Origin of the sequence: Streptomyces sp. NPDC096048 (assembly GCF_044763415.1) — a bacterium.
Lineage (GTDB): Bacteria > Actinomycetota > Actinomycetes > Streptomycetales > Streptomycetaceae > Streptomyces.
Genome location: NZ_JBIWGG010000005.1, coordinates 394,932 through 444,234 on the forward strand (window position 1 = coordinate 394,932; position 49,303 = coordinate 444,234).

Consider the following 49,303-nt stretch of genomic DNA (forward strand, 5'->3'; position numbering starts at 1 on the left):
GTCCTCGCGGGTGGCGTACCAGACGCCGGCCGGGCTGGTGTTCGTCGCCTCCGCCGAGGCGGGTGCGATGACGGTGACGGTCTCCGTGGCCGTGACCGCGGTCCCGTCGCCGAGGCCAGACCAGGTGGCGAGGTAGGCGCCGGCCGCGAGTGCTGCGGTGGGGGTCCAGGTGTAGCCGTAGGAACCGGCGGCGGGGTGCGTGACGCCCGTCGTGGTCGCTGCGAGTGCGGTGGTGCCGGTGCCGATGTTGACGATGCTGATCGTGGGGGTGGTGTCGAGGTCGGTGAGGGTGCCGCCCTCGAAGTCGTACCACTGCGACAGGAGCGCGACGGACTGTCCTGCGGTGACGTCGGTCATGCGGTGCTCCCGTCCACGATCAGCCCGAGCGTGTCGAGGGCGGTGAGCAGGTTGGCGAGGGCGGTGCCGTCCGTGCGGGAGCCGGTCACCGTCTGCTGCGCCACCGGCGTTGCGCCGTGGAAACCGACCGTGTTCGCCGCGCCGTCCAGGACGTGCCGCGTGGCCCCGTACAGGGCTTGCACGAACTCGACCTTCCCGGCGACCTGCACGTTCTGTGCGTCGGCGGACAGCCGGAAGTAGGAGCGCTGCGTGCCCTCACCGACCGCCGCGCCGGACCAGTTGGAGATGAGGAAGTCGGCGCCCGCGGCTTCGAGGTCGAGGGCGCTGCCGGTGGGCCGGAAGCGGAAGCCCTTGCCTGTGCCGAGGATGACGAAGTCGGTGTCGTCGATCGTGACGACACCGGTGAACGTGGCCCCGGTGAGAGCGGCGAGCAGCGCGACGAGCGCGTCAACGTAGCCCTTCGACGCCGCCGACTCGTCCGTGTCCGGGGAGGAGTCGGACAGGACGAGGTCACCGGTCATCGTGTCCCCGGCAACGTCGACCTTGCGGCTGTCGCCGGTGGTGCTGGTGTAGCCAGTCGCCGTCATGCTCTCCTCCTCCCTCAGACTTCGGTGTACGGGTGTTACTCAGCGGAGCCGTCGGTCTCCGACCCGGCGTCCGCCTGGCCGCCAGCCGTCGAACCGGCAGAAGAGGTCTCCGTCCGGTCCTGTCGTGAGCGGCTCCCCGTCTTCCGGGCACGCGACCGGGGGCCGGTCTCGCTCTTCACGGGCGAGGTCGACGGCTTCACGGACGATGTCTCGCCACTGCTCCCAGCTGATGACTCCTCACCGCCCTCCGTCTGGCCGGCCGCCGTGGCGTTCCGGTCGCTGGTCCCGCCGTGGCGGGTGATCTTCGGCATGTGCTCCTCCTCCACCGGGACCGCCGACTGAATGCCCAGCGCCAGCGCTGTGCCCTGCTCCGCGTGACGCTCCGACCCGCAGTGAGGGCACCGGGGCGCCCCCACTGCGAAGGCCGTCGTGCAGTCCAGGCAGACCCGCAAAGTCACTGCCGCGCCGCCAGCAGTTCCGGCGCACGCTGCACGACCAGGTCGTGAGGCAGGTACTCCGCAGACGCGAGGCGCGCCACGGTGCCCGGGTCCGCGGCGTCCAGCGAGATGTGCGTGAAGCCGTCCGACAGGGAGGCCGCGTTGACCGGGATCACGACCAGGACTTCCTGTGCCGCGTAGGTCGCGCCGGCCAGGGTTACCGTGGCCGCTGCGGTCTGGGTGACCTTCGTCCACGTCTCGTCGTTGTCGAGGGTGGCCTCGGCCTTGATCCAGTAGTGGTCGATCACCGCCAGGTTCTGGCTGGTGCCCGCCGACGCCGCTGTGTGCTCCTTGAGGGTGAGCGTCACGGCCTCGGTGCCGGAGCCGGCAGCCGCCAGGGAGACCTTGATGGCGGTGGCGCTGGCCCCCTTGAGAGCCAGCCGCTTGCCCGTGGCGCCCGCCGTGGCGAGATCCACGGGGGCGAAGCAGGTGTTGACGTCGAAGAGCCTTGCGAGCCCGTCCATGATGTTCTCCTCTGGAGGCGCCGGTCAGGCGGCGAGCTTGACGATCGGGGACACGGAGGCGCCGCCGTTGGCGGGGGTGATCGCGGACTGCAGCCACGGCCGGCCGTCGACGCGCGAGATGATCCGGAAGGCGACCTCGTCGGTGTCGAACTTGAAGTCGTCGGACTGCTTGGCCTGCATGGCCTGCCGGTCACCGACCAGGTAGAACCCGAAGTCGACGAGCGAGAGGTCACCAGCCTGTCCGAGAGAGGGAACCTTTTCGGACCGGATGACCGGCAGGCCCATGAGGGTGAGGGGCGGGGCGTCGATGGCCTGGCCGCCGGTCATCCACATGGCCGGGGAGGCGATGCCGTCGGTGCCGCGGGTCATCGCGAGCTGCGCCAGTTGCCCCCAGGCGTCCTGACCCACCAGCCAGACCGCCCGAGAGATGGACTGCGGCAGCATCCGCGAGTACATGTTGATCACGTCTTCGAACTTGATCTGCGACGACGTGGTCCGCGTGACCGAGATGGCGGCGGCACCGTTGAGGACACCGAGGGGCTTGCCGACACCGTCGCCGGTGAGAAACGCCTGGTCCTCGGCGAACGCCATCGCCTCGGGGAACGCCTCGTCCACGAAGCTGGTGAGACTGATCAGGGAGTCCGTGAGCAGCTCGCTCGGGATCTCCGTGTACGCGGTCAGCTTCTTCGCGTCGAGGACGATCCGCCCGAACTTGGGCTTGCTGCCCTGGAGCCTGCCGCCCTCCTCGGTCCAGTACGTGGTGATGCCGCCGTACACGGAGCCCACGTTGCTGGTGGAGTCGATCGCCGGGAACGGAACCCGCAGCGTCTCCATCGGGATGACCCGCGCCTTCGGACGCACCACGGACTGCTCCAGTGCGACCTTCAGCATCTCGGAGCGCAGGGTCTCGGGGATGAGGAACCCGCCGTCGGCCGGCACGTCGCTGCTGAAGTTCTTCAGCTGCGCGAGTTTGGCCTGGGCCTCGGCGGTATCGCGGTTGCCGTTGCCGCGCCAGATGGTGTGGAAGTACTCGCCCGAGCTGGCGAACAGGCCGTCGACCTTGGCGCCGAGCGCGGCCTTGTTGTACAGGCCCTTGGACCGCTCGGCCTTCGTCGCGTGCGCGTAGGGGTCCGGGGCCGCGTTCCGCAGGTCGGGGCGCTTGATGTCCTCGACGCCGTTCTCCCGCAGGAGGTTCGCGAAGCCCGCCTGCACGGCCTCGTCGACCTGCCGCTTGAGGTCGGTTCCCTCGCCCTGCTGCTTCTCGGCGTAGGCGGTGATGAAGTTCTTCAGGTCGTCGGGTGAGCCGACGACGTCCTTGGCCTTGGCCGGGTCCGCGAGCATCTCCGCCAGTTCGTCGGCGTTGCGCGGGATGGTGGGTGTTGCCACTGGTGCCTCCTTCAGGCTTCCGTCGCCGCGCTGGACGACGCCGTGGTGGTGAGGGTGGAGACCAGCACCGACCACGCGTCGGGCTCGTCCTGGGTGAGGTGAGCGGTCATCGCCGCCCACTCGTCTACGGCGGCGGGCTCCTCCGCCTCCGGCTCGGTGGCCGGGGGCTCGGGTTCGGGCTCGACGGGCGTGGTCTCGACGACCGGCTCGGCGGGCGGGGCCACCGCGGCGGCGAGCTGCGTCGCGACCTCTTCGCCGATCAGGGTCCGGATGTCCCCGTGCAGCGTGTGCGACTCCCGCTCCAGAGCCACCGGCTCCGGTGCGGGGGCCTGCTCGCGACCGGCGTACCGGAACACGGAGAGGTCCCAGGAGGCCGCCACGGCCAGCTCTCCGGGGGCGCGCTCGCTCTCGCGGGTCGGTTGGTCGACCTCGTCCGCGAGGCCCGCGTCGACGGCTTCCTGCGCACTGAACCACGTCTCGCGCTTCATCGCCGCGCGCCAGTCCTCGACGCTGCCGCCTGCGCGGGCCGCATAGATTCCGGCGATCTTGTCGGACTGGCGATCGAGGAGTTCGGCCATCTCGCGCATCTCGTCGGCATTACCGACGGAGAGCCCGGCCGCCTCGTGGATCATGAACTCGGCGCCCTGCCGGGCCACGATTCGATCGCCCGCCATGGCGATCACCGAGGCGATCGACGCGGCAAGGGAGTCGACGTAGACGGTGACGGGCGCGGGGTGGGCGCGCAGCGCATTCATGATCGCAATTCCGTCGAACACCGAACCGCCAGGGCTCGACAGGTGGAGGTTGATCTGCGACGCGCTCAACGCCTTGATGTCCGCGACGAACTCGTCGGCGGTGGTGCCGAGCCAGCCGATCTCGCCGTAGAGCATGACGTCGGCCTCGCCGCCTGCGAGGTTACGGATGCTGTACGGCTTCTTCTCGGACGCGAGTCTCGCCCGGATCTTGGACGGGTCAAACGGCATCAGCCTGTGCCCCCTTCCGGGCCTGCTTCCGCTGGTGGGTTCGTTCGGCGTGGCAGTTCGCGCAGACCACTTCACACTTGGCGATCTCGACCATGAGGCGCTCGTAGCTCGCCCGCGTGATCCCCGCGCTGACGTTGAACTCTTTGGCCTCGGAGTCGAGGTGATCGAACTCCATGACGTAGTACGGGTAGCGGACATCGCAGTCTGTGCACGGCTGGTTCTTCGCAGCCCGCACAGCAGCACGGTTCCGGCCGATGATGCGGTGAGCTGCCTCGCGGGCCTCGCCTGGGTTCCGCTCCCGCCACTTCTTGGTCGCGACCCTGTTCCCTACCCGGACGACTTGCCGCTCGTCCTCCGACAGGCTGCGGTGACGCTCTTGGCACTTCTCGGCGTGCGCAGCCGCGCACGGTGCGCAGGCTTCTTCACCGTGCACGTAGTGCGCCTGGTAGCCAGCGGCCGTGCCGGTTCGTCCGCCAGGGAAGTCGAGGGTGGGGAGTGCGCATGCCAGGCCGGGCTCGGGGGCGAGGGCGCGACGGCAGTCCGAGCACGGGCGCTGCCCAGCGCCGAGGTGCGCCTTGTAGCCGTCGAGGGTTCCCTGGATGCCGCCGGGGAAGCAGGCGAGGGAGCGCGCCCTCTCCTCAGCGCGGATCCGGCGCCGCGTCGTGGCACAGGACTCGCATACGGGTTCACCTGCGTGGCGGTGCGCTCCGTACCCGGCGATCGTCCCGGTGCGCCCCTGGGGGTAACCAGGAGTGGGTTTCGCGCAGGCAGGGGTAACGTAGGTCATGTCGATCTGCTCTCTCAGGTCGGCCATGCCCCGGGAGCGTTGGCGCGCTCGCCGGGGTCCATTGTTGTCACGGCTGATTCTACCGTTTACGCAGGTCAAGCCCCTTGTAGAATCGGCGAGTTGAAGCGTGAGGAGCGTCATGATTCGTCGCCCCCCTTGCGTCCCCGCTTGACGACCTTGCAGCGGCAGTCGTTGCCGTATGCGACGCCCTCGCAGCGGACGTAGCCCTCGCCGCCGGGGTAGTCCTTGTACGCCTGCTCGCGGTTCTTGTACGTGCGGCCGTCCTGCTCGCGGCAGTTGTGGCAGGTGTCGCCGTCGTCGGTGATCTGCACGACCCAGCGCTGCGCGTTCTCGAAGTCGTCCGTGAGCGCGGCCGTGGCCTCAGCCCACCCAGTCGGCGCAGGAGCGGGCGCACCGGAGTACGGGATGTCCGGCAGGCCGACTGCGGACAGGACCCCTGCCGGCTCCCAGCCCGCCGTGCGCAGCGCCGCCGCAGCTTCCGCCCGGGCGGTGAGCGTCGCGGCCTCGGTCTCGGGATCGGGGGGTACGGGGTCGCAGTAGTCGAATTCGAGGCCGTCGGCGGTCGGGCCGAAGAGCGGCAGCAACTCGTGGTTGAGCGCGGCCTTGATGCGTTCCAGGCGGGGCACGGTCTGCTGCTCCGCGAACCACGCCTTGGCCGCAAGGGCGGACGCGCGGTTGATGTCCTCGAAGTCACCGATGGCCGTCTTGCTGATGCCGTAGGCCTCACGGACGCGGTCGGCGGTCGCGCCGCGGAGCTCGACGAACTGCATGTCCCGCTGGCTGATGGTGCGGTCGACCCACTTGCCGTGCTCCAGGATCGCCACCCGGTGGGCGTTGCCGACGCCGCGGTGCTGCTCGTTCCAGCGTTCCCGCAGCTCGTCGAACTGGTCGTCCGACAGTGGGTCGGCAACCTCAATGATCCCGCCGGGCTGTGCGCTGTTGATGAAGAACGCGCGTGACCACTCGGCGGCGTACCGGCTGGTGTCCAGGTCCGGCAGGATCGACAGCACCGGCGACAGGCCCCGGTACGGGTCCCATGGGCACGGCCTGCGGAGCTGGATAACCTCGTCCAGGCCGAGGGGGATCTGCTCCCCGTCGGGGCTCGTGTACGTGTAGCCGGCGAGGAAGTTCGTGGTGGACGGCACCGGAGTCATGCGGTCGGGGCGGACGGGCCACATCTCCAGCGGCAGGTTCACGCCGGGCCGTCGGGCGATAACCCACCAGGCTTCGCCGGTGAGGTCGTAGTGCTGCTGCTGCGCCTCGACGAACTCCTGCCTGGGCATGAAGCCGTTGGGCTTGTTCCACAGGGTGAGAGCAGCGTGGTTGGTGACCTCGACGCGGTCCTCGTCCCGGCCGGACTTGGCCTTGCGCCAGAGTTTCCAGTCGACGAGGGCGGTGGCGTTGCTGGTGCGGTCGACGATGGCGAAGAGGGTGCCGACGGCGGACATGGCGCGCATCTGGGCTTCGGCGTCGCGGCGCTGCCCGAAGCGGGAGTACGCGGCGGCGCGGGAGGTGAACGGTACGGGGGTGTTGGCGGTGGCCGTGCGCGCCGCGTTGGAGAGCGCGCCGAGGAGGGTTCTGGCCAACGCCCCTCCTTACGTCACCCGCGTTCGTAGATCCGCCAGTTCAGGACGAAGCAGCCGAGACCGGCAGCGACGAGACCAGCGATCAGATGCCACACCATGGCGGCACCCGACAACAGAATGATCCCAGTCATGTCAAGCAGGATCGGCATACTTCTATTCACAGCCTGCGCCCATCTGCGGACACGTGCCCTGAACTGGGTCTTCTGCTTCATCGTCACGATCTCGTCCCCTCGGTGGCGGCCTGTAGGTTCACGACAATCTCACAACCAACGCACCCGAGGACGCCCACCCAGATCACGGGCCGCCACCATGTACCGCAGCGCGTCCATCGCATGGTCGTCCTTCTTCACCGGCTCCTCTTTCAGCCCGCCGGCGTTGCCCGGCTTCACAGCCCAGACGTAGCCGCCGACCTCATCCGTGGTGCACGTCGGCAGGGACGCTTCCACCAGCAGCGGGTCCCGCTCGGCCAGCGCATCCCGCACCACGAACAGGCGCGGCTTGCCGTCCCCCGCTGCCTTGAGCCGCGACTGCACAGCCTGGATGCCGTCGGAGACGCTCTTGTGCGCGGCCTGCGTACCCATGCCGAGGTGCTTCTCCAGCGTGGCCCTGTCCTCCGCGTCGTGGTCACAGATCACAGCGCGCGGCCGGGGCTCGGTCCACTCCATCGCGCAGCGGTCACAGGTGTGACAGTCGTGGTCGCTGCCCTTCGAGTCGCAGCACTCGGCACACTGGCGCACGAGACGCAGGATGTGCCGGGCGTGATCCTCGACGAGGCGCTTCGTCCGGTAGATCTCCCTGTACAGGAACAGCCGGCCGTCGCCGTCCTCTGCCCAGCATTGGAGGACGAAGGGGTTCGTGAAGCCGAAGTCGACGGTCCACCAGCGGGTCCACGAGTCGGGGATGGTGAACGGGTCGACGAGGTGGACGGCGTCGTCCCACGTCTCGTAGATCTGCCCTTCGGCGGCGGCCCACTGGCCGTTGAGCAGGCGGAGTTTCCTGACGCCGGTGAGCTTGTCGAGCTTCGCGAAGTAGTCGGCGCCCTTGGCGGTGGGCGTGCCGTCGGCGTTGACGTAGGCGGGGTTGTCCTTGTGGCGGGAGGTGAGCATCGTGGCTTCGCCGGAGTCGCAGCGCTGCTTCAGCCAGTGCGCGGGGTGGGCGGGGTTGCAGGCGGCGATCTGCTGCTGCCAGGACAGGACTCCGTTGCGGAGGCGGGTGGCGATCGCTTCCCAGTCGGCGATGGTCAGCTCGGTCGCTTCGTCTGCGAACACGAGGTCGTACTCCGCTGACATGATCTTCTCTGGCTTGTCCATGCCGCCGACGACGATGACGCTGCCGTTGCTGTACCGGTACCCGGCGGCCTCGCGGGCGCTGCCACCGAACCAGGTGACGATGCCCCGGGCGAGGGCGTCGGCTGCGACCTTCTTGTCGAACGTGACCAGCGTGGTCGAGGTCAGCGACACGGCGGTCTTGCGGACGATCAGGCAGCGGATGTTCGGGTTGTGGAGCGCGGCCAGGTGCACGCGGAACAGGGAGGCCAGGCTCTTCCCTGTCCCCGCCGGGCCGGCCATCACCACCTCGGAGTCCCGGTTCTTGAACAGCTGCCGGGCTGCGCCGCGGGGCTCGTAGCGGACGATGACGTCCTGGTCGAGCGCGGTTGTCACGTGAGGTCTTCGGGGTCGACGCCGACGACCTCGTAGCGGACGCCGCCGGAGTGCTCGACCTTCGCCGGCTGCTGCAGGCCGTGCAGCTTCTGGTACTGGTCGCGGATGCGGAGCGCGGTCTGGATGGCCTGCAACCGGGGGCCGTCGTCTTGGAGGGGTTTGCCGTCGTCGCCGCAGACGACGCGGCCGTGGGAGACGACGACGTGGTTGCGTTCGATGATCTCCATGGCGAGGACGTACAGGGTGTCGAGCTGTTCGGCTTCCGTCTGCCGGAGCTTGGTCACGGCGGGCAGGGCGACGTCGCGTTTGGCGGCTTGGATGCCGCGCCAGGCTTGGGAGCGGTCGTAGTAGCCGAAGCGGTCGGCGATTTCTTGGTAGGAGCAGCGGTGTTCGGCCCAGTATTCGGCGGCGGCGGCGTCGCGGCGGACGTTGTCGAGGCTGCGGACGTATTTGCCGTTTCCGTTGCGGGGGCGGTCGAGGTACTCGTGTTCGTTGGGCTCGGGTTGCTCGTCGTTGGCCACCGTTGCCCCCTCTCGTTGGTGGTGGTGTTACTGGTTGGCGTGCTTTGATGGTAACGATGCGTGCAACCGGGGTGGCGGCCCTTGCGGGTGGCGCGCAGGACGAAGGCCCGTCCCAGGGCGTGGGACGGGCCTTCAGTTACGTCGGCGGTCAGGCGGTTCGGGCCTGCCCCTTGATCGCCTCGATGAACTTGGAAGCAGTGGGTGCCGTCTGCGCGAGGAGAGCCGGGGCGCTCGCAGCCATCTGCATCATCGCCTCGTGCAGCGGGCTCATGGTGCGGCCCGCCGCCTCCAGAGCAACACGGGCATCCTCGGCCATCTTCACCTGCCGCTCGGACGGCTTCGGGGTGGTGCGGTGGCGGTCGAGCTGGCTCAGGGCCCGCTCGCGGTCGGGAAAGCACTGGTAGGTCATGGTTCATTCTCCCGCAGGTTGGGTGCCCACGTCAGCAGGCCTGGCATTCTCGGACAGTTCCAACGCCACGGCGGGTTCCTTTCGGTGGCGGTGGGTTGAGCGTATGGCGGAGGTCAAGCAGCCAGCGCGTCGGCCAGCAGGTCGATGCGGGCGGTGATGGGGAGGTCGACCGGGTAGAGGACGGTGACGGTGGCGAGGCCGCGCGCGGGGCGGGCCTTGGGCTCCGCGCCTCTCATCGGTCCGCCTTCCGTGCGGCAACCCGAGCGCGGTAGCGCGCCTTCTCCGCGTTCTTGCAGGTGCGGCAGAGCCGCGCGCCGTTCGGGCGCCGATAGGTGTTCTCTGGGGTGTACTCGTGCCCTTCCTGACAGTGGGTCGGAAGGCCGGCGGGGTGCCTGCGCTGAAGGTTTTCACTGTGAGTTACCGCTTCGAGGTGCTCAGGGTTGATGCAGCTCCTCTCGCGGCAGAGGTGGTCGATCTCAAGCCCATCGCCGATAGGACCGACGAGCACCACGTAGGCGAAGCGGTGGGCGTGTCCGACGTTGCTCGCGAAGCGGAACCGCCCGTAGCCCTTGTGGCTGATGAAGCCGGTCCAACGCCAGCATCCGCTCTCGTCGATCTCCACCTTCTCCAGCAGCCGGCGAAGGTCGGTGACCTGCGCGGTGCGGCTGGTTCCATCCGGGAGGGCCACCGCAACCGGGGCCCAGTCCCGCAGGACCGCTTCGAGTTCGAGGTGCATGGGCGGCTCCTGGTGGGTCTGGCTGGCGGTCTTGGTCGTCTGATGCGCCGTGAAGTTGGTTCAGGCGGCCTCCGTGTAGGTGCCGCGCAGGAGGTGCTGGGTGCCCTTGTAGGAGCGGAGGCCGGCGTACAGGGCGGGGTCGATGGGCCCGTAGACGTGCACGTGGATCCACTTGCCGGTGGTGCGGTGCTGCACCCATACCTTGAGGGCGTCGCGACCGGTGGCGGCGCGGTATGCCTTGGCGACGTGGCGGCCGAACCAGCTCTTCTTACCGTCGGGGAGGTCGCTGCCGCCGATGCGGTCGAGGAAGTCGCCGGTGCGGATGAGCCGGCCGGTCTCGATGAGGGCGCCGATGGTGCCGGAGAGGGTGCGGTAGCCGAGGGCCTTGGCGGTGGCGACTGCGGCGTAAAGGCCGTTGCGGCGGGTGCGGGTCACGGCGTTCATCTCAGGGTCCCCCTCGGTCGGTGTGCTGTGACTCCAGCATGAGGCCTACGCGTAGCCCTGTCAATAGGGCTACGCATAGCTCTTACCGTAGGGCTACCCGTTGTGGGAGGATGGCGGTATGCCTACCGACTACGAGCCACCCCGAGACGCCGCCGACACCTTCGCCCGCTACAAGGCCCACTACGAAGGCGAGCGCGCACTGAAGCCCGAGATGCTGGAGTACGCCGACCGCGAGCTGAAGGCCGGCGCCACCGTCGGCCAGCTCGCCGCATGGACCGGGCTCACGCCCGAGGTGTTCCGCCGTCGCGCCCGCGCGCTCGGCGTCGAGCGGAAGAGGCCGCCGACCGTGGGCAAGCTCGCCCGCCCGGCGAGCAGCGAGGAGACGACCGCATGAGCGCCCGAGACGCGTTGATCGCCTACCTGCGCCAGGCCGGGCTGAGCACAGCACGCGCTGAGGCCAACCTCGACGCCTTTGCTCACGAGCTGGCGGAGGAGCAGCGGACCTACGCGCGCGAGCGCGGCGTGATGCTGGAGGACGAGCGGTACGTCACGGCGGGCGACGTCATCGACCTGATCGACCCGCACGTGGGCCCGGCGCGCCCGGACGAGGAGCCCACGCCGTGACCGACGACGGCCGGCACCGCGATGAACTGTGCCCGGCCTGCCTGGCGTTCCCCGGCGAACACGACCGGCGGATCATCATCGGGCGTCCGGACGGGACGACGCTGCAGACGTGGCACAAGGACGACTGCCCGCTCGCCGACCAGCCACCCCAAACCGACGAGGAGCCCACGACATGAGCAGCGAGTGGCTGACGCCAGAGCAGATCCGCCAGCAGCGGGCGGCCGAGGTGATGGAGGGTCCGCTCGGGCGGGCCATCTACGACGTGATCATGTGGACGCGCAAGCAGTGGCCGCCGCAGCGCGCTGACGATGAACTGTGGCTCAACCCCACCGACGATGGCGCCGCCGTGCTGATCGGCGGCAAGGTGCTCGGCTACCAGGTGTGCGCCTCCGAGAAGGTACCGGCAGGAAAGGCGCTGATCTACTGCCAGTCGTTCGGCGTGTACGTGGCAGACGGCCAGATGCCGGACGCTCGGTTCGCCCTCTACCAACTGCCCGAAGTCACTGCATGACGGAGGCCCCGCCCGGAATCCGGTGCGGGGCCGACGTGCGCCTACTTCACGTTGCCCGCGAAGATCGCCACCTCGGAGTCCAGCGTCGGCGCCATCTCCACCTGCAGGTACTCCTCGTCCTTCGGCATCGCGCACGCCATCTTCCCCGTCGCCGTCCGGCCCGGCCGGAGCTTCATCGGCGGCACGCCCTCCAGTCCCCGCTCCGAGTCGAAGACCTGCTCGGCCTGCTGAGACTCGGCGCCGTAGTAGCACATGACGTACCCGGTAGCGATGTCCGCGACCGCATCCGACTGGTTGTCGATCTTCACGGTGAAGGACACGAACGGCTCCCCGCCCGGCGCCGCCCACTCCGACGACACGCCCCGCTTGTAGCCGGACAGCTTCACCTCGATGCCGTCCTCGTAGGACACCCCGTCCGTCAGCCCCATGATCTCCGGCTCCGAGTCGTCCGGTGTCGGCTCCGGTTCCTCCTCGGCGAAGACGGTCTCGTCGGCGGGCGCGCTGCTCTCGGCGGCCGGCTTGGCGTCCGTGTCGTCGTCGCGGTCCTGCACGACGACGATGCCGGTTCCGATGATCGCGGCGATGACGGCGACTGCTGCTCCGATGATGATCGCGTTGGTGCGGTTCTTCTTCGGCGCCGGTGAGGGCGGGAAGTCGGGCATCGGCGGCGGAGTGTGGCTCATGGGTCCCCCAGGTGGCGGCGTTGTCTGGGGTGCATGATGCGCCGTTGCGGAGGCGGCGTGAAGGTGATGTTCCTGATCTGTGACCCGAAACTGGGCGAACCGGTAGCAGCGCCCTGCCGGTAACAGCCACACTGCGGGCATGGACGACGTGGTGTACATGGTGCGCGGCACGACCCGCGAGGTCTGCCAGCGCGAGCTGGACCGGGTCTGCCGACTCCTTGGCGCTGTCCCGACGAACCCGCCGTCCGACAGTGTCGGCCGCGGCTGGGTCGCCCGCGCCGTCCCCTCCCCCACCACCCCGCTACGGGAGCCGGTCGAGGGATAGGCGAAACCCCCGCCGGGGGGGTGGCGGGGGCTTCTCGGGGGTGCAACTCGGCGCTCGAAACCCAGGTGCACGACCAGTGTCGCAGCGCTGTCAACTAGGGTCAGGCGGGCACTTCCTGGCTGATCTGCCGGTGGATGATCCGGCCGATGTCCTCCCACTCCCCATCCGTGATCAGCCGCCCGGGCTCGCCGGTGGGCACGCCGGTCGCCTGGTTCGTGGGGAGCAGCAGCGGCACCTCTGCAGTCGGGTCCGCGCAGGCCCACACGGTGGACCGCGGGTCGTAGGTGGACCCGGCCGGGAGGAACCGGTCGCGGAGGTCGAACTCCTCGCCGGACTCGGGGTGGACCCAGCGGTTCGCCTCGTCGGCCTTGGCCGCGCACGACTCGCACTGGTTGTCGCCGTACAGGTGGTTTTCGCAGAGGTAGGCGCCGCAGCCGTGGTCATCGCCGCGCGGGTCCTTCCCGCAGAGATGGGCGAGGCCGCGATCGATCTGCGCCTCGCAGCCGTCCCCCTCGCACTGAGCTTGGACGGCGTATCCGGCTTCGATACGGTCCCCGTTCGGGCGGGTGATCTCGTAGCGGGCGTATCCCATTGCGTGCTCCTCGGGTGTTGGAGGGGTCGGATTCAGGGTCGGATGGGCGTCAAGCGGGGCCGGTCCGGTCGACCGTTCGTGCCGCTGTTTCCGACCCCTTCCCCGACCCCGTGAACTAGCGGCTGACCTGCGGTGTTACTGATGGGCGACGGCCTGCGCCTCCCACGCTTCGGCGGGCACGATCCGCCACGTTCCCGTGTCTTCGCAGCGCTCAACCTCGGGGCGCAGCGCGCGGGCCGCGTCGAGCACCTGCTTCTCCTCCAGCCCGGTCGCCTGCTCCAGCTCCCGCCGGGTGGCGTTCCCGTACTTGGTGAGCGCGGCCTTCACCCGCTCCTGGTTGGAGGCGCCGCCGACCGGCAGGATCAGCCGCTTCCCCACCGGCGGCCGTACTGTCGTCGCCCCGATCCTCGCGACCTCGGCACGGAACTCGTCGCCGGTCAGCCACATCCCCTTGTACGGGGTGGCGACCTGGTGGACCGGGGACTGCAGCAGGAACTTCCCGGGCTGGTCCAGCTTGCCAGGCTCCCAGCCTGGGGTGTTGCCGAAGATGAACCGGCGGTGGTCCGCGTCGTTCATGCGGGTGGACAGGCGGTTCGCGTAGTTCCCGCGGGCGTCCGTTGTCCCCCCGAACACCTTCCGCGACGGCTGCTGGGTGGCGGACAGGAAGTGCATGCCGGCGAACCGCATCAGGGCGAGGAGGGACTCCTGCTTTTTGGAGGCGGGGGTCTTCTTCCAGGGGCCGTCGTCGCCCTGGCGGACCAGTTCGGCGAGCTCGTCTTCGAGGATCCACATGGCGGGCCGGCCGTGTTTCTGCGGGTCCCATTCCTGGTCGCCCGCGACGGCGAGGATTTCGCCGCGTTCTTCCATCTCCTGCTTCAGCCAGTCGAGGAGGGCGTGGGCCTGCTCGGGGGTGGCGGCGAGGTCTTGGAGGATCGGCAGCATCGGGGTGAGTTCAGGCGCGCCGGGCTTGAGGTCCATGCCGTAGAGGACGGTGTCGGGCCGGTCCGCGAGCTGGACCGCGATGGACCGGGTGAGGGTGGATTTCCCGAACTTGGATGATCCGGCGACGAGGGTGTGGCTGTAGGCCATGTCGAGCCAGACCGGGTTCAGGAACCGGTCCACGCCGAGGAGGACCGGGTCGGTGAACCGGGCGCCCTGGGTTCGCGTGTAGGGGACCACCGCGGTGAGGGGGTCGCCGTCGACGAACCGGGCGATGAGCTGGTTCGTGAGGGCGCCGTCTTCCAGCATGAACTCCCCGGCCACGCCCATCCCGGAGGCGACCTTGTCCCAGGCGGACCGCAGCTTGGTCCTGTCCAGGTTCACGGGCAGGTCCAACACGGCGGTCCATCCGGTCCTGGTCCGTTCCACGGTGCAGCCCGGCAGTTCAGCGGCGAACAGCTCGTGGACCACGGTCCTGATCCGGGTCTCTTCCACGGTCCGCCCAGTGAGGTCTGGCCCGGACTGGACCGGGTCCGGGGTGGTCTTCTGGACGAGGGCGTGGTGGGCCATTTGCTGCCGGATCATGGCGGTCTGGAGTTTCACGGACTCCTGGTCCAGTTTGATCTCGTCGTGCCGGGTGTGGTGCTTATACACCAGCCGCGCGGCCATGGCTGCGGCGGAGGCGACGAGCCACGCGTAGGCGGTGGCGCCTATCCCGCCGACGGTGGTGACGCCGGCCTGGGTGAAGAGGCCAGCGACGGTGAGGCTGGACCAGGAGAGCGTGGGGCTCCACTTCTTCGCGAAGGACACGAAGGCCAGCTTGCCCGCGGCCAGAGCGGAGACGAACTCGGTGACGGCTGCGGTGGTGCCGTACTGCCATTCGGCGATGAGGGCGGCGCCGGTGACGATGCTGGGCACGGTGAGGCTGGTGGCAAGGTCCACGGGGGTGATCTTCACTGGCGGGCTCCGGCGGGGTGACGAGCGGCCCCCGCGAGTGCGGGGGCCGGACGGCGGACGGTCAGCGGTACTGGTGGAGCTTCGACTCGGCGTCCTTCAGCCGGCGGTACGCGGTCGACTCGGAGACGCCGAGGATTGTGGCGGCGCCCTTCTTGGTGATGTGGTCGCCGTTGCGGAGGCGGCGGAACAGTTCGTCGACCTGGTCCTCGGGGCGGACCGGGCGGTCCACGGCGCGGCCCACGGCTTGGACCAGGACGGGTTCGGGCGTGGTCTCAATCTGCTCCGTGGACTGGTCAGCGGACTGAACCGGCGTGGACTCGGTGCGGTCCGCCGGCTGGTCCGTGGGCCGGTCCACCGGCTCGACGACCGGGGGCGGCGTCGGGCGACGGGCTTCGAGAGCGAGGCGCAGCCCGACGGTACGGTCCGCGGTGACCAGCCGGTCCCGCTCCCCCAGCGCGAGCGCGAGCTCGGTGCCGGTCTGCTGCTGCAGCGTCCGGAGGTACGCCTCGTACCGCGGCTCCAGCTTGATGCGGATGGTGTGCATGCCGATCGCCCACACGCCCTTCGCGGCGGCGGAGACGAGCGCGCCGACGATCCCGACGATCCACCCCCACGATCCGGAGAGTGCACCGTGGGTGACGATCGCGGCCATGGAGACGACGAGGAGCGCTACGCCCACGTTGCGGGGGGTGGCGGCGCGCTTGCTGTCGTAGCGCAGCAGCCATTCGGCGATGAGGCAGGCGGCCCAGCCTGCGTCGAACACTCCGGCGACGAGGTAGGCGGCCCAGGCGGGGGCGAGGAGGGAGAGCATGCTGCCGATGGCGACGGTGCCCCAGACGATCGCGCCGATGGTCATGAGGATCGCGGCGGCGAACAGCGTGCGGCGGAGGGTGGCGTCGAGGTTGAACGGCAGCCGCCGGACGGGGGTGGTGTCGGGGACGTCGTACTGGACGGGGACGCCGTTCACCTGTTCGGTGATGGTGCGCGTGCGCTGGCGGAACTTGCCGTTCATGGCGGTGGTCTCCGGGTTCAGGCGTGGGCTCGGGCGCGCGCCGGGCGGGGCCGGTGGTTGCGGGTCTGCACGGCGAGGTAGACGGCGCCGGCGAGGAGGAGGGCGGCTTCGGGCTGCTGGCTGGCGGCGTCGGCGATGCCGGTCACGACGCCGAGGAGCATGGCGGTGGCGATCTCGGCGAGGTGCGCGGTCGCCGCGGGGTGCATGAGGGCGAGGATGATCAGGGTGGCGAGCAGGAGTTGGCGGAGGATGCGGTCGGGGCGGCGGCGCATGGCGGGCCTCCTGGGCTGCGGGTCGGATGGGGCGGGTGTGGTGCTGGCCGGATCTCCAGGGCCCGCGTGCGAGACGCGGACCGAGGGCTACCGGTCAGCTGTCGTCGCCGTCGTCGGCGGGCTGCGGAAGCGCCATGGAGAAGGTGACGGTGTAGTCGCCGTCGTCCTCGATCTCGATGTTGCTGCCGGTCTCCGGGTTGGTCTGGCCCATGTCGGGCTCCTCTCGGTTGGGGTGACGGTTCGGGCTACTGGTCAGTGCGGGATGCGGTTCTCGTGGAGCTCGACGTGCGCCTCGTGGGCGAGGCCGGTGAGGTGGTCGATCTGGTTGTCGGTGAGCTCGGCCGGGCGGGTCAGGACTTCGGCGTCGGCGAGGGCGTCGCGGAGTTGCTCGATGGCGGTGGTGTCGGGCACGGGCGTGACCCCTTTCGGGGTGGTGCTGCCGCGCGGGACGGGGGGATGGTCGTACCGCGCGGCAGCGGTCTGCGGGGGGTCAGGCGGGGGTGGTCCAGCCGAGGCGGGCGCGGACGTCGGCGGCTTGCGCGTAGTCGGCTTGGCAGGTGGCGGGGGTGGCTGGCTCGGCGAGGATCGGGTTCGGTTGCGGCGCGAGCGTGGGGGTGGGCTGCTGTGGTTGTTGCCCGTTACGATCGGTCACGGTCTCTCCTGGTGATGTCAGGTGGGCCGGCCCCGACGGGAGGTGCAACTCCCGCCGGGGCGTTTCTTTGTTGCGCGACAGCTTGGGCTGCCTGATGCGACTGTACGGGATACCCCGTACACTGGCAACAGCGGCCCGCCCGACGGAAAGGGACGGGGCATGGACGAGGAGGTGCAGCGCGTGTTCGACGCTCTCTCAGGTCTCTCGGAGATCGAGGACCCGAAGGCGCGCGCGCTCGCTGTGGCACGGGTGCTCAAGGAGTGGCCGGATCACAGCAAGGCGCTGCGGGAGGTCCGGCGACGGGCCGTGCTCGAACTGCTGGCGCCGGAGGACGCCTCCGTCCGGAAGATCGCCAAGGAGCTGGGCGTGTCGCCCACGACCATCCAAGACATCACGGCGGGCTACTCGAAGTCCGGCAAGGCCCGGCCGAAGAAGACCACCTCGGAGGAGTAGCGATGGATGATCTCGTGCAGTTCCTGCGCGCCCGGCTCGACGATGAGATCGAGCACGCTCGGTGGAGTGGCAACGCGCTGATCACGCATGGCGCGCCCACCATGAACATCCCCGTCGAGATGGCGGAGCGCCGCGCGCGACTCCAGCTCAATGCGGCCGAGGCGCAGCGGACCCTGTTCGAGGAGACAGTGTTCCCCTATCTGGGTACGGCGGGGCCGACGGGTCGCATCGCTGAGCAGCAAGCGCGCATCATGGCGTCGATGCACGAGGGCCACGAGGACTACCGCGAGGAGTGGCGGCCGTAACCCCCGGACATAGCTGCGCCCCCGGCCGTCGTGACACGGTCCGGGGGCGCCTTGCTGTAGCAGGCCGGATCGTCGGCAGCAGCGGTGCGGCGGCCCGGCACTCCCATCATGCCGACGACGTCAAGCGGGGGCCGGCCACTCCGTCAGCAGGGCGCCGGTCTCCTCGTCCGTGAGGGTGAGGCGCGCCCGGTCCCGACCGTAGGCGCCGACCCAGGAGGCGAACTTGCGGCGGGCCACGCTCTCGTCCGCCCACCAGCCGTGCATGGTCGGCTGGCCGTCGAGATGGAGGGTGAGGTGGTAGCGGGCGGGGCGCACGTCACCAGCATGGCCCGCCCACCGCGCCCCCGCTGCCGGGCGCGCGCAGGCTGGGGGTATGAGTCCGCCGCCTGTGATCGTGTATCCGCCGGATGAGGATGGTGGCCGACGTGTCCGGATCGACGGAACGCTGTCGGGGCGGGCGTTCTCGGTGCGGGATGTGGCGGCGTTCTTGCAGGAGGCGGGGTTGCAGTCGTTCGATGAGATGGACGTGGTGCGCGCGGAGTGGATCACGTGGCGTGGTGGCGGGCCGGACGTGTGGACGCATTGAGGGCGGTCCGGGCGGGCTCCCGTATCCCACCGGCGCCGGTCGCTACCCGGCCTTCCGGACCGCCATCGTCAGGGTGGCACAGCGGTCAAGCCGGGCCGGGCTGCATGTACACGGGCCAGTCGTTCGGGGGCTCGACGACCAGGGGCGTGGTGTGCTCCTCCATCAGCGGCTGGCCGGACCGGTTGGGGTCGACGAGCTTCGTGCCTCCCTCCTCGGTGACGTAGGCCCGGTACCGGATGACGGGCCCGTCGGGGGTGTCCGCGATGGTGAGGTCGTGCTCGATAGGGACGAGGTCGGGGTCAATGCCGTTGGCGCGCACCCAGGCGCAGAGGTCTTCGCTGCGACCTTGGGTGACGTGGAGGTGCCAGAGGGTGGCGCTGGAGATGAGGCGCGCGGTCATCGTTGCTCCTTGGGCTGGTGCTGGCTGGCATGGAGGTGCTGGAGGGGGAATCGGCCGCCGCAGGTGCACGGAGCACTGCTGTCGCCGGTGGGGTCGTACCACCAGCGGCACCCGACGTCGTCGGCGTGGCTGCCTTGGTGGCCGGGGCGGAGGACGCATTCGGTGCGCACCGTGGTGAGGCCGGTGTCTGGGGAGAGGTGGCCGCAGTGCTCGCGGGGCTGGGCCGGAATGGTGAGCCCGGCGTTTCGGCCGGTGCGCTCGCGGTCTTCGGAGCAGGTGACGGCGTGCTTGAAGGCGCCGGTAGTCGGGTCACATTGGCCGGTGCACGGCTCGGTCGCTTGGGTCGCTGCCGGGGTGGCCGTGTCGGTGTGACAGGAGCAGGTGCAGGGCGCAGCACAGAACTTGCACGTGGCGGGTCTCTTGGCTCCGGCTTGCCCGGTGCGCCCCTGGCAGTAGGCGTGCTCGCCGTGGAGGCAGCCGGTGGACAGGTAGGTGTGGCCGGTCGCTGCCGGGACGGGCTCGGGCTGCTCCCCGTCGAGCGCGGCATGGATGCGGCGAGCGATCTCCTCCTCGTTACCGGTCCACGTCGCCGTGCAAGAGCCGATCACGTCAGCGACGGCGCGCACTCGGGCGATGGCGGCCTCGGCGCGTTGGGCATCGTTGCGGTAGCGGTGGCTGAGCTGCGCCGCCTCCGCCCGTTCCCGCTCCGCCCGGTTGGACGTCTCATGCGCCACGCGGTTGGACGTCTCATGCGCCACGCGCAGGAGGTCTTCGAGCTGCTGGACGCGCGTGTCGTAGTCGGCGAGGCGCGCCTCGTGGTTCATCTCAAAGCAGGTCGCGGCGCGGGCGGAGGCGTCGAGCATGCGCGCGATGACGTCGAGGCGTTCCTCCGTGGGGGCTTGGTTGAACCGTCGGAGCCACTGACCGGGTGTGGGCACGGCGTGCGGGTCGTAGCCGTCTTCCTCGCCAGCGCCGTGCATGAGGTCGTCGGCGGCGGTGGGGTTGGGGCAGTCGAGGCGGGAGCAGGTGACGTGCCCGCCGGAGCCGAGGAAGAGGCTGGCGCCTCGGCAGGCGGGGCAGCGGCCTTGGACGTCGGTCATCGGTTCCTCCGGGTGGCGCGCTTGAGGGCGCGTCGTGTGGCTCGGTTCGGTCGGGGGTCGGGCGCGGTGTCGTCGATGACGGTCTCAACGTGCACCAGTTCGGTCTGCCAGGTGACGCCCGGGGCGGGCGTGTGCTCGCCCCGGGGTGTGGTCGGGCGGGTCATGTGGTGCTGCTCCTGGGGTCGTCGGGGTGGTCGAGGTTGAGGCCGTCGACGACCTGCCAGAACCGGTCAACTTCTGCGGTGGCGATCGCGGCCTGGTCCTGCTGCGGGGTGGCGCCGATGACGATCACGCGGACGCGGGCGGTGCGGTGGCCCCAGCACCAGCCGGCGGAGAGGGTGAGGACGGCGATGAGGACGTGGGTCACGGTTTCCTCCGGTTGCGGATGGTGTGGGCGGCGGCCCAGACGGCGCCGGCGGTGAGGGCGAGGAGGGCGAGGGTGGGGAGGATGAGGCCGGGCAGGCGGGCGATCACGGGGCGGTGCCCCCGATCAGGTCGCGGATGGCTTCGAAGGCGACCTGTCCGGCCTCCTGCGCCGTGACCGCGCGCGTCCGCTCCTCTCCGTCGGCGAGGTGGTAGACGGCGTACATGTCGGCCTCGGTCGCGCCGTCGGCGAACTTGGCGGCCAGGGCTTCGGTGATCCGGTCCTGGGCTTCGGCCAGGACGGTGCGTCGACAGCAGCTTCGGTCTTGGGTGTGGACGTTGCGGTCGTGGAAGGCGGCGACGATGGCGGGGTCGTCGAGGAAGTCCTCCAGGGACTCGTCTCCGGTGTCCCAGTCGCCTTCCTGGAGTTCACCGATGAGGTCGCCGAGGACTTTCCGTTTGGTGTTGTCGTCGGCGCCGGTGTTGATGAGGGCGCGGGCGACGGGGTCGAAGATGCGGTTGGCACTGTTCCAGCCCATGTCAGTTCTCCTCGTAGGTGTGTGGTTGGCTGCGCGCCCACAGGGGCGTGCGTGAAGCCCGTTGGCGGGTGCGGTGGATGCGAGGGGCGGACGCAGTCTGTGAGGGGCGCACGCGGGCGTACAGCCACCCGCACGCCCGTCCGAGAGGGAGCCGCTGGGCCTGGTGGCCGCACATCCACGCGGACAGCGCGGCCACCAGAACCACGAACGCGGCGAGGTCGGTCACTGCGCCCCGTCCTGCCGCTTGGCGGTGCAGCTCGGGCACACGTCCTCGGTCCGGCCGGGCGCGCGTCGGGTGGTCCAGCCGTCGCTTCGGCCGTCGGCGCGGACCTGTCGGGCGGTGACCGAGTCGAAGCTGGCGCGGATCGCGGCGGACTCTGGGCAGTCGGTGCGCTCGTCGGGGCCGTCGCACGAGACTTCGACACCGATCGGACGGGCGGTCATCGATGGGCCTCGTCCTGCCGCGCCCCGGCGGCGGGCTCGGTGCTGTAGCCGGGGCACCAGATCTGCGGCTGGTCGGCCCACTCGTGCGGGTCGTGGTAGTCGTCGTGGCCGCACTGGCGAGTCCCGCTGGTCAGGTCGGCGACCGGCTCGGTCTCGGTGGTTGCCGTCTCGTCGGCCATACGGCGCAGTCGCCGGGCGAGTCCCGCAGCGATGTCGAGAGACCGGGCGCGGGCGTTCGGGTGGAAGTCGATCCCGGCGATCTCGTCGGCGGCTTCGCGGAGGATGGCGGCCTGGTCGGCGGGCGCGGGCAGCACGGCCAGCACCGCCTCGGCGCGTGCCAGGTACGTGTCCCGCTGCTCCTGGTCGAGGTCCGGGAAGCTGATCGCCCAGCCGGGGTGGCTGTGGGCGTACAGGGTGGCGGCGATGCGGTCGCGGAGCGGGGTGGTCTGGTCGGTCATCGGATCCTCCAGCGGGTCAGGGGTGGGATGATCAGGGCCAGGCCCGGGGCGATAGCAGCGCCCCGGGCCGACGTGCGAGTCACGGGGCGGAGGCCGGGACGAGCACGTCCTGCACGGCCACCGCGGCCGGCTCCGTCTCGGGCTCCTCAGCTAGGGGTTCGGGGTTGAACTCGATGCGGGCTCCGTCCCAGTTCCGTTCGCGCATCTCGTCGAAGCTCAGAGCGTTCCGGCGCACGTCGCCCCCGAGCACTGCCGTGAGCGTGCCGTCGGGGTGCAGGGTGCAGTCGAACGGCGGCCGGTCTTCGGTGTGCACGCGGATCGGGGTGGGCTCGGTCGGCAGGGCGATAGGCTCGGGTTCACGGAGCACGTCGGCCGTCGCGACCGGGCTGGTGCAATGCCGGCAGGTGCAACGAGCGCTCATGCCGTCTTCTCCTTCCGGGGCTTGGTCAGCCCGTTCCGCTCGCAGATCCACCAGGCGTGACGGAGGCTGCACCCGGTGCGGGCAGAGATCAGCTCGTAGGTCAGCCCGTACAGGCGCAGCTGGATGACAGCGGCCTCGAGCTCAGCGGCACTGACCCGGGCGGGTCGGTCGCCAGAGGCGGTGCGCTCTACGGCCATCTCGTCGATGTCGTGGTCGCCGCGGTTACAGGTGCGGCAGTAGCGGCGCCCGTCAACGGTGGAGATGACGTCGTGCCCGTCGTGGCGGTACGTGAACTGCTTCTCGTTGTACGTCTTCTCGGTGACGTACCGGCAGGCGCGGCAGTAGCGGACGCCGCCCTTGGTGAAACGCAGGTTCTCAGCGTTGAGCCGATGCCCGTGGCTACAGAAGGCCGGTATGACTCGGGCGGCTTTGGCGCGGGACTTGGGCTCGATCTCCCCGGGCTTGGGCGGTCCGCTGGCCGGCCGCCCGTGGTAGACCCAGCGGGTGTAGCAGGCGACGCAGTAGCCGCGCCCTCGGTGGGCGGCGCTCTTCCCGCAGCAGGCACACACGATGGTGCGGCGGCGGGCACGGTCAACGCTCATCGTTTCTCCTGGGTTCGGGCCGCTGCGGGTTCAGGCGGCGGGTTGGTCGGGTACGGCGGTGAGGTGCCGGCGGGCGTCGTCCGCCGCGGCGGCGATCGCTTTCTGCTGGCGGGTGCGGGACCGCTCGTCGAGGGCGTGGCCGTTGAGGGCGGCTTCCAACTCGGCGCGGTGCTGTGCCTGCTCCTCCTCCGTCCAGGGCCGTCGGGTGCGGGGCTGCGCGCTGGTGGGTTGGGCGTGGCCGAAGGTGCCGGTGGGCAGGGCCTCGGCCATGAGCCGCTCGTAGGGCGTCACCGCGGGGCCTCCTCGTGGGCGTACATGGGCGGCTCGCCGTCGCGGATGCGTTGCCGATCGACGCGGGCGCGGACCTGGCTGACCCAGGCGGTGAGGTCGACGGGGGGCATGTTGGCGAGGCGGAGCAGGTAGTCGGCGTGGCAGGCCCGGTCGAGGGGGCAGGTGCAGGCGAGGTCTTTGCCGCGGAGGTCGTGGAGGCCGGCGAGGATGCGCTCGCGCTGCTGGTCGGCCTTGTCGGTGGGGGCGTCGGACCGGGACCCGGCGAGCCAGGTGCGGTAGTTGGCGGCGGCTGCGGCGTGGGGGTCGTCGTAGCCCATCTCCTGCATGAGGGTGACCTTGCAGGGGTTGCCGTAGCGGCTGCTGCGGTCGACGATCATGCCGCCGCGGTAGAGGTCGGCGGCGCCGGCGAGGGTCCAGCCCTTGGTGCGGCGGCGCTGGATGCGGACGGGCGTGCTCATCGGGTGTCCTCCTGGGCTTTGAGCCGGGCCGCGTCCTCGGCTTCTTGGTAGCGGCGGGCGTGGACGGTGGGGCGGGCCCGGCCGTGGTCATGGCAGGGCGTGCCGGGTTCGACTTGGCAAGCGGGGCAGCAGGCCGTGGCTTGCGCGTGGGCGGAGAGTCGGGCGGGGTGGACGGCGGGCAGCCGGCGGCCGGTGCGGGTGGTGCAGGGCTGGCCGGGGTGTGCGTGGCAGTGAGGGCAGCGGATGCTGCGGGCGGGGTGGGCTGCCACGGTGCGGAGGCTGGCGGGGCGCGGGGCACCCAGCGGGCGGGCGGTCACGAGTCCTCCAGCGGGAGTTCGGTCTGCTGGCCGGTGCGGGCGCCTTTGATGGCGGCGCAGCGGCGGCAGGGCTCGTCGAAGTGGATGGGGCCGGATCCCATGGCCCACGCCTTTTGGGCTTTGACGTGGTCGGCGAGGGTTCCATGGGCGGCCATGTCGTCGATGGCTTCGTCGGTGAGGAGCGGTTCGTCGAGGGGGACGTGGCAGCCGCAGGGGCAGCCAGGCTCTCCGCCGATTCCGAGGGCGGCGGTGTGTGCCCAGCAGGCGTGGTGCTTGTGCTGGCGGCAGGCCGGGCAGATCGTGGTCTTCTCGCCGAACGGGACGACGACCTTGCCGGGCCGCAGCTCGGACTCCTGCGCGCGGTAGCCGCGACTGCGGCCGGCTCCCTTGGTCATGCGGCCCTTCCTCGTCGTGCGGCGCGGGTGCCGCGCCAGGTTCGGACTCCGCTGCCGTCGCGGGTGGTGGTCCAGGAGGCGGGCTCTATGAGCCCGTCGTCGTGGAGGCGGTGGAGGAGTTGGCCCCACATCGCCTTGGGGTTCGGGGGCTCGGGGAGGTGTTCGGCGACCTTGATGTGCCAGGAGGCGAACTCGCGGCCGGATTGGGCGGCGGCTTCGAAGGCGGGGCGGACGCGGTCGACCCACGTCTCGAAGTCCTCCGCGGGCGTCGGGTTGGGGATGGTGCCGTCGAGGGCGGGCTGCACGGTCATTGGCCGGCCTCCTTGGTGGCGCCGCTGTTGAGGAACTCGGCGAGTGCCTGGTCGCCGCGGCCGGTGTCGGCGTCCCGCTTGGCGAGCTGGGTGATCAGGTACTTCCGCTGGCCCTTGAGCCGCTGGATCTCGGCAACCAGCGCGGGCACGTCCTCGCGGGCGGCTGCGACGAACGTGGCGTCGGCGCGGTCCTGTTCGGGGGAGGTGGTGCCGCGGCAGGTCTCGCCGATCCACTGGGAGATGCCGGGCACGTACTCGGCGCCCTGGTAGATCTCCCAGTCGTCGGTGCACCAGGGGCCAGGGGTGGCGGCTTCGGCTCGGGCCTGGATGTCGGCGAGCTGCTGCTCGGTGAGGGGCTGGCTGGTCATGCGGTGGTCTCCTCGGTGGTGTGCTTCTGCCAGCTCGGGCAGTTGGCGTTGGGCAGGTCGGCGAGGAGTTCTCCGGCTCCGCAGTCCTCGGACCAGCCGGGGTGCTGTGGGTAGGGCCCCTCGGACGGCGGCTCGTAGTGCACGCAGGTCTTGCAGGCGCGGACGTTGGGGTTCTGCCAGCAGCGGGCGATGTGGGCGGCAGCTGCGGCCTTCTTGGCCCAGGTACGGCGGCAGAAGGGGCACTGGTGACGGGTGACGACGATGGGCATCGGGAGGCTGACGGCGGTCACAGTGCACCCCGCAGTCCGGCTTCGAGCTGCTCGTCGGTGCCGCGGTCGAAGAGGTCGTTGAAGTCGATGAAGCCGGTGGTCTCTTCGCGTTCGCGGGCGTAGCTCCAGTCGCGGACACACAGCCAGATGACGGGCGGCTCGGTCTCGTCCCAGGGCTGCTGTTCGCGCTGGTAGCGGAAGACCATGCGGGTGAGGTGGCAGCCGGCGCAGGTGCCGCGGTGGGCGGTGCCGAGGCGGAGGGCGTTCTGCTGTCGGTCGAGTTCGGCCTGGACGTCGGCCCACGTGGCGCCGCAGCGGGAGCAGTCGCCAGGGCGGAGGATCGAGCCGTGCGGGGGCTGGACGGGGAAGCGGTGCTTGCAGAGCGAGACCTTCATGCGGTGGCTCCGTTCTGTGCGGTGCGGGCGTCGTCGAGGCGGGAGGGGTGCGGGGTCTTCCGGTCGCGGCGGCCGACAGCCCCGTCGCCGTCTATGCGGTTGATCCGGCACGCCTTGCCCGCGGGGGCCTTGCAGTAGGAGCAGGGCACGGCGAGGGCGTCGGGCTGGCCGGCCTGGATCGCGGCGCGTCTCGCGGCCTTGATCGGCCGGTACTTGTCGAGGACGTCGTCGACGTGCTGGGGGACGTAGCTGCCGAGTTCGGCGAGGCGGCGGGCAGCCTCCTCGGCGGCGGGCCCGGCGGTGATCTCCTTGACCTCGGAGGGCGCGGTCTGCCCGACAGCGACGGCCTGGCGGTCGTCGCGGAGAGCGCCGAGGTATCCGGCTACGTCGTCGGGGTCCAGCTCGGGGTGGACGGTGGGTTCGAAGGTGCCGTTGTGGCGGGACATGCGGTCGCGGACGGCGGCGTCCCAGCGGCTGGCGATTTCGGCGGGGAGGATCGGCCAGGTCGACTGCCGGTAGTGCTCCTGCGCGTACTGGAGGGCGGTGTCGTAGGGGACGTCGGCGAGGATGCCGGCCCACATGAGGATCTGTGCGCGGCGTTCGGTGGGGTCTTCGCGGCGGACGCGGGGGTCGGCGAGGGCGATCTGCGCGATGAGCTGGGGGATCTGCTCGGGTTCCATCAGGCGCTTCCCTTCTTCTGCCGCAGTTCCTCGGCGATCGCGGCCATGTCTTCGAGGTATTCGGTGGTCTTGCTGGGGGCGCCGACGGGGCGGGGGCCGGTGTAGGTGGGCTGGTCCTGGAGGCCGGTCCAGCCGCGAAGGAAGTACTTCGCGGAGTAGGGCTCGGTCTTGGCGGCTTGCCAGGCGCGGGTGGCGTGGTCGACGAGGGCGGGGATGCCGACGCGGCGGATGGCGTCGCGGAGTTCGAGCCATTCGCTGGCGGCGAAGGTCCAGGAGACGTTCATGCCGCGGGCGTGCATGGCTTCGATGAGGGGTTGGACTTCCCCTCGTCCGGAGAGCGGGACCACGTCGGCGCCGGGCTTGTCCGTGGAGGGGGAAGGGGGAGGAGGAGTCTCCGAAGGAGACTCCGGGGACGGGACGGGACGGGGCGGGACGGGGGCAGCGTCACCGTGACGGCGGGTAGACGCGTCTACATCACCGTCTACATTCCCAACGTCACCCCTGTTGACCTGCTGCGATACGTCGCCGCGGGCCCCCGTTTGTTTCGAGTCGACACCCCAACTCGATGCGAACTCACCCTCAACTCGTTGCGAGTTGCGCTTCGTATTCGGGCCAACTCCATTCGAGTTGCCTTCCGAATTCGCGCCGTGTCCGTTTCGTCCGCCCCCCTGGGCATCGCCTGTAGACGCGTCTACATCGGCTGCTCGCTTACCCTCACGCCATCGCTGCTGCCGCTCGGACTTCGCCTTGCGAGCGACGTCGGTCTCAGCGCGGCTCGGGTTCTTCTCCAGGTACTGGTGGATCGCATACGAGTTGGCGTCCAGCTCCGGGCACGACTCGCAGCCATGGTCCTTCTGGTGCCAGAGGCCGGCGTCCACGAGGGCCTTGATCATGCGGGTTGTGCCGTACATCTTGGCGACGTGCTTGGGGACGATGCCGTCGGTCACCTGCTGGGCGGCCCAGGATCCGCAGCGGACGTACAGGCCGACGGCGGGTGTGCCTGCTGCGAACACCTTGGGGTGGCAGTGGAACCCGTCATCGATCTTGAACCAGGCCATGAAGCACTTCTCTCGTGCGGGTGATCAGGGGTTTCGGGCGCGTGGAACCAGGGCCTCTCAGGGCGGTATCCGCCGGGGCTCCCCTACGCTTGAATTGTACAACGCGACGCACTTACATGTTCGTCTGCTGTGTATCCTGGTCGCATGAGCCAGTCCGCCGAGAAGCGCATGGGCGTGTCCGACGCCCGCGCGAACATGACCGACGTCATCGCCGAGGTACGCCTCCTCGGCACGCCCGTCGTGCTCACCCGGCGGGACAAGCCCCAAGCCGTCCTGACCTCCGTCGAGGACTACGACGAGCTCAAGGCGCTGCGCCGGCTGGTCGACCTCCTGAAGAAGGAGGACCCCGACATGTACGAGGAACTGCTGACCAAGGCCGAGATGAAGAAGCGGCGCATCGTGAAGCGGCCTCGCCGGTCGGAAGATGACGTGCTCTGACATCGGTTCCCTCCTCTCTTCTCCGGGCCCCGCACCGTGTGGTGCGGGGCTTCGTCGTGCGGGCGGGTCAGAGCGGCTTCGGCAACACGGCGATGACGGTGTTCACGCCAGTGCCGGACTCCTTGAAGGAGCCGTCGGGCAGCGGGTGCAGCGCGCCGCCCAGGGCGTCCAGTCGGGAGCGGAAGGCGACGGCGCGGTTGGTCTGCCGGAAGGTGACCCCGGCGGACATGACGGCGACGAGCTGGCCGCCGGGCTTCAGGGCCTCCCACGCGTGCTTGACGTGGATCAGGTCGGCTTCCTTCGCGAACGGCGGGTTCATCACCACGCGGTCATAGACCGGCTGCGGGTCGGTGGTGAGGAAGTCGCCGGTGATGACGGTGATATTGCGCTCGCGGTGGGCGATGAGGGCGTTGGCGTGGTCGGGCTGGATCTCCACGCAGTCCACGACTGCTCCGGCGCGGACTGCGGCGAGGGCGATGGCGCCGCGGCCGGCGGACGGCTCCAGGACTCGCATGCCGGGCTGGATGTCGGCGAGGTCGATGAGTTGCTGGACGATCGGGGCGGGGGTGGGGAAGTAGCCGAACTGCTGCCGGGTGCTGGTGACCTCGCCGGTGAGGATGACGGTCTCGATGACGTCGGCGGCGTCGCCGTCGAACAGGTGGGCCTTGGCCTTGCGGTTCCACTTGCCGCCGGCGGCCTCCAGGACCTTGGCGGTGTCGAGGTACAGCTTCCGGTCGAGCGTGCCGGTGAGGACGAGGCGGGACCCGTCGGTCTCGGCACGGTCGAGGACTGCGAGGACTTCGGTGGGGACCTTCATGGTCGTGTTCTCCAGGGTGGGTGTGAGTCCGGGTGGTGGTTCGGGGAGGTCGCGCGCCCGCCACGGGGAGTGCCGTGAGCAGCGAGGGCCGCACGGGTAGGGGCGGACGGGCCCGTCATGCGGTGCGGGGATGTCGCACACGGGCCCGTCGCCGGTCATGCCGCGGACTGCTTCGGCTGCTTCGCCTGCCGGATCAGGGCCTTCGCCTCCCGCGCGGCGACCACCCGGCGCTCGCGCTCGGCGCCGTCCTCCAGGTGCATGGGGTGCACGCACTCGATCAGCGGGCAGGACGGGGTCCGGCGGACGTTCCCGTTCGCCTCGCGGCCGCGGTGGAGGAAGAAGCTGGTGCGCTTGGGGGCGTAGACCTTGCCCTTCCAGCTGAACGTGGAGTGCCCGGTCCACTTCAGGTGGCCGTCGGGGGTCTCCTCGGTGTGTCCGAAGAACACCTCGCGGAGGGGCCGGGCGTCGCCCGGGTGCAGGACTTGCTGTACGGCGGCGGCCACCTGGTCCGGGTTGTCGTATCGGCCGTCGAGGAGTTCGGCGACCTTGCGCCGCTCGGACGGCCGGAGGGCACCGCGGATTCCCCAGTCGTTGTCGTCGGTGCGGAGGGCGTCTTGGAGGCAGGCCATGCGGACAGGGCAGCCGTGGCACACCTGCTTGGCGTCGCGGATGCGGGGTTCGTGGTTGTCGGGGAACATCCGCTCCGGGTCGCCTGCGCAGGCGGCGTGCTTGGACCACTGCTTGGGGGCCGGCAGGTACGCGCTGAGGTCGATCATGCTGCTGCTCCGGTTCCGAAGATCGAGGCGAGTTGAGTGGAGAGGGCTTGCCGGATGGTTCGGTCTTCGAGGTGGTCGGGGCGGACGCACGGCTCCCAGCCGCAGCCGGGGAGGACGTTGCCGACCGGCTCGCGCCCGTAGTGCTCCTCGAACGCGGCGCGGCGGGCGGAGTACTCGCGGCCCCGGTACACCAGAGACGGCGTGTTCTCGCGGCGCCGGCCGGTCCACGCCACGTGCCCGCCGTCGGCCGGGACGGTGTGGGCCGCCCACTTCTCCGCGAACGTGACGACCGGTCGCGGCGCCCGGGCGATGTCCTCCTCGCGGCGGATGACGGCGATCCGCTTCGCGTCGACCCGCAGCTCGCGCCGGATGGCGTCGTCGGTGTGCCCGTCGAGGAGCAGCGCCACGATCTGGCCGCGGTCAGCGTTCGCCTTCCGCCCGGCGCCCGGCCGTCCCTTGCGGGTGACGACCTTGGAGTCCTCGACGTGGGCGGGGGCGACGCAGCCGTCGTAGCCGCACGGGGCGTGGGTGTGACCGACAGGGTCTTCGCCGTAGCGGATGCGGTAGGCGATCCGGCCCGCGGTGTACGCGGTGCCCTGCCACTTGATGGCGGCGACGCCCTTGTTCGTGCGGTGCCCGGTCCATTCGAGGTGGCCGCCGTCGACGGGCTTCGTGCGGCGCCAGAACAGATCCTCCGGGGAGCCGGCCGGCTTGTGCCCGGCGCGCCCCGGCGGCAGGCCGAGGGTGGCCCGCGCCGCGGTGACGGAGGCGGCGGTGACGCCGAGCCTGCGGGCGATGGTGCGGTCCCCGTACCCGGCGTGCAGGAGCTCGGCGACGTCAGCACGGACGGTCATCGAGCCACCGCCTTAGTGGTGCCGGTGCGGCGCAGCCGGTTGTCGGCGTCCGTGTTGGCCCGACGGCACGGGGCACAGATCTCCGTCTTGTCGCGGAGGTGCTTCTGGTATCCGCTGCGGGTACCGCACGCGGCGATCCGCCGCTGCGTCGGCGCCGGCCTGTACCTGCGCCTGTACTCAGCCTTTGCGCGGAGGCACGCCTCGCACGGCTCGGTCTCCTCCCGCCGGTGCTTGTTGTAGCCGGAGACCGTTCCGCACTCGGCAACCGAACGCTCGACCGACTCGCCCCGCGCCCGCCGTGTACGCCGACGGGACTGCATCACGCGTTCGTACAGCGTTCGCCGCTCCTCAGCGGTGAGGCCGCCACGGATACCGTGCCGGTACTCGGCGCGGGAGCCCCCCTCCTGACGCAGCGCGTCGCGCAGGCAGGCCATGCGCACGGGGCAGCCTTCGCACACGGTCCTGGCTTCAGCAGCGCCTTGCTGGTCGCCGGGCTGGGGGAAGAAGTCGACGCCGCAGTAGGCCGGGGTGGCGCACAGGGCTTGGTCGCGCCAGTCGGAGGCGCGCTCGATGCGGGTCATCGGGCCACCGCCTCTCGAGCAGTCGCCACACGCGGATCACGGCGCCCGGGGTCTCGAGCGAGGTCGGGCCGGGGCCCGGCCGCCGTGGTGGCGGCCGGGGCGGGCAGGGTGGTCACTGGTTCCCCCCGAGGATGATGTGGCCTTCGGCGCAAAGCAGCGCCTGGCCGTGGATGGTGGTGGCGGTTTCGACGCCGCAGGCGGGGCAGTGCGCGAACCGCTGCGCCGCGAGCTGACCCGGGATACGCGGGGCGCGGTGGCGGCCGAGGCCGCGGACGAGGTGCCGGACGGTGAGCTTCACGCCGCCCTCCCAGGGACCTGGTCGGCGGCCTCGCGGAGGAGGATGTCCTGCGCCTCGTTGACCTTCTGGAGTTCCAGGCAGCGGTTCTCGAACGCGGCGGCGACCTCCCGAGTCCGCCGCAGATCGGCGATGAGCGCAGCCTCCGCCGGCGTGTACTGGCGCTTGGCGAGGCGCGCACTCGGGGCCCGGGTGCCGATCTCCTCGCTCAGGTCCAGGCCCGCCCCGAGGATCTGGCGGCGGAGGGCGGTCGCGTCCTCGTACCGGCCCGACCCCTCCATCTGGAGGACCAGGGCGGCGGCGATGCCCCGCAGCGCCTTGTTCTCGTCGGAGAGGCGGGTGATGGTCGCCGCGGTGAGCCGGTCGACGCGGTTGTGGTTCTGCTGCTCGCGCGTCGCCTCCCGGTACTTCTGCTTCAGGGCGGCGTGCGCGTTCTTCAGGGCCTCGTAGCGGGCGCGGGTCACGGGCATCAGCGGGACTCCGTTCGGGGGTGCGGGATGAGCGGCCAGTCGCCACGGACGCCGTCCGCGTGCTGCTCCTTGCCGGGGGTACGGCGGAAGTAGTCCGCGAGGGACTCCGCCTGCTCGCGCGCCCAACCAACCTGGAGGGCGTGCAGGTCATCGATCGACGCGTTGCCGATCTCGCCGTGGGTGGAAGCGATCCGCCACGCCACCCGGCACGCGGCGACCGCGTCTGCGGCGGCGTCGTGCGCGCCGTCGAGAGGGACCTGGTAGTGACGGCACAGGTCCGTCAGCGTCCGCTTCCCCCGCCGGTACGGGTCCACGTGCTTGTCGAGGACGAACGGGTCGACGACCCGCAAGTCCTGACCGACGTAGTCCGTGAGGGCATGCAGGCCGTAGCGGCGGGCCTCCCGGTCCAACATCGTCAGGTCGAAGGCAGCGTTCATCGCGACGACCGGGATGCCGGACTGGACGACCGCAGTGAGGGCGACGATGACCTCCTCGACGACCTCACCGGCCGGGCGCCCTTCGGCGCGGGCCTTCTCGGTGGTGATGCCGTGGACCGCGGCGGCGCCCTCCGGGATCTCCACGCCCGGGTAGGCCATCCACGTGGCGGAGGCGACGGGCTTCCTGTCGCCGCACTGGACGACGCACGCGGTGACGATCCGGTCCCGTTCGGGGCTGACGCCCGTGGTCTCCAGGTCGAAGCCGGCGAGGCGGCCCAGGTACCAGGGCGGGGCCTGCTGGCTGGTCTGCTGGTTCATGTGGTGTCCTTCTGTGGGCGGCCGGCCCGCATAGCCCGCGGGCCGGCCGTTCGTGTGCGGGCTACGCGGGAGGCTGAGCGACGGCGGGCCAGGCGGGCGGCTCGGAGTCGTCGACGATCTCGGCGTCCACAGCGCCGTCCTCGTCCGGCACCGGCTCCTTCCGGGCCTGCTCCGTCTCGGCGTCCTTCTCGGCGGCGAGCTTCATGAGCTGCTTCGACAGCTCGTCCTCGCCCTTCGGGTGGACGTGGCCCGCCTGCCGGGCCTGCATCCACACGTCGCGGACGTCGTCCGAGGTGAGGGCCGCCGCGGCGTCCGCGAGGTAGTCCGGGCGGGGCGCCTCGATCGCCGCGCGGGCCTGGCTGGTGGCGCCCGGGTCGAGGGCGGTGGCTGCGTTCATCGGCCCGGCGAGGGCCTGCCGCGGCGTCACCCCGCGCAGCTCGACCACGACCACGGGGAACTTCTTCGTCTGCCCGTCCGCGACCCGCTGCCTGGGCTCGATCCGCAGGTTCACCGGCACGAACCCACGGCTGTCGGTCCCGGCGAGGACCATGTCGACCATGCCGCCCCACTCCTGCGCGGCGTAGAAGGAGTGGGTCTCGGCCCGCCACATGCCCATCCCGGACAGGTCCGGCAGCATCACGTTCAGCCGGGAAGTGGTGGAGCAGACGCGGCCCTTCGGCTGGAGGTGCCAGTCGTCACCGAACTGGCGGGCGCACAGGCAGGCTTGGCGGGAGAGGAGTTCGGTCTCGCCGTCGCAGCGGCGCTGGCAGCCGCCCTTGGACCACATCTCGTTGTACTGGTTCAGCGGGTCGCCGGGGGTGATCAGCGCCTCGATCGACGACGCCTTCGTGATGACCCGCCACTGCGAGATCGTGCTGTTGAGCGGCGACCACTGCTCGGGCTCACCACCCCACAGCTTCGCCGCGGTGGCGACGTGCTCCTCCGAGTGGGAGGTGATCACCCACGTCGACGAGCGCATCGGGCGGTTGCCCTGCGTGTAGCCCGTGCGCAGCCGGCCGTGCTCGGCGGCGCGGGCTTGGATGTTCCGGAGTCGGGACCCCATGTCAGGCGGCCTTTCGTGCGGCGCGGCGTCGCGGCGCGGGCTCGTGGCCCGGGGCGAACAGCGCGGGGTAGGTGGACGGGGCGGCGTGCAGCCAGTGGGTGGTCTCCAGGGCGCCGCGGAACGCGCGGTGCGCGGTCCGGTCGGCGGGCATCGGGACCAGGGCGTGGCTGGCGGCGCGGAGGTTGAGGACGCCGGTGCGTTCGATGCGGGGCATCGGCTGCTCGGTGTCGTCGGGGAGGAGGACCGACTCGCAGTAGCGGAGCGCGGCCAGTTGCAGCGTGTTCTCCGGGTACACCGACTTGGCGGAGCGGGTGGCGGAGGACTTGTAGTCGATCAGCCATAGCTCCAGCCGGTGGCCGGGCCCGGTCGGCAGCCACACCATGAGGTCGGCGGTGCCGGCGTAGCCGAGGCGGCGGTGCAGGCAGGTGATCTCGGTGGCCTCGATGTGCTCGTTGAGGTCGACGCCCCACGAGGCGAGCCAGGTGTCGAGTTGCGCGACGTAGGGGTTGACGATCGGGTCGTCGGCGACGGGGGCGCCGAGGACGCGGGCTTCGGCGGCGGTATGGACGCGGTCGCCGAGGTCGGCGGCTTGCTCGCGGACGTCGCGGTGGACGGCCTTGAGTTCCTTGGTCAGCGCGGTCCGGTCGTCGGCGACGCGGTCGGTGATGACGTTCCACCGGTCGAGGGCGTATTCCAGGGTGACCTTGACGCCCCAGGGGACGAGGGCCATGGACTTGTTGACGGCGGTGTCGATGACGTTGGTGACGGAGACGAGGTCGGGGCCCCCGGCGGGGTCGCTGTAGTAGCGACCCCGCGCGGTGTCCCGGGCGTGCTTGGGGTTGGTCACTGCTCGTATCCGTCCTCGTCGTCGGTGAGGCGGTCCTGGCAGTCGGGGCAGAGGCCGGTGATCTGCCACTCCTGCTGGTAGCGGGCGGCCTCGGTCTCGTTCCAGAACACGCGGGTGGTGCCGTTGGCCGTGATGAGGGGCTGGCCGCAGCCGATGGGTTGGCGGATGCAGCGTTCTTCGCGGACGGCGTCGGTGGGGAGGTCTCCGCCGGAGAGGTGGGCGAGGAAGCCGGGGATGCCGGCGGGCTCGCAGGCGCACTTCTCGGGGTGGTCGCAGGCCATCTGTTCGAAGGCCTTCTCGAAGGGGCCCTCGTTGGGGTCCATTTGGTGGCGGGCCTCAGCAGCGATGCCTTCGGCGAGGCGCTGCTCGCGCTGCCGGGTGACGAGCGCGGCGACCTCGGGCTGCATGGCGGTCACGACTCCTCACCGCTCTCGGTGACGGTCCAGCCGCCGTGGGTCCAGTCGTCCGGGTCCAGCGCGGTGGGGTGCCAGTGCCGGACGTCGTAGACGGGGGTGTCCGTCCAACCGAGGGCGCGGCGTTCACCGGTGGTGGGACTGGGGCTGATCGCCTCGCAGCGGAAGGTCCACGTACCGCTGGTGTAGGTCTGTCCGGGCTGGAAGAAGTCGGTGCGGAGGTTGTTCGGGCGGACCGCGCCCCGCGCCACCTTCGACGCGAGCCGGGCGATCACGTCCGCCGCCTTCTCCTGGCGGGCCGGGTCGGTCGGGTACTCGCGGGACTTCTTCAACAGCCACGCCACGAACTGCGTGTCCCGCTCGGCCATCACCTCGGCGGCCAGTTCGTCGAGGAGCTGGTTCGTCCTGGCCTTGGCCTCCTCGTCGGTCCCCGAGGGGACGGACCACCACAGGAGACCGGCGACCTTCTTGCGGGCGCTCATGCGGTCCACCGCCCCTCGCGCGGCGCCGGGACGATGCCCTGCGGGTTGAACCGGCAGACCTTCTCCTGCACCCCGGACAGCTCCCCCGCCAGACGGCGCACGGTGAAGGCGTCCAGTTCCAGGCGGGCCGTGTCCATCGACGCGACGCCCTCCACCTCCTCGACGGCGGCGTCCAGCTCGCCCTCGCGGACCGTGCCCTGCACGATCGCGGCCAGGGCGTCGAGCGCGTCGAGCACCTCGTCACGGGTGTCCGGGTCGCCCCAGCCGGCGACGAGCTGGACGAGGGTGTCGGTACGGATCTGGTCCGCGCGCAGGTAGCCGGCGAGCCAGTCGGAGCGGGGTTCGAAGGAGAGTTGCGGGTTGGTGCTCACGAGGTGCCTCCTCGGCGGTGGCGGCCACGGGCCGCAGAAGAAGAAGGAGAGGTGGGGAGGTGGCCGGTCCGCGCCCAGTGCGGCAGGCGCGGCGCGGGCTGCCGTCGAGCGCGGCGGGCAAGGGCCCGGTAGGCGCGGCGTGGGGACAGCGGCACGTCGATCAGCAGGAACCAGACGACCAGCACGGCGGCGTACAGGCTGACGGCGAGGAGCACGGCGGCCAGCACGTCATCACCGGTGGTCGGTTGGCCACTCATCGCGGGGTGCTCGCGTACATGCAGCCTTTGTCGTGCTTCGGCTCGCAGGAGCACTTCGCGCAGCCGACGCACCACTTACTCGGGCCGTCCCCGCACTCCGTACACGCACCCTGCTCCGGCCCGGCCTGCGGGGCGAGCTGGACCACGGCGCCGTCGAACTCCGACCCGTCGAGGCGGTTCCCCTCCCCCGGCGTCCGCCACAGGGCGCACACCTTCTCGATCTCCGCGAGCGTCACCCGGTCCGGAACCTCCGGCGAGTGCTGCCAGCGGCCCAAAGCAGCCGACAAGAGCTGGTCGAGGAAGCCGTGCAGGTCGTGGTCCGACATGCCGTGCGCCCACGGGAGAGCGGGGCCCTGCTCCGGCTCGCGGAGGGCCTGCGTCGGCGCCAGTAGCCGCGTCAGCTTGTCCACCGAGGCGTCGACGTCCGGGCCCTGCCCGGTGTTCGCAGCGTGCTCCCGCTTCAGCTCAGCTACCGATTGCTCGGTGACACGCACCGCGTTCCGCGTGACCTCCCGCGCCTCGCGGCGGCCACGCTGCGCCGACTTCAGTGCCAGCCGCAGACGAGCGGTGTCCTGCTCCTCTTCCCAGCGGGCGAGGTTCGCGCCGATCGTCTCCTCGTGCGCGGCGTCGATCTCGCACCACGGGCAACCCCGGGTGTCGTCCACCGCGCGGAGCCACGTCGGGTGGTGCGGCTTCCCGCACGTCGCCGACACGCGGCCGTCTACGTCACCCAGTTCCAGCGCCCGGAACGCGGCCAGTTCCTTCGCGGTCTCCGGGTCCTGCAGCATGCACGCCGACTCCAGGTCGGCCGCCAGCCCGGTCGCCGTCTGCTTCCCGTTCACCTGCGCGGCGTGGATCACCCCGGCCGCGCTGTTCACCCGCTTCGTGTTCATGCCGCCACCCCCTGCGGGGCGAACTCGGCGTGGACCTTCTCGATCGCCGCGACGTACTGCTCCACCTGCCACGGCTTCCACCGCCGCCAGTTCGGACCGAAGTACTCCGTGAACTCCCGGTCCACCTCCGCGAGGCGGGCCTCCTCCACGTCCTCCGCGCGCACCATCACCGGCACGCTGATCGCCACCGCGTTCACGACGCCACCTCCGTAGCGTCCGCAGCCGCCTCCAGAACCGCCACCGCCGACTCCGTGGTCCGCAACTCCAAGTCGCCCCACGCGTCGACGTGCACTTCCAGCGAGTCGATGTCGCCGTACTCCGGCCCGTCGTTCAGGCGCAGCGCCAGCGTGCCGATCGCCCGATCCGACAGCAGCGAGGTGCGGTGCGGGTCACCGGTCGTCGCGCACTTCAGCGCCGCCACGATCGACATCGGCCGCAGGAAATGCGGGACGCACATCTCCCGGTCGAAGGCGTCGGGCACGTAGTCGCCCTTGTACAAGCCGTTCGAGGCGAGCAACCGAGCCGCCGCCCGGAACACTCCGGGCACCGTCGTCGGCGCCGCCAGCGGCGACGCATGCAGCGGAAGAACCCTGCTGCTGGTCTGCAATGATGTGGCCACGGTGGCCTCTCCTTCTCGTGTACGGGTTGGTAGGGGCGCCGAGTCGTGGGGTCGCCAGGCCGGTCAAAGCGGGCGGCCCTTCGGCGTGTGTGGGGTCAGGCCTTGGCGAGAGCCGGCCTGCGGGCGGGCGCCGGACGCCGGCGCGGCCGCGGGATCGTCCGGCCGGTGCGCGGGTCGCCGGCGGAGCGGACGGCGTGGATCGCAGCCCGCTGCTCGCGGTCCGTGACGATCCGGCCGCGCTCGCCGTTCCGGCCGCACAACTCCGGGCGGGCCCGGAGGAGTTCGCGCAGCCACTTAATGCCGCACTTCAGGACGTAGGCCGTCTCCTGGACGGTCATGTACTCCTGGGCGGGGTCGGCCGGCGGCTGCGGCTGGTGGTACTTCCGCTTGTCCGTAGACACGGGGGTCACTGCCTTTCGTGGGGTGGGTCCTCGGTGGGGCGAGGAGGCGTGCGCCGTATGCGTGAGTCGGGCGCTTGCAGGGCGTCGCGGAGACGGCGGTATGCCTTGGGGCCCATGTGTCTGCGGGTGCCGTTCTCCAGGTGGCTGACGTAGCGGGGGCTGATTCCCGCGTGTCTGGCCAGCTCGGTCTGGGTGAGCCCCGCTTGCATGCGCTCCTCGCGGATCGCGTCCCCGTTGACCTCGAAGGTCGGGGGTTGGTGCATGCTTAGAAACTAACCCTAGTTGACCCTGGTTGTCTACCCCATGATGGATGTTACTGACCCGTGTTGACCTTGTACGGGCATATGCGCTGGTCGGAGATGGTCTCAAGTTCACGAAATCCAGCCGTTTACCTAACTGGAACTGGTTGGAACTGAGTAGCCCTGCGAAGATGTCGACATGACGACCACCCCCCGCGATCTCGATCGGCTCGCGCAGCGCGTGAAGGCCCATCGCATGGAGCAGTACCCGTCGCGTGACGCGGCGGCCGAAGCTGCGGGCATCACCAGAAACACCTGGAAGCGGGTCGAGGAGGGCCAAGAGGTCCGTGAGTCGACTTACGCGAAGGTGGACAAGGCACTCGGCTGGGCGATCGGCAGCTGCCTCGCCATTGCCGAGGGCGGCAACCCCGTCCTCGCGGCCGATGACATCGCTGCCACCGACACCTCGCCGACCGTGACGCTCAGCGAGGAAGAGGCGCAGCGGGCGGCATTCGAAGCGGCGCGGGCCAAACTGCCCGCGTCTACCCCCATCGGGGACATCAATGCCTTCAGTGCCGAGTTTGTGGAGATCTTGCGAAGGCTGGGTCAGGTCAGGGAAGGCGACTGAACTGCAGCCTTCTTGCGTACAACCTTTTTGCCGTTATCTGATCGTGACCTCTCTGGGCTGATGAATCCTCAACAACCCCCTGCCGTTCACGTGTTCGTCATGTCACGCTGTGCTCAACCACCCGGGGAGGTTCCCGACGGCACTTAGGGGGACCGGTGAGTAATGTCATCAACCTGGACCTGGGCCCGACGTCCGATTTCCTCGGATACCCGACCCAGATCGCCGGAGAGATGGTGTGTGTCCTGTCCTCCAGGACCGCCACCGACCGCGTCATTCAGGGGCGCGTGAGGCGGTTCATGGCGGCCGAGGGCCGTGACTGCGGAACCTGCGGCGCCTGTCCCGTCGGACAGGCATCGTAGACACCACAGCCACAAGAGGGAGCGGTCGGCGGTAGGGGTACCCGCCGACACACTCCCGCACCAACTCGCTCGAACATCCGGGGGGATGACACCCGATGCCTTCTGTAGAGACCCGCGGGAACTCGATCCGGGTCAAATGGTGGAGCGGCGAGTACCTGCTCGACCCCGACGGCAAGCCAACGAAGAAGAAGCGGTACGACTCCGCATCCGGTCCCGAGCCCGGCGTCCCCTTCACGGACGAGGACGAGGCCTACGCCTTCGGCCTCGACCGCGAGTCCGACGTGCGCAACCGGCGCAACCGGCGCAAGAGCACCGACCGCGTCAACATGGGCGACTACTGCGACACCTGGCTTGCCGAAACCAGCCTCCGCCACCAGTCCAACAGCACGTACCGGAAGCGGATCCGGTCCGTGATCAAGCCGTACTGGTCCACGTGGATGGTCGACGAAATCACGCCGATTGAATGCGCAACGTTCGAACGGCACATCAGGGGAAAGTACTCCGACAACTACGCCAAGGCTGTCCTCGGCCAGTTCAAGATGCTCATGGACGACGCCGTCGTGAAGTACCGGCTGCGCGACGAGTCGCCCATCATCCAGCAGAAGCGCCGCGGCAAGTACCAGAAGAAGAAGACCCGCCGGCCGAAGCGTGCACTGCCCATCACCGCCGTGCACCAGCTCGCCACCAACGCCTACACGGTGTGGGGGTACGCGGGGTGGGCGTACATCTGGACCATCGCGTTCACCGGCGCGCGGCCGCCCGGCGAGATGTACGGGCTGCAGCGCGGCTACTCGTCGGTGCACTGGCCGCAGTCGGAACCCGACCCTGACGTGCGCGAGGACGCTGTGTCCCGGTACGAGCACCTGAAGGCGTTGCGCATCGAGTACCAGACCTATGCGATCGACCGTAGGCCTGTCCTCGCGGCCCCGAAGTACGACTCGCACCGGACACTGGTGATCCCACCCTTCTTGCATGAGATGCACAGCGCGCTGCTGGCCTCCCATGACCAGCCGTGGGTGTTCCTCTCCATCACCGGCAAGCCGCTCCTGGGGACAGCCTTCGACAAGACGTACTGGAGTCCCATCCGCGACGGTGCAGACGCACGGCCGGCCAGCCCTCAGACGCATCGGCCCGCCCGCCAGGAGATCCCGGCGGTGCCGGAGATGGCTGGTGAGGCGATCTACCGGTTGCGGCATTGGCACAAGGCGAAGTTGGACGAGCCGGGTGACCTTTCGCGGGTGGCGGTCGAGGCGCGGATGGGGCATGAGTTGCCGGGGGTCGAGGGGGTGTACAGCGAAGTGACGGTTCCGATGGAGGAGCGGATTGTGGGCTACCTTCAGGCGGTGTGGGAGAAGGAGGTCGTGAGTGAGGGGCTGTGGATGCCGTCGTTTCCCACGCCTCTCCCATTGGATCGTGCTGTGGGTGCGTCTTCCCTGTTCAGTGGCCTGCCGGTGGTGGATTAGCGGGGATCGGTAGAATCACCGGCCTCGTGCGACGCGTGGGCTCCGGGCCGCGGGGCCCCGGGCGACGACGGAGCTGGGCGGAGGGACAGGGAGGAGAGCCGGGGAGGAGAGCCGGGGTGGACGGCGGGGGAAGAGGCCGGCGGCGGGGCCGTGCGGCAGCGGCGGCGCGAAGGACCAGCCGGCGCGCGGGGCCGCCGTCCTGAAATCCGCGGTCTTGCCCGGGCACCGGGCCGGTGTGGCACGCTCGGCATCGGCCGGGCTGACGCGCGCCGGTCGACGGCAAGGAACGTCGGCGGGCCCGGGCTCGGGTCCGGCACCACGGAGAGGCGACGGCATGCGTATCGGACTGCTCGGCACCGGTCCCTGGGCGGACATGGCGCACGCCCCCGCCCTGCGCCGGCACGACGGACTGGACTTCGTGGGCGTGTGGGGGCGCCGCCCGGACGCCGCCAAGCAGCTGGCGGACCGGCACGGCACACGCGCCTACGACGACGCCGACGCCCTGCTGGCGGACGTGGAGGCCGTCGCCATCGCGCTGCCACCGGCCGTGCAGGCCGAGTCGGCGGTGCGCGCGGCGCGGGCCGGGTGCCATCTGCTGCTCGACAAGCCGCTCGCGGCGACGGTGCCTGAGGGGCGGGCGGTGGTAGAGGCGGTGCGTGCGGCGGGCGTCGCCTCCGTCGTCTTCTTCACCGCCCGGTTCCAGCCCGAGACCGAGGCGTGGATTGCCGAACAGGCCGCCGGGGGCGACTGGTTCACGGCGCGGGCGCAGTGGCTCGGCTCGGTGTTCAGCGGCGACAGCCCGTTCGCCGACTCGCCCTGGCGACGGGAGAAGGGCGCCCTGTGGGACGTGGGGCCGCACGCCCTGTCGGTGCTGCTGCCGGTCCTCGGTGACGCCCGGCGCGTGACGGCGGCGGCACCGGGCCCCGGGGACACCGTCCATCTGGTCCTCGACCACACCGGCGGTGCGTCGAGCACGCTCACGCTCAGCCTGACGGCGCCGCCGGCCGCGGCGGGCGCGACCGTGGAGCTGCGTGGCCGGGCCGGTGTGAGGCTGCTTCCGGAGAGCACGGACGGGCCGGTGCCCGCTCTGCTGCGGGCCGCGGACGCGCTTCTCTCCTCCGCCGGGGGCGGGCACCCGCACGCGTGCGATGCCGCGTTCGGCCTGCGGGTCACCGAGATCCTCGCCGAGGCCGAGGCCCTGCTGAGCGACCGGCGGTGACCGCGGTCAGCCGCCGTCAGCCGCCGGCCCGCTCCTGCTCGAACGGCTCGTCGCTCCACCGGAACCAGGCTCTGTCGCCCTGGATGTGCAGCAGGAACTCGGCGACCGGACCGTCGGGAGAGACCAGCCGCACGCGTCGTTCGATCTCGGCGTAGACCGCCTCCCACTGGGCCCAGTGCCCCTCGTCGTCCCGTTCCGCCAGGGCGAGTTCGCAGGTGAACAGGTCCTGGACGGTGGCGAACGCCGGGCCGGCGCGGAACCGGCCCGACAGCCAGGGGAAGTCGGCGTCGTCGATCAGGATCTCCCCGACCTCAGCGTCGGTTTCCCCCTCCCCCGTGTCCGGCGCCCCGCGCACGTGCCAGATCTCGCCCTCGAACCCCACATCGCCTCCGCGCAGGCCGTTGATCGCCGTGCCGGACAGCATGCCACCCGGCACTGACAACGACCCCGGGCCGGGCGCGGGCGCGGGCACAGGCGTAGGCGCAGGCGCAGGTGCAGACGGCTACCGGTCGGCCGCCACCGGATGGAAGTTGATCCGTTCCCGCACGATCGGGTAGCCGGCCTTGGCGAAGTTGGCGGCCATGGGATGGTTCCCCCGGTCGGTCGCGGCGGAGACGAACTCCGCGCCCCGCTCCACCAGGAAGTGGGTGCACTCGGCCAGCAGGTCGTAGGCGTACCCGTGCCCGCGGTGTTCCGGCAGCACGCCGATGAAGCCGACGCACGGGCCGGACGGGTTGTGCGCGGGGATGTGGATGCCCGCGAGTTCGCCCTGCGGGGTGCGGGCCAACCGCCACCACTCCCGCGGTGAGGGGCACCAATTGAAGAAGTCGAGTTCCGACTGAGCGGCCTTGTCGAGCCCGCCCTCCTCGATGTCCATGAGCGCGTGGGCGTCCAGGGTGACGGAGTGGATGCGGCGCAGCGCTTCGAAGAACACCGCGTCGTCCGGTTCGGGGCGGAAGTCCAGACGGCCGGGCCGCTCGGGGAGTCCGCACTCCGGCGTCCACCGGTACAGGAGGCGTTCGACCAGAAGGTCGTACCCGGCCGTCCGTGCGGCGCTGAAACGTGCCTCGGCGGCGGCGCGCAGGGCGGGGTCCTCGCGCCAGGTGGCGGGCGGGTTGAGTTCGAGTTCGACCTGCCAGGGGGCGGTGCTCAGGAGTTCGGCTCCCGCCGCCTCCTCGCCCTCGGCCACGTCGAACCAGTTGAGGATGACGGGTTCGGTGTCGTCGGGGCCGCCCCACCAGGCGCCGCGGGCGACGACGGCGCCGTCGCGCAGGGCGACCCGCTTCCAGTCGGGGCGGTGGTGGGTGAGCCGGTGGCCCTCACGGGCGCCCAGCGGGTCGGGCAGGGTGTCGAAGAGATGGGCGTCGCTCGCGTCGAGCGCGCGGATGACCAGATCGGTCATGGATTCCTCCGGGATGCGTCATGCGTGGCGCGCTCCCGGTGTCAGTCGAGGTACGCCGGGACAACGGGGAGGGAGCGCGGAAGTGAGGTGAACTGCACGGCTCTGCCCTCCTTCCGTCGATCTCGGGGCGTGGCCAGGACAGTACCGGGTGCCGTGCGAATGCGGCCACCGGTTTTCCGGCGTGGATTAAACGCGCCTTAAACGGCGGTTAAGCGTTCCCTGAGCGGCGTCGGCCACCTCAACTCCGAGCTGGAACAACGCGATTGAGGGTGGCTGGGGAAGGTTGGCCGGGCCATCCGTCGTGCGTACCATCGGCGCACGTCGTGAGAGCGCTCTCAGACGCCTGTCCCCCATCTGTCATGTCCCGATCACTATGGAGACCCCCCACATGACTCCCCGTCACCAGCGTCCAGTCGCCCGCCGCAAGCTCCTCGTCGCCCTCGGCGGAATGGTCGTGGCCGCACCGGTCGCCGCCGCCGTCGCCCCGCACGCCCTCGCGGGCGTCGGCTCGGACGGCTCCTCGGCCGGCCCCGGCACCAAGGCCGCCGGAGCCCTGCCGCTGACGATCGTCAACGGCACCGGCTCCTTCGGCAACGGCGACGTGCACGTCTACATCGTCGGAAACGTGGACGGCCGGCAGGTGCGCGTCACCCCCGAGGGCACCGTCGCACCCGTAGCCCTCTCCGACAACGGCGCCGACGGCTACACCGACTACGCGATCAGCCTCGCCGGCAGCGGTGAGACCAAGCTCAGCCTGCCGTACCTCTCCGGCCGGATCTACGTGTCCCTCGGCGGGAAGCTGAAGTTCAAGGTGGTCGCCGACGGCGCCGGAAACGCCGCGTTGCAGTACCCGGCGGGCTGGGTCGAGTCCGACCCGAACTATGGAGTGCTGCACGATTGTGCGGAGTTCACGTACAACTCCTCCGGGATGTTCTGCAACACCACCATGGTCGACATGTTCAGCGTGCCGCTCGCCATCCGGCTGACCGGTGCCAAGGACCAGACCACCGGCACCGTGCGCGCGGGCGGACGGGCGGACGTCTTCGCCGCGCTGCGACAGATCGAGGAGTTCGCGCCGCTGGTCGTGGACGACACCCGCGTGATCGCCCCCGGCCACGGACTGGACGCCGGTCTGTTCCCCAAGGAGTACCTCGCCCCGTACATCGACGAGGTGTGGAGCACTTACACCGGCAAGGACCTGAGGATCACCACCAACGCCGGCACGTTCACCGGCCGGGTGCGCGGGGACCGCCTGACCTTCGACGGGCCCGCCCAGGTGTCCTTCGGCAAGCCGTCCACCCGGGACGTGCTGTTCTGCGACGGCGCCCTCGCCGCGCCCAACGACGGCACGACCGGTCCCGTCGCCGCGGTCCTCGGCGCCGGCTTCAACCGCTCCACGCTGGTCTCCTCGGCCGACCAGCCGGCGACCGACCCGGCGACGTTCTACGGGACCGCGCTGACCAACCACTACTCCAAGGCGGTGCACGCGGCCACCGAGGACGGCAGGGCGTACGGCTTCGCCTTCGACGACGTGGCCGACTTCGCCTCCTACATCCAGGACACGGCCCCCACCGGGTTCAGGCTGACGCTCACCGCGTTCTAGACGGGGACGGGGCGCCCGGCGTGCGGGAGGGCGGGCGGCGTAGGAGCGTGGTGGTGTGCGAAAGGTGTCGGCCCTGCCACCGCGCCGGGGCGAGGACCGGCGGAGCTGGCTGAGCGGGGCTCCGCCACCCCGTTGGGTGCGGGTGCTGCCGCCGGTCCTCGTCGTGGCGATCTGCGCGGCGACGCTCATCAGCCACGACCCCCTCGACATCGGCTTCCTGCTGGGCGCCATCCCGCCGCTGGCCGTGCTGTCCTACAGCCCGCTGGCCACCGCCCTGCTGGGCGGCGTGGTGGTGGCACTGCTGAACATCCCGGCCTTCCAGCTCGACCGGCCGGGCGACACCGACCTGCTGACCGTCGTCTTCGTCGCCGGGCTCAGCGTCTTCGTGTCCTTCGTGCGCAGTCGCCGCGACACCCAGCTGGGGCTGGAGCGCACGGTCGCCGAGGCCGCGCAGCACGCCGTCGTCCCCCCGCTGCCCGAGCGGGTCGGGGCGGTGCGCTGCGCGGGGCTGTACCGGGCGGCGCAGCGCGGGACGCTCGTCGGGGGCGACTTCTTCGACGTACGGGACGGCCCCTTCGGCGTACGGGTCGTGACGGGCGACGTGCAGGGGCACGGGCTGTCGGCGGTGTCGACGGTCGCCTCGCTGCTGGGGGCGTTCCGCGAGGCGGTGCTCGACCAGCCGGATCTCGCGTCGGTGGCCGGGCGGCTCGACCGGAGACTGCTGGTGGACTCGGCGGAGACGCGGCACGCCGAGCTGTTCGCGACGGCCGCGCTGCTGGAGTTCTCCGCCGACGCCCTGGAGGTCCGCGTCGTCGTCTGCGGCAACCCGCCGCCGCTCCTGCTGCGGGGCGCCCGGGCCACGGAGCTGGAGGTCTCGCCGTGGACGCCGCTCGGGCTCGGGCTGGCGGACGCCGGCGCGATCGAGGCGTGCACGGTGTCCCTGCGCCCCGGCGACCGGCTCTTCCTCGCCTCGGACGGGGTGGTCGAGGCCCGGGACGCCGAGGGCGCTTTCTACCCGCTGGCCGACCGGCTGACCGCCTTCGCCGACGAGGACCCCGCCGTGCTCCCCGACCGTGTCTGGGCCGATCTGGTGCGCTTCTGCGCGGACGTGGACGACGACGTCACGATGCTCGTCCTCACTCCTTCGCCTCCGGCGACGGCCTGAATCCCGTCGGTCTCCGGATGCGGGCGCCGCTTCCGCATTGAATGGTGTTATCGGGATATTCGGGACCGACAACAGCACGGCACCGAAGCAGCGATCCGGATCCGAGGAGCACTGATCATGTCGACGTCACAGCCCGACGCCTCCCGCCCGTCCGAAGCACGCGCGGGGAACGACCGCGCCACCCCGGACAACCTGCTCCACACCCGTACCGGCACCGAGGTGTCTCCGGAGGACATCGTCCTCGCGGCCGGCCGGGACGTCACCCCGAAGAACCTCGAATGGGCCAGGCGCAAGCTGGACGAGGAGGGCCCCGCCGCCCTCGACAAGCTCCTGCCCTGACCGGGCGGCCACCGGGCGTCACATGGCCCGGACCGGTGCGGGCGGCACCGGTCCGGGCCATGTGACGCGTGAGCGCGCCCGGGCGGGTCAGGAGGCCCGGGCGGGGGCCTCGGCCCGCGGCGGCCGGGGGCCGAGGCCCCCGCCCGGGGGCTGCGATCCGGCCCGGTACGGCCGGCGCCCCTATCGGTCGTTCTCCCCGTCCGGCAGCGCCGTCTCGTCCTCCACGACGTGCATGGCGGCCTCCTCGGCGCCCGCCGCTCCGCAGTCGATGCCGACGTCCTCGGCGACGGTCTCCTTCGTCGTGTCGGTGCGTACCCCCTCGTCGGGTGCGACCAGACGGCCGGAGCGTTCGGTGCCCGCCTCGGGGTCGACCGGTTCCCCGTCACCGCCGGGTGTGTCGCCCACGCCGTCCCCGGCGGGCGCCGACACGTCGGGCACCTCCTGGGACAGCCGCTCGTCCAGGGTCTCGCCGTCGTGCTGCTCGGCGGCCGTGGTGCCGTGCTTGGTCACGCCGAGGGGCTTCTCCGGCGGGGAGTAGCCCTCGTCGAGCGTGTCGTCGTAGGTCCGCTCGTCGACGGCGTCCTGGAGGTCGAGGGGTGCGGCGTCCTCCTGCTCCTCGTTGGTTCCGGTGGGCTGGTAGACGTCGTCGGCCATCGGGTCCGTGCCCATCGCTGCCTCCCTCTCGCGCTGCGTCGGCTCGTTGGTCCGGGTGTGCGGTTCGCGTTTCCCGATACGCGATCTTTAACCCGCTCCCGGTCCGGCGTCCTCACCCCCGGGGTGCGACGCGGATGCTCAGGTCGGTGATGCGGTGCGGGCTCCAGTCGCGGGCGTAGCCGGGCGGGGTGCCGCCGGGGCCGGTGACGTCGGCGACGGGGATGCGGCGGGCGGTGTCCACGATCTCGGCGGCCGTGATGTTCTCGTTGTTGCCGCTGGTGGCACCGGAGGAACAGCCCGTGTAGTAGCCGATCGGGATGGACTCGTGCCCGGTGATCAGACACGGCGGGCGGACACCCAGCCGGTGCAGCTCGTCGGCGACGCGGGCCCAGTCCTCGCGGCTTTCGACGTTGCGGTCCACGGTGCCCACGAGGACGGCGAACTGCACCGCCAGGTGGCCGGCCAGCGCGAGCGCGACGAGCGACACGGCCACCGGACGCCATCGGCCGCGTACCGTCCCGACCAGGTGCCACAGCGCCACGGCGACCGGGACGGCGAGCAGGGCGTAAGCGGGCTGCAGGAAGCGGGGCGCCGCGTAGCCGATCATGAAAAGGTAGGGCAGCGCGGCCGTCACGGCGCAGGCGAACGGGACCAGTGTGCGGGCGGCGCGCCGGGCCCGGACGGCGACGGCGGCTCCGAGCAGGGCGACGGCCGGGAGGACGATCCACCACAGGGTGACCACCGGGTGCGGCATCGGGCCGGTGCACGGACGGCACAGGCCCCGTCCGCCCAGGCTGCGCATCTGGTCGTCGACGGCGAAGTTCCAGCCGAGGCCGCCCTGGATCTCGGACGCCCTCGACAGCCGCTCCCCGAGGCCGCCGTACCAGCCGTACGCCTCGATCACCCACTCCACTCCCCCGGCCGCGAGGCCGCCGACGAGGGCGAGCAGCAGCGGCCACTGGCGGCGCGCGAGGACGAGGACCAGCAGAGGCAGGGTCACCCAGACCGCGTCCGTCGGGCGCATCCACGCCATCAGCGCGGCTCCGGCCACCACTCCCCACAGCGCGGCCCGCCGGGACAGCCCCTGCCGGGCCCGCAGGAAGGAGCCGACGCAGATCAGGGCGCCGATGGCGACCCAGTAGTTGGGCATGGCCTGCGGACCGTAGAACAGGGTCACCCACAGGGTGGCGAAGAACGCGCCGGCCGTCGCCAGGACGCGGGCCGGGAAGAGACCCTTCCAGGCCCGCAGGGCGAGGTACAGGCCGAGGCCGGACAGCACGGCGAGGTAGACGCGCAGCAGTTCGGTGGACGACGACCAGGACGCGACGGGCGCGACCAGCAGGGAGACGCCGCGGGAGCGCGGTGCGCTGAAGAAGGCGGCGGGGTGGTGGGAGGTCACCTGGCTGACGTACACCGTCTCGTCCCAGCCGAGGCCCATCCATGGGTGGACGAGGACCAGCTGCAACACGGTGAAGACGGCGGCCACCGCCGCGATCAGGGCGTCACCGCGCAGGCCCCGGGGCGTGCCGGACGCCGTCGTCGCCTCGTCCCGGCGTCTGCCGGCGAGCATGGCGTTCGCGCCGTCGGCCATCGTGCACCCCTCACCCCCGCTCGTCGCGGGTCCGCTCGTTCCTCACCTCCTGCCGCCGGGGGCGGGAGCCCGGAAACCCGGAAAACAAGGTCAAACTAACCCGCGGGCCACGCAAGCGCAGGGGGGAAGTCGGCCAGTCGCACTGTCTCGTTCCTCCCCCCCCGCCCCACTTCGCGGTCGGCCGGTCAGTGGGCGTTGGGGCGGCGATGCGGGGGCTGTTCGGGGGTGGGGCGCCGTTTGGGTGCGGGGACGGGGCGGGTGACGGGACCGTCCCCGTTCACGGTCAGCGCGCTCCCGTGGTGATGGATGGTCAGGGGCGCGCCGTCCAGCAGGGTGTACGTCGCCTTGTCGGCGCCGATCTCCACGCGCAGGCACCGGCCCCGGAACTGGAGCCGGAAGGCGAGGCGGCTGAACTTCTCGGGCAGGCGCGGCGTGAACCGGAGGCTGTCGCCGTCCCGGCGGGTGCCGCCGAACCCGGCGACCAGCGCCATCCACGTACCGGCCAGCGAGGCGATGTGCAGTCCGTCGCGGGTGTTGTGCTCCAGGTCCGCGAGGTCCATCAGGGCGGCCTCGGCGGCGTAGTCGTAGGCCAGGCGCAGGTGTCCCGTCTGGGCGGCGACGACCGCCTGGCAGCAGGCGGACAGGGAGGAGTCCCGTACGGTCAGCGGCTCGTAGTAGGCGAAGTTGCGGGCGATCTGGTCCTCGTCGCAGTGGGCGTCGAACCAGCTGCCGCAGGTGTACATCGCCAGCACGAGGTCGGACTGCTTGATGACCTGCTTGCGGTAGAGGTCGAAGTAGGGGAAGTGCAGCATCAGCGGGTACTGGTCGGCGGCGGTGGCGGCGAAGTCCCAGCGCTGGTGACGGGTGAAGCCCGAGTGCTGCTCGTGGACGCCGATCTCCTCGTTGTAGGGGATGTGCACGGACTCGGCGGCGTCCCGCCAGGCGGCGCTCTCCTCGTCGTCGACGCCGAGCCGCGCGGCCTCGTCCGGGTGGCGTTCGCACACGTCGGCCGCGGCGAGCAGGTTCGAGCGGGCCATCAGATTGGTGTACGTGTTGTCGTAGGCGATGGCGCTGTACTCGTCCGGGCCGG

78 protein-coding genes (2 of these 78 only partly in view) are annotated in these 49,303 nt (G+C 70.8%); 15 read left to right on the forward strand and 63 right to left on the reverse strand.

What is annotated here, in order from left to right:
• The 13 genes from ACIQ6R_RS16030 to ACIQ6R_RS16090 all read right to left on the reverse strand — a co-directional run.
• On the reverse strand, positions 1-357 hold the beginning of the coding sequence (locus ACIQ6R_RS16030) for a hypothetical protein (protein ID WP_404221814.1). Its footprint begins 1,029 nt before the window's first position; 357 of the gene's 1,386 nt are visible here — the first part of the coding sequence; it begins with the start codon at positions 355-357; its stop codon lies off the left edge, out of view.
• Positions 354-944 carry a hypothetical protein gene (locus tag ACIQ6R_RS16035; RefSeq protein WP_404221816.1) on the reverse strand — a complete coding sequence of 197 codons (591 nt, stop codon included), beginning with the start codon at positions 942-944 and terminating at the stop codon, positions 354-356. The genes ACIQ6R_RS16030 and ACIQ6R_RS16035 overlap by 4 nt, the downstream gene beginning before the upstream one ends.
• A 454-nt stretch (positions 945-1,398) precedes the next feature.
• The gene (locus ACIQ6R_RS16040) at positions 1,399-1,905 is read right to left on the reverse strand and encodes a hypothetical protein (RefSeq protein WP_404221818.1); all 507 of its coding nucleotides are present in this window, start codon (positions 1,903-1,905) and stop codon (positions 1,399-1,401) included.
• Positions 1,906-1,929: 24 nt separating this feature from the next.
• Positions 1,930-3,291: a phage major capsid protein gene (locus tag ACIQ6R_RS16045; RefSeq protein WP_404221820.1), complete on the reverse strand. Its 1,362-nt coding sequence runs from the start codon at positions 3,289-3,291 to the stop codon at positions 1,930-1,932.
• A gap of 11 nt (positions 3,292-3,302) precedes the next feature.
• A complete protein-coding gene (locus ACIQ6R_RS16050) occupies positions 3,303-4,274 on the reverse strand; it encodes a head maturation protease, ClpP-related (RefSeq protein ID WP_404221822.1) in 972 nt (323 codons plus the stop codon).
• Positions 4,264-5,088: a hypothetical protein gene (locus tag ACIQ6R_RS16055; RefSeq protein ID WP_404221824.1), complete on the reverse strand. Its 825-nt coding sequence runs from the start codon at positions 5,086-5,088 to the stop codon at positions 4,264-4,266. Before ACIQ6R_RS16055 ends, ACIQ6R_RS16050 begins: the two co-directional genes overlap by 11 nt.
• 110 nt (positions 5,089-5,198) lie before the next feature.
• Complete coding sequence (locus ACIQ6R_RS16060; RefSeq protein ID WP_404221826.1) at positions 5,199-6,668, reverse strand: phage portal protein; 1,470 nt, start codon at positions 6,666-6,668, stop codon at positions 5,199-5,201.
• Positions 6,669-6,928: 260 nt separating this feature from the next.
• Complete coding sequence (locus ACIQ6R_RS16065) at positions 6,929-8,329, reverse strand: phage terminase large subunit (protein WP_404221828.1); 1,401 nt, start codon at positions 8,327-8,329, stop codon at positions 6,929-6,931.
• Positions 8,326-8,850 carry a hypothetical protein gene (locus ACIQ6R_RS16070; protein ID WP_404221830.1) on the reverse strand — a complete coding sequence of 175 codons (525 nt, stop codon included), beginning with the start codon at positions 8,848-8,850 and terminating at the stop codon, positions 8,326-8,328. The genes ACIQ6R_RS16065 and ACIQ6R_RS16070 overlap by 4 nt, the downstream gene beginning before the upstream one ends.
• 148 nt (positions 8,851-8,998) lie before the next feature.
• On the reverse strand, positions 8,999-9,259 hold the full coding sequence (locus tag ACIQ6R_RS16075) for a hypothetical protein (RefSeq protein WP_404221833.1): 261 nt from the start codon (positions 9,257-9,259) through the stop codon (positions 8,999-9,001).
• Between the two features lie 113 nt (positions 9,260-9,372).
• Positions 9,373-9,495, reverse strand: a complete 123-nt coding sequence (locus ACIQ6R_RS16080) for a hypothetical protein (RefSeq protein ID WP_404221836.1) — start codon at positions 9,493-9,495, stop codon at positions 9,373-9,375.
• Positions 9,492-9,995, reverse strand: a complete 504-nt coding sequence (locus ACIQ6R_RS16085) for an HNH endonuclease signature motif containing protein (RefSeq protein ID WP_404221838.1) — start codon at positions 9,993-9,995, stop codon at positions 9,492-9,494. Before ACIQ6R_RS16085 ends, ACIQ6R_RS16080 begins: the two co-directional genes overlap by 4 nt.
• Before the next feature lie 60 nt (positions 9,996-10,055).
• Positions 10,056-10,439, reverse strand: a complete 384-nt coding sequence (locus tag ACIQ6R_RS16090) for a hypothetical protein (RefSeq protein ID WP_404221840.1) — start codon at positions 10,437-10,439, stop codon at positions 10,056-10,058.
• Positions 10,440-10,557: 118 nt separating this feature from the next.
• On the opposite strand from ACIQ6R_RS16090, the gene ACIQ6R_RS16095 reads away from it, so the two are divergent.
• Genes ACIQ6R_RS16095 through ACIQ6R_RS16110 form a run of 4 tightly spaced genes read left to right on the forward strand, consistent with a single transcriptional unit; the run spans position 10,558 to position 11,574 of the window.
• Positions 10,558-10,833, forward strand: coding sequence for a hypothetical protein (locus tag ACIQ6R_RS16095; RefSeq protein WP_404221842.1), 276 nt, complete (start codon positions 10,558-10,560; stop codon positions 10,831-10,833).
• Positions 10,830-11,063 (forward strand): hypothetical protein, encoded by a 234-nt coding sequence (locus ACIQ6R_RS16100; RefSeq protein ID WP_404221844.1) that lies wholly within the window; start codon positions 10,830-10,832, stop codon positions 11,061-11,063. Before ACIQ6R_RS16095 ends, ACIQ6R_RS16100 begins: the two co-directional genes overlap by 4 nt.
• Positions 11,060-11,239 carry a hypothetical protein gene (locus tag ACIQ6R_RS16105; protein ID WP_404221846.1) on the forward strand — a complete coding sequence of 60 codons (180 nt, stop codon included), beginning with the start codon at positions 11,060-11,062 and terminating at the stop codon, positions 11,237-11,239. Before ACIQ6R_RS16100 ends, ACIQ6R_RS16105 begins: the two co-directional genes overlap by 4 nt.
• Entirely contained in the window at positions 11,236-11,574 is a 339-nt protein-coding gene (locus tag ACIQ6R_RS16110) for a hypothetical protein (RefSeq protein WP_404221848.1), read from the forward strand. Before ACIQ6R_RS16105 ends, ACIQ6R_RS16110 begins: the two co-directional genes overlap by 4 nt.
• 41 nt (positions 11,575-11,615) lie before the next feature.
• On the opposite strand, the gene ACIQ6R_RS16115 is transcribed toward ACIQ6R_RS16110, so the two are convergent.
• On the reverse strand, positions 11,616-12,257 hold the full coding sequence (locus ACIQ6R_RS16115; protein WP_404221850.1) for a hypothetical protein: 642 nt from the start codon (positions 12,255-12,257) through the stop codon (positions 11,616-11,618).
• 139 nt (positions 12,258-12,396) lie between these two features.
• Here ACIQ6R_RS16115 and ACIQ6R_RS16120 point away from each other — a divergent pair, with 139 nt between their 5' ends.
• Positions 12,397-12,582: a hypothetical protein gene (locus ACIQ6R_RS16120; RefSeq protein ID WP_404221853.1), complete on the forward strand. Its 186-nt coding sequence runs from the start codon at positions 12,397-12,399 to the stop codon at positions 12,580-12,582.
• Positions 12,583-12,682: 100 nt separating this feature from the next.
• On the opposite strand, the gene ACIQ6R_RS16125 is transcribed toward ACIQ6R_RS16120, so the two are convergent.
• The 6 genes from ACIQ6R_RS16125 to ACIQ6R_RS16150 form a co-directional block, all read right to left on the reverse strand.
• Positions 12,683-13,174, reverse strand: coding sequence for a hypothetical protein (locus tag ACIQ6R_RS16125; RefSeq protein ID WP_404221855.1), 492 nt, complete (start codon positions 13,172-13,174; stop codon positions 12,683-12,685).
• Positions 13,175-13,309: 135 nt separating this feature from the next.
• Positions 13,310-15,070: an FtsK/SpoIIIE domain-containing protein gene (locus ACIQ6R_RS16130; RefSeq protein ID WP_404221857.1), complete on the reverse strand. Its 1,761-nt coding sequence runs from the start codon at positions 15,068-15,070 to the stop codon at positions 13,310-13,312.
• 61 nt (positions 15,071-15,131) lie between these two features.
• Positions 15,132-16,082 (reverse strand): hypothetical protein, encoded by a 951-nt coding sequence (locus ACIQ6R_RS16135; RefSeq protein WP_404221859.1) that lies wholly within the window; start codon positions 16,080-16,082, stop codon positions 15,132-15,134.
• A 17-nt stretch (positions 16,083-16,099) separates the two neighbouring features.
• Complete coding sequence (locus ACIQ6R_RS16140) at positions 16,100-16,354, reverse strand: hypothetical protein (RefSeq protein WP_404221861.1); 255 nt, start codon at positions 16,352-16,354, stop codon at positions 16,100-16,102.
• A 252-nt stretch (positions 16,355-16,606) separates the two neighbouring features.
• A complete protein-coding gene (locus tag ACIQ6R_RS16145) occupies positions 16,607-16,765 on the reverse strand; it encodes a hypothetical protein (RefSeq protein ID WP_404221863.1) in 159 nt (52 codons plus the stop codon).
• Positions 16,766-16,844: 79 nt separating this feature from the next.
• Positions 16,845-17,006 carry a hypothetical protein gene (locus ACIQ6R_RS16150; protein WP_404221865.1) on the reverse strand — a complete coding sequence of 54 codons (162 nt, stop codon included), beginning with the start codon at positions 17,004-17,006 and terminating at the stop codon, positions 16,845-16,847.
• 159 nt (positions 17,007-17,165) lie between these two features.
• On the opposite strand from ACIQ6R_RS16150, the gene ACIQ6R_RS16155 reads away from it, so the two are divergent.
• Together ACIQ6R_RS16155 and ACIQ6R_RS16160 are read left to right on the forward strand one after the other, a co-directional pair.
• Positions 17,166-17,459, forward strand: coding sequence for a helix-turn-helix domain-containing protein (locus ACIQ6R_RS16155; protein WP_404221867.1), 294 nt, complete (start codon positions 17,166-17,168; stop codon positions 17,457-17,459).
• A 2-nt stretch (positions 17,460-17,461) separates the two neighbouring features.
• Positions 17,462-17,764: a DUF6221 family protein gene (locus ACIQ6R_RS16160; protein ID WP_404221869.1), complete on the forward strand. Its 303-nt coding sequence runs from the start codon at positions 17,462-17,464 to the stop codon at positions 17,762-17,764.
• Between the two features lie 120 nt (positions 17,765-17,884).
• On the opposite strand, the gene ACIQ6R_RS16165 is transcribed toward ACIQ6R_RS16160, so the two are convergent.
• Complete coding sequence (locus ACIQ6R_RS16165) at positions 17,885-18,079, reverse strand: hypothetical protein (RefSeq protein WP_404221871.1); 195 nt, start codon at positions 18,077-18,079, stop codon at positions 17,885-17,887.
• 58 nt (positions 18,080-18,137) lie between these two features.
• Between ACIQ6R_RS16165 and ACIQ6R_RS16170 the strand changes: the two genes are divergently transcribed.
• Positions 18,138-18,350 (forward strand): hypothetical protein, encoded by a 213-nt coding sequence (locus tag ACIQ6R_RS16170; protein WP_404221873.1) that lies wholly within the window; start codon positions 18,138-18,140, stop codon positions 18,348-18,350.
• An 85-nt stretch (positions 18,351-18,435) separates the two neighbouring features.
• On the opposite strand, the gene ACIQ6R_RS16175 is transcribed toward ACIQ6R_RS16170, so the two are convergent.
• From ACIQ6R_RS16175 to ACIQ6R_RS16265, 19 genes are all read right to left on the reverse strand, one after another.
• Entirely contained in the window at positions 18,436-18,750 is a 315-nt protein-coding gene (locus ACIQ6R_RS16175) for a hypothetical protein (protein WP_404221875.1), read from the reverse strand.
• Positions 18,747-19,850 carry a hypothetical protein gene (locus ACIQ6R_RS16180; protein ID WP_404221877.1) on the reverse strand — a complete coding sequence of 368 codons (1,104 nt, stop codon included), beginning with the start codon at positions 19,848-19,850 and terminating at the stop codon, positions 18,747-18,749. The genes ACIQ6R_RS16175 and ACIQ6R_RS16180 overlap by 4 nt, the downstream gene beginning before the upstream one ends.
• A complete protein-coding gene (locus tag ACIQ6R_RS16185; protein WP_404221879.1) occupies positions 19,847-20,014 on the reverse strand; it encodes a hypothetical protein in 168 nt (55 codons plus the stop codon). Before ACIQ6R_RS16185 ends, ACIQ6R_RS16180 begins: the two co-directional genes overlap by 4 nt.
• Complete coding sequence (locus ACIQ6R_RS16190; RefSeq protein WP_404221881.1) at positions 20,011-20,217, reverse strand: hypothetical protein; 207 nt, start codon at positions 20,215-20,217, stop codon at positions 20,011-20,013. Before ACIQ6R_RS16190 ends, ACIQ6R_RS16185 begins: the two co-directional genes overlap by 4 nt.
• 103 nt (positions 20,218-20,320) lie before the next feature.
• Positions 20,321-20,752, reverse strand: coding sequence for a hypothetical protein (locus ACIQ6R_RS16195; RefSeq protein ID WP_404221883.1), 432 nt, complete (start codon positions 20,750-20,752; stop codon positions 20,321-20,323).
• Positions 20,753-20,974: 222 nt separating this feature from the next.
• Positions 20,975-21,196 (reverse strand): hypothetical protein, encoded by a 222-nt coding sequence (locus ACIQ6R_RS16200; RefSeq protein ID WP_404221885.1) that lies wholly within the window; start codon positions 21,194-21,196, stop codon positions 20,975-20,977.
• Complete coding sequence (locus ACIQ6R_RS16205) at positions 21,193-21,654, reverse strand: hypothetical protein (RefSeq protein WP_404221887.1); 462 nt, start codon at positions 21,652-21,654, stop codon at positions 21,193-21,195. Before ACIQ6R_RS16205 ends, ACIQ6R_RS16200 begins: the two co-directional genes overlap by 4 nt.
• 79 nt (positions 21,655-21,733) lie before the next feature.
• Entirely contained in the window at positions 21,734-22,075 is a 342-nt protein-coding gene (locus ACIQ6R_RS16210; RefSeq protein WP_404221889.1) for a hypothetical protein, read from the reverse strand.
• Positions 22,072-22,677 carry a hypothetical protein gene (locus ACIQ6R_RS16215; protein ID WP_404221891.1) on the reverse strand — a complete coding sequence of 202 codons (606 nt, stop codon included), beginning with the start codon at positions 22,675-22,677 and terminating at the stop codon, positions 22,072-22,074. Before ACIQ6R_RS16215 ends, ACIQ6R_RS16210 begins: the two co-directional genes overlap by 4 nt.
• A gap of 30 nt (positions 22,678-22,707) precedes the next feature.
• Positions 22,708-22,968: a hypothetical protein gene (locus ACIQ6R_RS16220; RefSeq protein ID WP_404221893.1), complete on the reverse strand. Its 261-nt coding sequence runs from the start codon at positions 22,966-22,968 to the stop codon at positions 22,708-22,710.
• Positions 22,965-23,426, reverse strand: coding sequence for a DUF4326 domain-containing protein (locus ACIQ6R_RS16225; protein WP_404221895.1), 462 nt, complete (start codon positions 23,424-23,426; stop codon positions 22,965-22,967). Before ACIQ6R_RS16225 ends, ACIQ6R_RS16220 begins: the two co-directional genes overlap by 4 nt.
• Positions 23,423-23,695 carry a hypothetical protein gene (locus ACIQ6R_RS16230; protein ID WP_404221897.1) on the reverse strand — a complete coding sequence of 91 codons (273 nt, stop codon included), beginning with the start codon at positions 23,693-23,695 and terminating at the stop codon, positions 23,423-23,425. The genes ACIQ6R_RS16225 and ACIQ6R_RS16230 overlap by 4 nt, the downstream gene beginning before the upstream one ends.
• A 44-nt stretch (positions 23,696-23,739) precedes the next feature.
• A complete protein-coding gene (locus ACIQ6R_RS16235; RefSeq protein WP_404221899.1) occupies positions 23,740-24,138 on the reverse strand; it encodes a hypothetical protein in 399 nt (132 codons plus the stop codon).
• Positions 24,135-24,449 carry a hypothetical protein gene (locus tag ACIQ6R_RS16240; RefSeq protein ID WP_404221901.1) on the reverse strand — a complete coding sequence of 105 codons (315 nt, stop codon included), beginning with the start codon at positions 24,447-24,449 and terminating at the stop codon, positions 24,135-24,137. Before ACIQ6R_RS16240 ends, ACIQ6R_RS16235 begins: the two co-directional genes overlap by 4 nt.
• Positions 24,446-24,817 (reverse strand): hypothetical protein, encoded by a 372-nt coding sequence (locus ACIQ6R_RS16245; RefSeq protein ID WP_404221904.1) that lies wholly within the window; start codon positions 24,815-24,817, stop codon positions 24,446-24,448. Before ACIQ6R_RS16245 ends, ACIQ6R_RS16240 begins: the two co-directional genes overlap by 4 nt.
• Positions 24,814-25,107, reverse strand: coding sequence for a hypothetical protein (locus ACIQ6R_RS16250; protein ID WP_404221906.1), 294 nt, complete (start codon positions 25,105-25,107; stop codon positions 24,814-24,816). The genes ACIQ6R_RS16245 and ACIQ6R_RS16250 overlap by 4 nt, the downstream gene beginning before the upstream one ends.
• A complete protein-coding gene (locus ACIQ6R_RS16255; protein WP_404221908.1) occupies positions 25,104-25,481 on the reverse strand; it encodes a hypothetical protein in 378 nt (125 codons plus the stop codon). Before ACIQ6R_RS16255 ends, ACIQ6R_RS16250 begins: the two co-directional genes overlap by 4 nt.
• A complete protein-coding gene (locus ACIQ6R_RS16260; protein ID WP_404221910.1) occupies positions 25,478-26,161 on the reverse strand; it encodes a hypothetical protein in 684 nt (227 codons plus the stop codon). The genes ACIQ6R_RS16255 and ACIQ6R_RS16260 overlap by 4 nt, the downstream gene beginning before the upstream one ends.
• Positions 26,161-27,219, reverse strand: coding sequence for a hypothetical protein (locus tag ACIQ6R_RS16265; protein WP_404221912.1), 1,059 nt, complete (start codon positions 27,217-27,219; stop codon positions 26,161-26,163). The genes ACIQ6R_RS16260 and ACIQ6R_RS16265 overlap by 1 nt, the downstream gene beginning before the upstream one ends.
• Before the next feature lie 144 nt (positions 27,220-27,363).
• Here ACIQ6R_RS16265 and ACIQ6R_RS16270 point away from each other — a divergent pair, with 144 nt between their 5' ends.
• A complete protein-coding gene (locus ACIQ6R_RS16270) occupies positions 27,364-27,657 on the forward strand; it encodes a type II toxin-antitoxin system Phd/YefM family antitoxin (protein ID WP_404221914.1) in 294 nt (97 codons plus the stop codon).
• Between the two features lie 67 nt (positions 27,658-27,724).
• On the opposite strand, the gene ACIQ6R_RS16275 is transcribed toward ACIQ6R_RS16270, so the two are convergent.
• From ACIQ6R_RS16275 to ACIQ6R_RS16360, 18 genes are all read right to left on the reverse strand, one after another.
• The gene (locus ACIQ6R_RS16275; protein WP_404221916.1) at positions 27,725-28,474 is read right to left on the reverse strand and encodes a methyltransferase; all 750 of its coding nucleotides are present in this window, start codon (positions 28,472-28,474) and stop codon (positions 27,725-27,727) included.
• A gap of 155 nt (positions 28,475-28,629) precedes the next feature.
• Positions 28,630-29,250: a WhiB family transcriptional regulator gene (locus ACIQ6R_RS16280; protein ID WP_404221918.1), complete on the reverse strand. Its 621-nt coding sequence runs from the start codon at positions 29,248-29,250 to the stop codon at positions 28,630-28,632.
• The gene (locus tag ACIQ6R_RS16285) at positions 29,247-30,104 is read right to left on the reverse strand and encodes a hypothetical protein (RefSeq protein WP_404221920.1); all 858 of its coding nucleotides are present in this window, start codon (positions 30,102-30,104) and stop codon (positions 29,247-29,249) included. The genes ACIQ6R_RS16280 and ACIQ6R_RS16285 overlap by 4 nt, the downstream gene beginning before the upstream one ends.
• A complete protein-coding gene (locus tag ACIQ6R_RS16290) occupies positions 30,101-30,685 on the reverse strand; it encodes a WhiB family transcriptional regulator (protein ID WP_404221923.1) in 585 nt (194 codons plus the stop codon). Before ACIQ6R_RS16290 ends, ACIQ6R_RS16285 begins: the two co-directional genes overlap by 4 nt.
• A 112-nt stretch (positions 30,686-30,797) precedes the next feature.
• Complete coding sequence (locus tag ACIQ6R_RS16295; RefSeq protein ID WP_404221925.1) at positions 30,798-30,983, reverse strand: hypothetical protein; 186 nt, start codon at positions 30,981-30,983, stop codon at positions 30,798-30,800.
• Positions 30,980-31,450, reverse strand: coding sequence for a hypothetical protein (locus tag ACIQ6R_RS16300; protein ID WP_404221927.1), 471 nt, complete (start codon positions 31,448-31,450; stop codon positions 30,980-30,982). The genes ACIQ6R_RS16295 and ACIQ6R_RS16300 overlap by 4 nt, the downstream gene beginning before the upstream one ends.
• Positions 31,450-32,205 carry an exonuclease domain-containing protein gene (locus tag ACIQ6R_RS16305; RefSeq protein ID WP_404221929.1) on the reverse strand — a complete coding sequence of 252 codons (756 nt, stop codon included), beginning with the start codon at positions 32,203-32,205 and terminating at the stop codon, positions 31,450-31,452. Before ACIQ6R_RS16305 ends, ACIQ6R_RS16300 begins: the two co-directional genes overlap by 1 nt.
• A gap of 61 nt (positions 32,206-32,266) precedes the next feature.
• Positions 32,267-33,268: a hypothetical protein gene (locus tag ACIQ6R_RS16310; RefSeq protein WP_404221931.1), complete on the reverse strand. Its 1,002-nt coding sequence runs from the start codon at positions 33,266-33,268 to the stop codon at positions 32,267-32,269.
• A gap of 1 nt (position 33,269) precedes the next feature.
• On the reverse strand, positions 33,270-34,115 hold the full coding sequence (locus tag ACIQ6R_RS16315; RefSeq protein ID WP_404221934.1) for a hypothetical protein: 846 nt from the start codon (positions 34,113-34,115) through the stop codon (positions 33,270-33,272).
• On the reverse strand, positions 34,112-34,531 hold the full coding sequence (locus ACIQ6R_RS16320) for a hypothetical protein (protein ID WP_404221936.1): 420 nt from the start codon (positions 34,529-34,531) through the stop codon (positions 34,112-34,114). Before ACIQ6R_RS16320 ends, ACIQ6R_RS16315 begins: the two co-directional genes overlap by 4 nt.
• Positions 34,528-35,010, reverse strand: coding sequence for a hypothetical protein (locus ACIQ6R_RS16325; RefSeq protein ID WP_404221939.1), 483 nt, complete (start codon positions 35,008-35,010; stop codon positions 34,528-34,530). The genes ACIQ6R_RS16320 and ACIQ6R_RS16325 overlap by 4 nt, the downstream gene beginning before the upstream one ends.
• Positions 35,007-35,381: a hypothetical protein gene (locus tag ACIQ6R_RS16330; RefSeq protein ID WP_404221941.1), complete on the reverse strand. Its 375-nt coding sequence runs from the start codon at positions 35,379-35,381 to the stop codon at positions 35,007-35,009. Before ACIQ6R_RS16330 ends, ACIQ6R_RS16325 begins: the two co-directional genes overlap by 4 nt.
• Entirely contained in the window at positions 35,378-35,638 is a 261-nt protein-coding gene (locus ACIQ6R_RS16335; RefSeq protein WP_404221943.1) for a hypothetical protein, read from the reverse strand. Before ACIQ6R_RS16335 ends, ACIQ6R_RS16330 begins: the two co-directional genes overlap by 4 nt.
• Entirely contained in the window at positions 35,635-36,531 is an 897-nt protein-coding gene (locus tag ACIQ6R_RS16340) for a hypothetical protein (protein WP_404221945.1), read from the reverse strand. The genes ACIQ6R_RS16335 and ACIQ6R_RS16340 overlap by 4 nt, the downstream gene beginning before the upstream one ends.
• On the reverse strand, positions 36,528-36,728 hold the full coding sequence (locus tag ACIQ6R_RS16345) for a hypothetical protein (RefSeq protein ID WP_404221947.1): 201 nt from the start codon (positions 36,726-36,728) through the stop codon (positions 36,528-36,530). The genes ACIQ6R_RS16340 and ACIQ6R_RS16345 overlap by 4 nt, the downstream gene beginning before the upstream one ends.
• Positions 36,725-37,150 carry a hypothetical protein gene (locus ACIQ6R_RS16350; RefSeq protein WP_404221949.1) on the reverse strand — a complete coding sequence of 142 codons (426 nt, stop codon included), beginning with the start codon at positions 37,148-37,150 and terminating at the stop codon, positions 36,725-36,727. Before ACIQ6R_RS16350 ends, ACIQ6R_RS16345 begins: the two co-directional genes overlap by 4 nt.
• A 95-nt stretch (positions 37,151-37,245) precedes the next feature.
• On the reverse strand, positions 37,246-37,551 hold the full coding sequence (locus tag ACIQ6R_RS16355; protein WP_404221951.1) for a DNA-binding protein: 306 nt from the start codon (positions 37,549-37,551) through the stop codon (positions 37,246-37,248).
• A gap of 5 nt (positions 37,552-37,556) precedes the next feature.
• A complete protein-coding gene (locus ACIQ6R_RS16360; protein WP_404221953.1) occupies positions 37,557-37,814 on the reverse strand; it encodes a helix-turn-helix domain-containing protein in 258 nt (85 codons plus the stop codon).
• 175 nt (positions 37,815-37,989) lie between these two features.
• Here ACIQ6R_RS16360 and ACIQ6R_RS16365 point away from each other — a divergent pair, with 175 nt between their 5' ends.
• From ACIQ6R_RS16365 to ACIQ6R_RS16375, 3 genes are all read left to right on the forward strand, one after another.
• Positions 37,990-38,418 (forward strand): helix-turn-helix domain-containing protein, encoded by a 429-nt coding sequence (locus ACIQ6R_RS16365; protein WP_404221955.1) that lies wholly within the window; start codon positions 37,990-37,992, stop codon positions 38,416-38,418.
• 454 nt (positions 38,419-38,872) lie between these two features.
• Complete coding sequence (locus ACIQ6R_RS16370; RefSeq protein WP_404221957.1) at positions 38,873-40,240, forward strand: integrase; 1,368 nt, start codon at positions 38,873-38,875, stop codon at positions 40,238-40,240.
• A 334-nt stretch (positions 40,241-40,574) separates the two neighbouring features.
• Entirely contained in the window at positions 40,575-41,459 is an 885-nt protein-coding gene (locus tag ACIQ6R_RS16375) for a Gfo/Idh/MocA family protein (protein WP_404221959.1), read from the forward strand.
• A 16-nt stretch (positions 41,460-41,475) separates the two neighbouring features.
• On the opposite strand, the gene ACIQ6R_RS16380 is transcribed toward ACIQ6R_RS16375, so the two are convergent.
• Complete coding sequence (locus ACIQ6R_RS16380; protein ID WP_404222180.1) at positions 41,476-41,841, reverse strand: hypothetical protein; 366 nt, start codon at positions 41,839-41,841, stop codon at positions 41,476-41,478.
• A gap of 120 nt (positions 41,842-41,961) precedes the next feature.
• Positions 41,962-42,861, reverse strand: a complete 900-nt coding sequence (locus ACIQ6R_RS16385) for a GNAT family N-acetyltransferase (protein ID WP_404178288.1) — start codon at positions 42,859-42,861, stop codon at positions 41,962-41,964.
• Between the two features lie 388 nt (positions 42,862-43,249).
• On the opposite strand from ACIQ6R_RS16385, the gene ACIQ6R_RS16390 reads away from it, so the two are divergent.
• From ACIQ6R_RS16390 to ACIQ6R_RS16400, 3 genes are all read left to right on the forward strand, one after another.
• Positions 43,250-44,464, forward strand: coding sequence for a glycoside hydrolase family 64 protein (locus ACIQ6R_RS16390; protein ID WP_404221961.1), 1,215 nt, complete (start codon positions 43,250-43,252; stop codon positions 44,462-44,464).
• A gap of 55 nt (positions 44,465-44,519) precedes the next feature.
• The gene (locus tag ACIQ6R_RS16395; protein WP_404221963.1) at positions 44,520-45,629 is read left to right on the forward strand and encodes a PP2C family protein-serine/threonine phosphatase; all 1,110 of its coding nucleotides are present in this window, start codon (positions 44,520-44,522) and stop codon (positions 45,627-45,629) included.
• 117 nt (positions 45,630-45,746) lie between these two features.
• Positions 45,747-45,968, forward strand: coding sequence for a hypothetical protein (locus ACIQ6R_RS16400; RefSeq protein ID WP_404178279.1), 222 nt, complete (start codon positions 45,747-45,749; stop codon positions 45,966-45,968).
• A gap of 180 nt (positions 45,969-46,148) precedes the next feature.
• Here the strand turns inward: ACIQ6R_RS16400 and ACIQ6R_RS16405 are convergent, their stop codons facing one another.
• The 3 genes from ACIQ6R_RS16405 to ACIQ6R_RS16415 all read right to left on the reverse strand — a co-directional run.
• Entirely contained in the window at positions 46,149-46,637 is a 489-nt protein-coding gene (locus tag ACIQ6R_RS16405) for a DUF5709 domain-containing protein (protein WP_404221965.1), read from the reverse strand.
• Positions 46,638-46,734: 97 nt separating this feature from the next.
• Positions 46,735-48,213, reverse strand: a complete 1,479-nt coding sequence (locus ACIQ6R_RS16410) for a hypothetical protein (RefSeq protein WP_404221967.1) — start codon at positions 48,211-48,213, stop codon at positions 46,735-46,737.
• Between the two features lie 185 nt (positions 48,214-48,398).
• Positions 48,399-49,303: the final stretch of a glycoside hydrolase family 65 protein gene (locus tag ACIQ6R_RS16415; protein WP_404221970.1), read on the reverse strand. Its footprint extends 1,450 nt past the window's final position; 905 of the gene's 2,355 nt are visible here — the last part of the coding sequence; its start codon lies off the right edge, out of view; it ends in the stop codon at positions 48,399-48,401.

Bases quoted from the DNA above. Each gene is read 5' to 3' on its own strand.
- ACIQ6R_RS16035 (WP_404221816.1), bottom strand. From the start codon at position 944: ATGACGGCGACTGGCTACACCAGCACCACCGGCGACAGCCGCAAGGTC.
- ACIQ6R_RS16040 (WP_404221818.1), bottom strand. From the start codon at position 1,905: ATGGACGGGCTCGCAAGGCTCTTCGACGTCAACACCTGCTTCGCCCCC.
- ACIQ6R_RS16050 (WP_404221822.1), bottom strand. From the start codon at position 4,274: ATGCCGTTTGACCCGTCCAAGATCCGGGCGAGACTCGCGTCCGAGAAG.
- ACIQ6R_RS16055 (WP_404221824.1), bottom strand. From the start codon at position 5,088: ATGGCCGACCTGAGAGAGCAGATCGACATGACCTACGTTACCCCTGCC.
- ACIQ6R_RS16075 (WP_404221833.1), bottom strand. From the start codon at position 9,259: ATGACCTACCAGTGCTTTCCCGACCGCGAGCGGGCCCTGAGCCAGCTC.
- ACIQ6R_RS16080 (WP_404221836.1), bottom strand. From the start codon at position 9,495: ATGAGAGGCGCGGAGCCCAAGGCCCGCCCCGCGCGCGGCCTCGCCACC.
- ACIQ6R_RS16085 (WP_404221838.1), bottom strand. From the start codon at position 9,995: ATGCACCTCGAACTCGAAGCGGTCCTGCGGGACTGGGCCCCGGTTGCG.
- ACIQ6R_RS16090 (WP_404221840.1), bottom strand. From the start codon at position 10,439: ATGAACGCCGTGACCCGCACCCGCCGCAACGGCCTTTACGCCGCAGTC.
- ACIQ6R_RS16095 (WP_404221842.1), top strand. From the start codon at position 10,558: ATGCCTACCGACTACGAGCCACCCCGAGACGCCGCCGACACCTTCGCC.
- ACIQ6R_RS16100 (WP_404221844.1), top strand. From the start codon at position 10,830: ATGAGCGCCCGAGACGCGTTGATCGCCTACCTGCGCCAGGCCGGGCTG.
- ACIQ6R_RS16110 (WP_404221848.1), top strand. From the start codon at position 11,236: ATGAGCAGCGAGTGGCTGACGCCAGAGCAGATCCGCCAGCAGCGGGCG.
- ACIQ6R_RS16115 (WP_404221850.1), bottom strand. From the start codon at position 12,257: ATGAGCCACACTCCGCCGCCGATGCCCGACTTCCCGCCCTCACCGGCG.
- ACIQ6R_RS16120 (WP_404221853.1), top strand. From the start codon at position 12,397: ATGGACGACGTGGTGTACATGGTGCGCGGCACGACCCGCGAGGTCTGC.
- ACIQ6R_RS16125 (WP_404221855.1), bottom strand. From the start codon at position 13,174: ATGGGATACGCCCGCTACGAGATCACCCGCCCGAACGGGGACCGTATC.
- ACIQ6R_RS16135 (WP_404221859.1), bottom strand. From the start codon at position 16,082: ATGAACGGCAAGTTCCGCCAGCGCACGCGCACCATCACCGAACAGGTG.
- ACIQ6R_RS16140 (WP_404221861.1), bottom strand. From the start codon at position 16,354: ATGCGCCGCCGCCCCGACCGCATCCTCCGCCAACTCCTGCTCGCCACC.
- ACIQ6R_RS16155 (WP_404221867.1), top strand. From the start codon at position 17,166: ATGGACGAGGAGGTGCAGCGCGTGTTCGACGCTCTCTCAGGTCTCTCG.
- ACIQ6R_RS16160 (WP_404221869.1), top strand. From the start codon at position 17,462: ATGGATGATCTCGTGCAGTTCCTGCGCGCCCGGCTCGACGATGAGATC.
- ACIQ6R_RS16170 (WP_404221873.1), top strand. From the start codon at position 18,138: ATGAGTCCGCCGCCTGTGATCGTGTATCCGCCGGATGAGGATGGTGGC.
- ACIQ6R_RS16175 (WP_404221875.1), bottom strand. From the start codon at position 18,750: ATGACCGCGCGCCTCATCTCCAGCGCCACCCTCTGGCACCTCCACGTC.
- ACIQ6R_RS16180 (WP_404221877.1), bottom strand. From the start codon at position 19,850: ATGACCGACGTCCAAGGCCGCTGCCCCGCCTGCCGAGGCGCCAGCCTC.
- ACIQ6R_RS16185 (WP_404221879.1), bottom strand. From the start codon at position 20,014: ATGACCCGCCCGACCACACCCCGGGGCGAGCACACGCCCGCCCCGGGC.
- ACIQ6R_RS16195 (WP_404221883.1), bottom strand. From the start codon at position 20,752: ATGGGCTGGAACAGTGCCAACCGCATCTTCGACCCCGTCGCCCGCGCC.
- ACIQ6R_RS16200 (WP_404221885.1), bottom strand. From the start codon at position 21,196: ATGACCGCCCGTCCGATCGGTGTCGAAGTCTCGTGCGACGGCCCCGAC.
- ACIQ6R_RS16205 (WP_404221887.1), bottom strand. From the start codon at position 21,654: ATGACCGACCAGACCACCCCGCTCCGCGACCGCATCGCCGCCACCCTG.
- ACIQ6R_RS16210 (WP_404221889.1), bottom strand. From the start codon at position 22,075: ATGAGCGCTCGTTGCACCTGCCGGCATTGCACCAGCCCGGTCGCGACG.
- ACIQ6R_RS16215 (WP_404221891.1), bottom strand. From the start codon at position 22,677: ATGAGCGTTGACCGTGCCCGCCGCCGCACCATCGTGTGTGCCTGCTGC.
- ACIQ6R_RS16225 (WP_404221895.1), bottom strand. From the start codon at position 23,426: ATGAGCACGCCCGTCCGCATCCAGCGCCGCCGCACCAAGGGCTGGACC.
- ACIQ6R_RS16235 (WP_404221899.1), bottom strand. From the start codon at position 24,138: ATGACCAAGGGAGCCGGCCGCAGTCGCGGCTACCGCGCGCAGGAGTCC.
- ACIQ6R_RS16240 (WP_404221901.1), bottom strand. From the start codon at position 24,449: ATGACCGTGCAGCCCGCCCTCGACGGCACCATCCCCAACCCGACGCCC.
- ACIQ6R_RS16245 (WP_404221904.1), bottom strand. From the start codon at position 24,817: ATGACCAGCCAGCCCCTCACCGAGCAGCAGCTCGCCGACATCCAGGCC.
- ACIQ6R_RS16255 (WP_404221908.1), bottom strand. From the start codon at position 25,481: ATGAAGGTCTCGCTCTGCAAGCACCGCTTCCCCGTCCAGCCCCCGCAC.
- ACIQ6R_RS16260 (WP_404221910.1), bottom strand. From the start codon at position 26,161: ATGGAACCCGAGCAGATCCCCCAGCTCATCGCGCAGATCGCCCTCGCC.
- ACIQ6R_RS16265 (WP_404221912.1), bottom strand. From the start codon at position 27,219: ATGGCCTGGTTCAAGATCGATGACGGGTTCCACTGCCACCCCAAGGTG.
- ACIQ6R_RS16270 (WP_404221914.1), top strand. From the start codon at position 27,364: ATGAGCCAGTCCGCCGAGAAGCGCATGGGCGTGTCCGACGCCCGCGCG.
- ACIQ6R_RS16275 (WP_404221916.1), bottom strand. From the start codon at position 28,474: ATGAAGGTCCCCACCGAAGTCCTCGCAGTCCTCGACCGTGCCGAGACC.
- ACIQ6R_RS16280 (WP_404221918.1), bottom strand. From the start codon at position 29,250: ATGATCGACCTCAGCGCGTACCTGCCGGCCCCCAAGCAGTGGTCCAAG.
- ACIQ6R_RS16285 (WP_404221920.1), bottom strand. From the start codon at position 30,104: ATGACCGTCCGTGCTGACGTCGCCGAGCTCCTGCACGCCGGGTACGGG.
- ACIQ6R_RS16290 (WP_404221923.1), bottom strand. From the start codon at position 30,685: ATGACCCGCATCGAGCGCGCCTCCGACTGGCGCGACCAAGCCCTGTGC.
- ACIQ6R_RS16300 (WP_404221927.1), bottom strand. From the start codon at position 31,450: ATGCCCGTGACCCGCGCCCGCTACGAGGCCCTGAAGAACGCGCACGCC.
- ACIQ6R_RS16305 (WP_404221929.1), bottom strand. From the start codon at position 32,205: ATGAACCAGCAGACCAGCCAGCAGGCCCCGCCCTGGTACCTGGGCCGC.
- ACIQ6R_RS16310 (WP_404221931.1), bottom strand. From the start codon at position 33,268: ATGGGGTCCCGACTCCGGAACATCCAAGCCCGCGCCGCCGAGCACGGC.
- ACIQ6R_RS16325 (WP_404221939.1), bottom strand. From the start codon at position 35,010: ATGAGCGCCCGCAAGAAGGTCGCCGGTCTCCTGTGGTGGTCCGTCCCC.
- ACIQ6R_RS16335 (WP_404221943.1), bottom strand. From the start codon at position 35,638: ATGAGTGGCCAACCGACCACCGGTGATGACGTGCTGGCCGCCGTGCTC.
- ACIQ6R_RS16340 (WP_404221945.1), bottom strand. From the start codon at position 36,531: ATGAACACGAAGCGGGTGAACAGCGCGGCCGGGGTGATCCACGCCGCG.
- ACIQ6R_RS16360 (WP_404221953.1), bottom strand. From the start codon at position 37,814: ATGCACCAACCCCCGACCTTCGAGGTCAACGGGGACGCGATCCGCGAG.
- ACIQ6R_RS16365 (WP_404221955.1), top strand. From the start codon at position 37,990: ATGACGACCACCCCCCGCGATCTCGATCGGCTCGCGCAGCGCGTGAAG.
- ACIQ6R_RS16370 (WP_404221957.1), top strand. From the start codon at position 38,873: ATGCCTTCTGTAGAGACCCGCGGGAACTCGATCCGGGTCAAATGGTGG.
- ACIQ6R_RS16375 (WP_404221959.1), top strand. From the start codon at position 40,575: ATGCGTATCGGACTGCTCGGCACCGGTCCCTGGGCGGACATGGCGCAC.
- ACIQ6R_RS16385 (WP_404178288.1), bottom strand. From the start codon at position 42,861: ATGACCGATCTGGTCATCCGCGCGCTCGACGCGAGCGACGCCCATCTC.
- ACIQ6R_RS16390 (WP_404221961.1), top strand. From the start codon at position 43,250: ATGACTCCCCGTCACCAGCGTCCAGTCGCCCGCCGCAAGCTCCTCGTC.
- ACIQ6R_RS16400 (WP_404178279.1), top strand. From the start codon at position 45,747: ATGTCGACGTCACAGCCCGACGCCTCCCGCCCGTCCGAAGCACGCGCG.
- ACIQ6R_RS16405 (WP_404221965.1), bottom strand. From the start codon at position 46,637: ATGGGCACGGACCCGATGGCCGACGACGTCTACCAGCCCACCGGAACC.
- ACIQ6R_RS16410 (WP_404221967.1), bottom strand. From the start codon at position 48,213: ATGGCCGACGGCGCGAACGCCATGCTCGCCGGCAGACGCCGGGACGAG.